Raw genomic sequence first — 56,106 nt, forward strand, 5'->3', positions numbered from 1 at the left:
CGAAGAGGACGATACGCTCGGCGGCCAGATCGGCGTGCTCAATTACACCGACGTGCCGATCGGCGTTGTGTACGTCGATGGCCAATGGGCTGGGGGGATGGTCGCGAATGCTGGGGGCACCAGTTGGACCGGCGGAATTTCTGTACCCAAACACTGGGATCCGAACTTCAAGGTCACGATCAAGTGGAGTGACGATGAGTTATATGCAAGGGACAAGAAGGCGCTGTACACCAAGGAGGTGCCAATTGAAAAGTACTCGACGGAGGATGCGGCCTACTTATATGTGGCCGTCTTTCCGAACCAAGAGGTCAAACTGTATTTGACCAAATGGTTGCCGGGTGCCAAGGACGACCCCGCGAAACTGGAGGACCCCAAGGAAGCTTGCCTGAAGCGCCGCGCCCCGCAAGACCGGCGTCTGTGCTATAGCCCAGAAAAGCGAGATCCCCCTGAACCCCCTGAGACAAGCCGATAGGTGGCCACTTGGCTGCTTTGATTCTCGTACCGACAATTCCGCTAGACCGCAGAATCCATGACTGTCGTTCAATTCGCGCCGCCATGCTCCGCCAAGCCGTTTGAACTCTCGCCGCAAGAAAGGTATCGCCAATACACCGGCCTCAATATCTGTCTCAATAGACCGCCTCCATGCGAAGGGGAACTTCACTTCGGCTTCTTCTTCGACGGCACCCGTAACAACGCTGACAACGACCGGCCGCGCAGCGCTCAGAGCAACGTCGCGAGACTCTTTGACTTGTTCGACATTGAACCAAAGCAATCTGAGTTGAAGCGATACAGGTTTCGTAGCTACGCGGCGGGCGTCGGTACGCCCTTTTACAGGGAAGTGGGAGATGTAGGCATTGGCATTCAGGCAGTCGCCGGCGCCGCAGCGGGCTGGGGCGGCGAGGCGCGCATTAACTGGGCATTGCTGCAAATCCACAACCATCTGCATTTTCACTACCACCAAAGCAACTTGACGGAACGGAACGCAGATCGCCTCCTCGTCAAGCAGATGAGCGCGGACCTGAACGCTCCGGAGATCCAGATCCCGTCCCTTGGCAGCAGCAGCGATATCGAGCGCGAACTGAAGCGCAAGTACCGCGCCAAGGGGGAATTTGATCGCAAGCTGCGCTCAGGCGTCGGCCCACTCGCCTCCCTGACCGCCGTCGCGCGCACCAACTGGCGGGAGGTCAATACCAAGGGCCGCCGGCGCGTGCTCAACGAACGCAAGGCAGAACTGGCCAGGGTGCTGGGCAACCTGCCCCGGGACCGCAAGCCGATCATCAAGCGCATTCGCCTGCATGTCTTCGGCTTCTCGCGGGGCGCGGCGCAAGCGCGTGTGTTCTGCAACTGGCTGCGCGATGCGTGCGACGCCAATGGGGACAAGCTCAGCCTGTGCGGCATTCCAGTCCAAGTCGATTTCTTGGGGCTGTTCGATACCGTGGCCTCCGCTGGTATCGCACAGAGCATGATGGAGACCATGGTTTCCGGGCATGGCGCATGGGCGCAGAAGCGCTGGCTGCGCATCCCCGGTCCAGACCTGGTCAAGCGCTGTGTGCATCTGGTATCGAGCCATGAGGTGCGCGGCTCCTTTCCCCTGGACAGTGCGCAAGGCGGAAACGTGGAGGAATTTGTCTACCCAGGCGTCCACTCTGACCTCGGGGGTGGCTATGAACCCGGCGAACAAGGCCGCGGCTGCCGCGCCGACGGGACACCTGACGACAGCGCGAAGCTGTCTCAGATTCCGCTGGCGCACATGTACCGGGAGGCTGTCATTGCCGGTGTGCCGCTAATGAGCCCGTCGAGCGCGCCAGGCGAGCTGCAAGGCCAGTTCAAGGTCGACCCCGACCTCATCGCGGCTTTCAACGCCTATCGCAGCGCGACCGCTACTTCAGGCTCACAGCCCGACACCACGGCGGACCTGATGCGGCACCATTACGGCTACTTCCTGCGCTGGCGCCATCGGTGGCTGGGCAAGGTGGCAACCATGCCCAGCGTCCAGCGCGCGCCCCGGAACGACCGTACGGACCTCATCAACGCCGATGCCGAACTGGCCGAGGAATTGAAGTGGGTCCGGCACCACGACAGCTACGAGAACCTGGTGCCAAGCTGGGCCCGGGGCCACTACACCGGCTGGCTGATGGAAGGCGCGAAATGGGTTGCCGAAACGCATGCCTCGAATCTCGGCGCAGCGACGGCGGCAATGGCCGGCTCGGCCGTGCGCCCTGCCGTGCAGGCCGCGGTGCCGGAAGCACCCGGCGGTTCGATTGCCTGGATGCCGGCGGCCGGGGCGGTGCAGGGAGCGGCCATGTTCTACCAGGCCAAACGGGCCATCGGTATCAAGTTCGGCATGTGGAAGGAGGTCAAGCGGGCCTGGGAGAACACCGATGTCCCACCAGCCGTTGAGGTGTTCTTCTCGCGCTATGTCCACGACTCACGCGCCTGGTTCAAGCCCATGGGCGATGACGACGATGTCTGGTACCGCAAACAGCAGGACAAGCTCGATGCGGCCGCCGCAAAAGCCGCTGCTCGCAAGGAGGCGGCGCCCGCTACGATCACGCCCATGACGGCAAAGATTGGCGCCCTACCGCCTCCGCCTTTGAGCCCAGAGGAAAAGGCGACGCTGGATACACAGGCTCGCCTCAAACGACAACGGGAAGCCAAAGGCCAGTCGGTTGACGAAGCGCTGAAGGACCCGGCCTACACGGATCAGCTGCCGCAACAGGCCACCGGAAGGGAATTTTGGCAGATGTGGGGCTATCTGCGATGGCGAACGGTCTACGACGACAAATACATGGACTATCGCGCCGGCTACCCGGAGCTGGCCAGCCTGGACGCCACCGCACTGAAAAGGCGGATGAAGGAGTTGGACCGTACGCTCAAGCAGACGCGCGTGCGTTCCGAGGTGGTCGGCAAAGCGCTGAACAGCTACGCCAGCACCGGATCGATACCGCAAGATCTCTATATCGAGAACGAGGGGTTACTGCGCGCCATGGCCGCCACGGAGGCGGAGATGGCGGCGATCACAGCGTTCATGGAAGAGCAGACCAAGTAAGCTAGCTTTGCTTGTTGGCCGCGGCAGCAGATCGCCTGAACAAAAAAAGGCCCTCGCATGGAGGGCCGGGATCATCCGAGCGGGTTTCCGTAGCGGGCGCTACGGAAACCATCATAAGGGCTATGTCGCATCGGCTGACGCCCGAAAGCTAGCCAATTCCGACGTCTTTTGACCGGGAAATAGGGCCGGAGCGAGTGGCATCCCAACCCATCTTCGGTACGGCCTGACGCGTTCGCTCACTGGCGTACATGCTGGCCTGGCCCAATGGGTCGCGCCAGCAGCGTAGTGACTGCACCGGAAACCTGCCAGCCGTCCAACTCCGATTCAAAGATGCCATGCACCAGCCGGTCCAGGCATATCACTTCGATCCCGTCTGCCTCGACTGTACCGAGGATCCTTGCCACGGTGGTACTACGGGTGCCTCGGCGCTTGATCGTCGCAAGGCCATCGCCGATCGCAAGCAGTCTTCGGTCTTGATGCCGCCTCCTTAAGCGGCTCACGTAGGCCGGTTGTCCAGACGGCATGCCGCAACGGCAGAGCCTGCCAAAGGCTGCGCCGCATACGTCGCCTGCCCCAGCTCGCGGCGACGTTGGCGCCGAAGCGGAAGCGCGGAATCATCTGCAGGTAGCGCACCTCGAGCACGTCGCCCGGCTTGGCGTCTTCGACATAGATCGGCCCGGTCATGATATGCACGCCGGGGTGGCGATCGTCGTGCGGGACCTTGCGGTAGATCTCGCGGATGGCGTCGTCCATCATCAGGTCCGGGGCGTCGCCGGCGTGGTGGGTCACCGCTTCGGCGCGGATCAGGTCGCCGCTCTTCACGGTCAGCGCGGGCGCCTGGGTGGCATCGAAGTAGCCCCAGTGAATGGTCTCGGGGCGGGCGGGCAGGTCGTGCAGCATGGTTGTCTCCTTGGTTTTTTTTCGCCGCAGCCGCGACCGCAGCCGCAGTCGTTCAGCAGATGAGCGGCTGGCTTCGACGAGGTGGTCAGGAATGCTGGCGTTGCGTGGCAGGCAGGTCTGGCCTGTTTCCGCTGGCGGGCTTGCGTCGCAGCGGTGAGTCAATACTAGGGAGGGCGCGGGCATCGGCAGTAGGGCGATTCCCCCCAAACTCTTGTGTAGCCGCGCACTAAGGTAAACCCGCTGTGCGACGCCGCTATCTGGCCGGAGGCGATGGAGTGTTAATTTTTGATTGACACCGTGTCAACGATCCATGGAATTGTCGATCACGCCTTGACAGTGCAAAATCCGGGCGAAGCCCGGGCCGATCCATCGCAGGCCCGAGAGACACACACAAGGAGATCGCCGCATGGCTGACACCACTAATTCCCCGCGCCTGCCGCTGGCCGGCGTGCGCGTGCTGGACCTGTCCCGCGTGCTGGCCGGACCGATGTGCACGCAGGCGCTGGGCGACCTGGGCGCGGAAGTGATCAAGGTCGAGCACCCGGGCCGCGGCGACGATACGCGCGACTGGGGCCTGCGCGTGGGCACGCGCAACACCGCCTACTTCAACAGCGCCAACCGCAACAAGCAATCCATCGGCATCGACCTGCAGCAGCCCGAAGGCCAGCGCATCGTGCGCGAACTGGCGGCCAGGTGCGACGTGCTGGTGCAGAACTTCAAGTTCGGTGGCATCGACAAGATGGGGCTGGGCTACGAGGCGCTGAAGGCGATCAACCCGGGGCTGGTCTATTGCTCGATCACCGGCTACCGCAGCAACGGTCCTGAAGCGACCCGCCCCGGCTACGACCTGGTGGTGCAGGGCGAGGCCGGCCTGATGGCGCTGAATGGCGAGGAAGGGCAGGGGCCGCTCAAGTTCGGCACGGCGGTGGTCGACATGTTCACCGGCATGTATTCGGCGCAGGCGGTGCTGGCCGCGCTGTACGACCGCCAGCGCACCGGCCAGGGCCGCCACGTGGAAATGGCGCTGTACGACTGCGGCCTGATGATCACGGCCTACTATGGACTGGAGGCGCTGCTGATGGGCGAGGACCCGCCCAAGTACGGCAACGCCCATCCGTCGATCGTGCCCTACGGCGTGTTCGACGCGGCCGATGGCCCGCTGGTGATCACGGTCGGCAACAACGCGCAGTTCCAGCGCTTCTGCACCGAGGTGATCGAGCGCCCGGACCTTGCCGCCGACGAGCGCTTCGCCACCAACACCGGCCGCTCGGCCAACCGCCAGGCGCTGCTGCCGGAACTGCGCGCCGAGCTGTCACGCCGACCGCGCGAGCTGCTGCTGGCGCGCCTGAGCGCCGCCGGCATTCCGTGCGGCGAGGTGCTGGGGCTGCTCGAGGCGCTGCGCTCGCGGCGCTCGGCCGAAGCCGGCCTGCTGGCCGAACTGCCCAATCCGGAAACCGGCCGCGTCGAGGTGCTGGCGCCGCCGTACCGGCTCGATGGCGAACGCGTGCCGGTGCGCGCCGCGCCGCCGCTGCTGTCGCAGGATACCGAGCGCGTGCTGGGCGAGCTGCTCGGCATGGATGCCGGGCAGGTGGCGGCGCTGAAGGCTGCGGGGGTGGTGTAAGGGCCGGCCGGGCTACGACGCGTCAGGCGGCTCCGGCCACTTGCCCTTGCGCGGAAAGCGCATGTCGAACTCGGTGAACACGTGTTCCTCGGAGCGGCAGCTGATGCCCGCGCCCCAGCTGCCGAGCACCTTCTGGCAGAACGCCAGCCCGATGCCGGTGCCGCGGTGCGCGGGGTAGGAGAAGAAGGGCTGGAACATCCGCGCCAGCACCTGCGGCGGCACGCCCGTGGCGGTGTCGCGGAACACCACGTGGACCGCATCGGGCTCGACCTCGCAGCGGATATGGATGGTGCCCTTGCCGGCGCGCCGGATCGCTTCCAGCGCGTTCTTCAGCAGGTTGGTCGTGACCAGGCCGAACAGCTGGGCGTTGCCCATCACGTAGGCGCGGCCGGGCAGGTCCACCGTGACCCGCTCCAGGTCGCCGGGCTCGAACGGAAAGCGGCCGACCGCGTCGCGGATCACCTCGCCGACTTCGAACAGTGCCTGGGTGGCGTTTTCCGGGTTCTTGGAGTTGGCCACCAGCAGCTCGATGCTGTTGCTGATATGGGCCAGGTCGGATTCCATCCGGGCCACGGCCTGCATCAGGCCGTCGCGCTGCGGCGTGTCCTGGTCCAGCGCCGCCGGCAGCCGGGCCTTGAGGCCGCGCGCGGTCATGGCCAGGCTGGTCAGCGGCGTGCGCAGCTCATGCGCGACGGTCGCCAGCGCCGCGGCCATGCCGCGCCGCTTCTGCTCGGCCAGCAGCTGGCGGTCCATCTTGATCACCACCAGCACCGCGATCACGAAGCCGATCACCGGCAACTGCAGCAGCACCGGCTCCCACGGGATGCCGCCCATGGAATTGCCCGCCAGCACGAACAGCGCAATCGCCGCGGCGGCGCCCGAGAACAGGGCAATGGTGGCGAAGGCGGTGTTGAAGTGATACAGGATCACCACCGCGATGATGACCGATTCGGCCCACACCATCGAGCCGCCGTTCTCCAGGTAGAAAAAGATAAAGGCGAACGGCAGGCCTACCGTGATGGCAAAGAGCGCATAGGGCGGCAGCCAGCGCCGGCCCGAGAACGCCGAGGCGAACAGCAGCGGCACGAACAGCGCGGTGCACGCCAGCCGCAGCCACAGGTTTTCATACGGCTGCGGGAACACATAGGACCAGATCACGTAGTACAGCGGGTGGCCCACCACGCCCAGCGCCCCCACCATCTGGATCCGGCGCAGGCGAATCACGCTTTCCTCGTCCAGCAGCGTGGCCCGCGCCGCGGTCTCGAACACGGCCTGCCACGCCTGGCGGGCCAGCCCGCCAAGGGTGGTGCGGCTGTCCTCCGCTTGCGCTACCTTTGCATCCATCTCCGGGACTACTCCTCGCGGAAGCCTGCGATCGGCCCGCTGGTGGGATTTTTCAGGACTTGCGCCGGGCCCGGCGCGTCGAGGACCACTCTTCCAGCCGGACTTCATCGCGGATGCTGGCGAGCACGCCGACCAGGCGGTCGATTTCGGTGGCGCCAAGTTTCGCATGCAGCGTAAGTCGCATCAATGCCCGGTTCTTCGGCGTCGCCGGCGCACAGAATACCGCGCCGAAGATGCCGCGCCGCTGCAGCGCGTCGCGCAGCACCTTTACCTGCGGCTCGGTGCCGGCCTCCAGCCCGATGATCTGCTCCGAGCCCTCGCTGATGTTGTAGCCCAGCGCGGCGATCGCGGCCCGGGTCTCGCGGGTGATGGCGTGCAGGCGCGCGCGGCGCTCGTCGGCGGCGGCGATGAAGTCCGTCACCGCGTCGAACCAGGCGATCTCGTGGCGCAGCAGCCCCGAGCTGAAGATCGCCGGCCGCGATTCCACCGCGTAGAAATCCTTGAAGGCCGTGGAGCAGGCCACATAGCCGGCGCGCCCGGCAAAGGCCTTGGCCAGCGACGCGGTGCGGAAATGCACGCGCTCCGACAGCCCCAGCGCCGGCACCAGGCCGCCGCCGCGCGGACCATGCGTGCCGAGCGAGTGCGATTCGTCCACCACCAGCACGCAGCCGGACGCTTCGGCCAGTTCGACATAGTCCAGCAGCGGCGCCACGCTGCCGGTGGTGCTGTAGACCGAATCCACCATGATCACGCCCGGGCCGAAGCGCTCCAGCTGGCGGCGCACATGATCGCAATCGTTGTGGCGCACCGGCACCGCCTGCGCGCCCGCGGCGATGATGCCTTCCCACAGCGAGGCATGGCCGTTCATGTCGATATAGACCGGAATGCCGGGGCCGGCGATGCACTGCACCAGGCCTACGTTGGCGGCCCAGCCGGACTGGGCGATGAGCCCGTCCTCGGCCTGCATCAGGTCGGCGATCTTGCGCTCGACGCGTCGCTGCGGCGTATCGCCGTGCATGAACACGGACGACATCAGCAACTCCGGCGCGTCATCGACAAAGGCCCGCATCTGCGCCTGCACCAGCGAGGCTTCGCCCAGCAGGCACAGGTAGTCGTTGCTGCTCAGGTGCAGCGCGTCGGGTCCGGGCGTAAGCCCGTGCAGCAGGTGGTCCCCGCCCCAGAGCTTGCCCATGCGTTCCTCGAAATGTTGTGCCATGCGCGTGGTGATCCAGGACGGCAGCGTGGGGGCCTTGGGGCGGGCGGCATGGTGTCGGGAATGCGCAGGCTGGGCTTCGGAGAACATCGGTAGTCCTTCAACAGGTCGGATGAGAATCGGAGGGAATCGGCAAGGCTTGCATGGCGCCTGCGCCAAAGCCAGCCGCCCATGCGTGGGGGGTGCCGCGCGCAACCTTCCCCATGGCGCCGGTTGCCGGCATGCCTTGGGAACCCGGTTCAAGTAGCGACCACTGTGCCAGTCTTAGCCAACGATTGTGACGGGACTTCCACCAATGCCAACGTCTGTTTGCAGACTAGGTTGGCCAGACAGATCGGTCACGCGGCAGCGCAAGGCCGCGGGTATTCAGGGGGATTTTGTGCACAGGATATGCTCGATCGAGCACTTGTGCCGATGGGGCGCGCGAAACCGGGCGCGGGCTGGCCCGGGGCGCTGTGATGAAGGTCAGGGTTTGCCGGCGTGCGGCACTGGGGGCCGCGCATCGGCGCGGGGCAGCCGCGCGCACGCGCCGGCCGCCCCGCCGTAGTGCATGGCGCCGGTCATCAGCCTGCGCCGGCGCACGCCAACGCGCCGCCGCGCGCTTCCAGGGTGCGGCGCGCAATATTGAGCTGGTGGATCTGCGTGGTGCCTTCATACAGCCGGAACAGCCGCACGTCGCGATAGAAGCGCTCGGCCACGGTGCGCGCCATATACCCGCTGCCGCCGAACACCTGCACCGCGCGGTCCGCCACGCGGCCTGCCATTTCCGAGGCGAAGAGCTTGCACATCGACGCTTCCATGGTCACGTCCTCGCCGGCATCGCGCTTGCGCGCGGTCTCCAGCACCAACGCGCGGGCCGCGTGCAGCTCGGTGTTGCTGTCGGCGATCATCTGCTGCACCAGCTGGTAGTCGGCAATCGGCTTGCCGAACTGGCGGCGCTGCGCCGCGTAGCGGACCATCTCGTCGACCAGCCGGATCGCCGGCCCCACGCACAGGCCGGCCAGGTTGATGCGCTGCTTGTTCAGCGCCTTCATCGCGGTCTTGAAGCCCACATTGGGCTTGCCGCCGACGATGGCGCTGGCCGGCACGCGGCAGTCCTTCAGGTAGACGTCGCCCACGGGCGAGCCGTGCTGGCCCATCTTGCGTTCCGGCTCGCTGGTGCTCAGGCCCGGCGTGCCACGCTCGACCAGGAAGGCACTGATGCCGTGCGCGCCTGGCGTGGCGGAGTCGGTGCGGGCGAACACGGTGAACAGGTCGGCGATCGGGGCATTGGTGATAAAGCACTTGCTGCCGTTCAGCACGTAGTGGTCGCCGTCCGGCCTGGCCGTGGTCTGCAGCGCGGTGGCATCCGAGCCGGCCGCCGGTTCGGTCAGCGCGAAGCAGCCGGTGACCTGGCCGGAGGCCAGGCGTGGCAGGTAGCGCTGGCGCTGCGCCTCGGTGCCGTCGGCCACCAGCGACTCCGAGGCAATGCCGGTATTGCCGCCAAAGCGGGCGCGAAACACCGTGGCCGCCTGCGACACTTCGATATTCACCTGCGCCAGTTCTTCGGTAGTCAGCCCGGCGCCGCCGTAGGCCTCCGGAATGCTGTGCCCGAACAGGCCGAGGCGGCGCATCTGCTCGACCACGGGCTCGGGGATGACATCGGTCTGGTCGATCTGCGCCTCGAGCGGGATGCAGGTTTCCAGCACGAAGCGGCGGAGTTCGGCAAGCAGTGCTTGCTGACGGGCGGAGTCGCGGATCATGGAGGGTTTCCGGTGTTGGGTTGAGAAGTGAGGGGGCCGGCTACTGTGCCGTGATGCCGGCGGTCTTCAGCACGCCGGTCCATTTCCTGCTCTCGGCATCGAGGAAGCGGTCGAACGCGGCGGCGGGTTGCGGGGCCAGCTCCATGCCGAGCTCGGCCAGGCGGCGCGCGGTCGCCGGGTCGGCGGTGGCGCGCGCGGCGGCGTCGGCCAGCCTGCGTACCACCGCGTCCGGCGTGCCCAGCGGCGCCACCAGCCCGAACCACGCCCCCACTTCATAGCCCGGCAGCTGCGCCGCCTCGGCCACGGTAGGCACGTCCGGCAGCACCGCCGTGCGTTTGGCCGAAGTCACGGCCAGCGCGCGCAGCTTGCCGCTCTGCACCTGCTGGCGCGCAATGGCCGAGGTCAGCGCCATCATCGAGACGCGCGCGCCCAGCAGGTCGCTCAGCGCCTCGGGCTGGCCCTTGTAGGGCACGTGGGTCAGCTTGACGTGCGTCATCTGCGCCAGCAATTCCGCCGACAGGTGGTTCGAGGTGCCGATGCCCGCGCTGGCATAGGTCAGCGTGCCCGGCTGCTTGCGTGCGGCGTCGAGCAGTTGCGGCAGCGTACGCAGCGGCGACGAGGCCGGCACCACGATCACGTTGGGCACCGCGCCGATGCCGGCCACGGCGCGGAAGTCCTGGCCGCCCTTGCCCTTGCCCTGGCCCTGGAGCGACGGGTTGAGCAGCGGCCCGACCACGAAGCTGGGGCTGACCGCCAGCAGCGTATAGCCGTCGGCAGGCGACCTGGCGACAAGGTCGGCGCCGATGGCGCCGCCGGCGCCGGTCTTGTTTTCGACGATCACCGCTTGGTGCAGCACCTTGGCCATGTTCTCGGCCGTGACGCGGGTGACCGAGTCGACCACGCCGCCCGCCGAGAACGGCACGATGATCCGCACCGGGCGGTCCGGGAAGCGCGCCGCGTCGTCGGCGGCGGCCAGCGTCGCCGCGGGCGTCAGCGCGGCGCAGGCCAGCATGCCGGCAGCGAGCCGGCGCAACGGGTAAAGGGCATCCATCTTGTCTCCTTGGTTGCCTGCGACCGGGACGTTGCCGGGCGCGAGGGCGGTCTCATGCAGGCCTCTGGCGGGCCGCTGGTCCTGGTCCTGCCGGCGACATTGCCGGCAGGCTGTGCTGCCGCGCCGCCGTCCCGCACAGGGGTCAGCGCGCGCAGCTCAGTTCGATCTGCCGCACCGCTTCGCGCAACCGGGGTGCCACCTCGCGCTCCAGCAGGTTGTCGCGATTGCGCGAGGCCGCGATGGTGCAGTTCAGCGCGAACGGGTCCTGGTGCAGCGACTGGCGCAACGGCGCCGCGATCGCATGGATCTCCGGCCGCCACTCGCCGCGGCTGAGGCAATAGCCGTGCGCGCGGAAGTGCTTCTGGTCCTCCGTCCACATCTGGCGCTCCTGGCCGAAGCGCTGCGGGTCTTCGACCCGCAGCCGGTTCAGCAGCGCGGTGCGCTCGTCGGCGCTGCACGCCAGCAGCACCGCGCGGCCGATCGCGCTGGCCAGCAGCGGGCGCGTGCTGCCGATGTCCGGCTGGTAGAAGTTGCCGGGATCCAGCCGGCAACTGTCCACGTAGACCACCGACAGGCGCTCGCGCATGCCCAGGTTCACGGTGCAGCCGGTTTCACGCGCGATGGCCTCCATATAGGGCCGGGCCACCTGGCGGATCGCCAGCCCCGCCAGCATCGGGTAAGCCAGCGCCAGCACCCCGGCGCCGAGCCGGTACTTCTGGTTGCCGGGCACGCGGCTGAGAAACCCCAGCAGCCCCAGCGTGTACGTCAGCCGCGACACGGTCGCCTTGGGCAGCCCGGTGCGCGCCACGATGTCCTGGTTGCCCAGCACCGGGCTGGACGGCGTGAACGCGCGCAGCACCTCGAGCCCGCGCGCCAGGTTGGTGGCGAACTGGCGGTCGGTGGCGAGGGCATCCTCGCTGGCCAGGCCTGGCAGGGGCAGGGGTTCCGGATTGCGGTCCATGCTGTGCGGTGGTTGCTTGTGTTCCATGCTGGGATCCGGGAAAGGGGGCGTCAATGTTGTAGCACGACCGTTCCGCACAGCGAAACCGTACTTGCGCCCCGGCGGACCGCCTGCCACCTTGCAGCGGACGACCCTGCCGCCGGAGACCCGCATGCCAGACCCCCACGCCCACGCTGTATCGCCCGAATCACCCGGCGCCGGCCCGCTCGCCGGCTTGCGCATCCTCGACATGGCCACCGTGGTGGCGGCACCGTTTTCCGCCACGCTGTGCGCCGACATGGGTGCCGCGGTGGTCAAGCTGGAACTGCCCGACGGCAGCGATCCGCTGCGCGGACTGGAGCCGGTCACCGATGACCATGCCCTGTACTGGAAGGTGACCAACCGCGGCAAGCGCGGCATCTCGCTGGACGTGCGCACGCCGCGCGGCCGCGAGATCTTCCTGCGCCTGCTGCCGCGCTTCGACGTGCTGGTGGAGAACTTCCGTACCGGCACGCTGGCGCGCTGGGGGCTCGATCTTGAAACGCTGCACGCGGCCAACCCCGGCCTGATCGTGCTGCGGCTGACCGGCTTCGGCCAGACCGGGCCGGATGCGACGCGACCGGGCTTTGCCCGCATCTTCGAAGCCCGCAGCGGCTTCACCAACCTGGCCGGCACGGCGCAGAGCGGGCCGATGCATATGAACTATCCGGTGGGCGACATGATCGCCGGCCTGTTCGGCGCCTTCGCCATCGCCACCGCGGTGGCGGAGCAGCGCGCCAGGCCAGGCCAGCCGGGCCGCGAGATCGACCTTGCCGCCACCGAGGCACTGTTCCGCCTGCTCGATCCGCTCGCCATCGAATACGAACAACTCGGCCATGTGCGCCAGCGCGCCGGCAACCGCACCACTTACGCCGCGCCCTCCAACATGTACCGCACCGCCGACGATACCTGGGTCACCGTGGTGGCTTCGTCCGACGCCACCTTCCGCCGGCTGGCCGAGGCCATGGACGCGCCGCAACTGGCCCAGTCCGCGGAGTACGCCACCAACGCCGGCCGCGTGCGCCATATCGAAGCCCTCGACGGCTGCATCGCCGGGTGGTTCGCCGCGCAGCCCTACGCCGCCGCCGCGGCGCGGCTGGAATACTGCCAGGTCCCGTTCAGCAAGGTGTTCAGCATTGCCGATATCGTCGTGGATCCGCAGATGGTGGCGCGCCAGGCCATCGTCCGGCTGCCCGATGCGGACCTGGGCACGGTGCCGGCGCCTTGCGTGGTGCCGCGGTTTTCGGGCTATGTGCCGCCGTTACCGCGTACCGGGCCGGATGTGGGGGAACACAATGCGGAGGTTTATGGGGAGTTGGGGATTGGGGAGGAGGAGTTGGCGCGGTTGCGGGGGGAGGGGGTGGTTTGAGGGGAGGCGAGTCGCTAACGCTCATGCCACGGCGCGTTGAATGATGAGGTGGCCGGCAGCGACTGCAGGCGTACACGCTCGCAGAGGGATCAACGCCGGAGGTCATGCCTAGGCCGTCAGCCCGGTCGAATGGCGGAGCAAGCGGCTCCTCTCGCGCTTCGATGGAGTTTGTGGTACTGTATATACATACAGTACTCGTTTTTCAACATCCACTTGTCATCCGCGCGAGGTTGACATCCGACACACCATTCGCAGGGCGGCCGGGAATCGCTACGATGTCGGACGATACGATTCCCCGTGGCGTACCCAACTTGTCGCTTTGTATAGTGCCGGTAGAATGTCGCGCTAACTTGAGCATGTCATCAGCCATGGGCAAAGATTCGCGCATCGAATGGACACATCACACGTTCAACCCTTGGTGGGGTTGCGTCAAGGTGTCGCCGGCCTGCGATAACTGCTATGCGGAGACTTGGGCAAAGCGATTGGGAGAAGGACTGTGGGGTCCGGAGACTCCCAGGCGGTTTTTCAGTGAGTCTCACTGGAAGGATCCGTTGCGTTGGAATCGCGACGCTGCCAAAGATGGGGTACGCCGGCGAGTGTTTTGCGCTTCCATGGCAGACGTTTTTGAGAACAGGGACGATCTCAAGGAGCCACGCCTTCGACTGCTAAAATTGATTGCAGAAACCCCGAATCTGGACTGGCTGCTACTGACCAAGCGTATCCATCTGGTACGCAAGCAGCTTCCCAAAGGCTATGAGTTTCCTCGGAATGTCTGGCTTGGGGCGACCGTAGAGAACCAGGCTTCTGCGAACAAAAGGATCAAGTACCTGCTCCAGTTCTCATCGCCGTCGGTGCGCTTCCTCTCCTGCGAGCCATTGCTTTCTGCGATCGACCTGTCAGAGTTTCTGCGTCCAAACCAACTCGGCAACCGCGTCGACTGGGTCATCGCTGGAGGGGAATCCGGCGCTCATTCAAGACCGATGGACCCTCAGTGGCCTGCAGATATTCAGCGGCAGTGTTTCGCAGCAAAAGTACCTTTTCACTTTAAACAGTGGGGTCACTGGGCACCGTTGGAATACGTCTCTGAGGTATTGCGAAAGAGTACGCCAATAAGAGTCTTCCGACAGGATCACTCTGAAGTGCCTGTGGCTGCGGTGGGCAAGGGGAAAACGGGGCGGGTGCTTCTCGGACGGCACTGGGATCAGTTTCCCAAGACATCATTCAAGTAAGCCAACATGCTGTGCGCCGGCGGCGAGCCGGGCATCGTTGGCTCGCCGCGTGACATTCAATCCGGTCCGATCCACTTCAGTGTCTCTCCTTGTCCGGTGTAGTGAAGTGGATGCCTCGTGCGCCGCTTCGCGTCTGCGGAGAGGTTCGTGACTTTTCCTGCTTTGATCAGACGAACCAGCGATTCGTCCAAGTCACTTTCGAACCAGTCCGTATTTTCAAGAATTGTCGCAAATGCATGAGTGTCGATCGTCTGGGGACCCTTCTTAAGATATGTGTGCCAAAAGCGGTCAACCTCGGCTGCACCGGCATGCCCCGCATCAGAACTAAAAAAGCTTTCCACCCCAAACAGATCGCCCGTTCCCGTGATTTGCTGCTTCCTTGAAGCCTTATTCTTGGCGCGCACCATCTGCTGCAGCTTTTCAACTGGCTCCGACATCGACTTGAATTCAATCACACCTCTAGGGTGCGAAGTGAGGTAGACCAAGTGATATTTGGTCCTGTTTTTCTGCGGGTCCAGCACCTGTACATGAGCGGCACGCGGCGGAAACCGGGGATTCGAAGTCGGAAGACGCACCTTGAGGTTGCGACGGTAAGTTTGAATGATTTGGCTCTCCCGCTCCTGCGGACTCAGCCCTTCCAGGTCAAGTGGCTCACCTAGCAGATCCGTCATGTCGGCCTTCCGATCACCGATTGACATCGTCCGGTTCACGAAGTCGTACATGAGGTTGATCAGGAACTCTGACTTGGGACGGCGCAGAAGGGGTTCCAACGTGGAAACCCCAACCTCCGTCCAGCCCTTTGGGTCGACGAAGAAAAAACAGAACGGGCCATTACCGACCCATCGAAGGATATCGTCTCTCAACTGTACAAAGTCTCCCTTTAAGCAGGAAGACGTGATGGTGCGTGGAGCATTTTCGTTCAGATATCGTTCGAGCCTTGCGTAAGCACTTGCATCTTGTTCGATATACAAGGCCCGCATTTTTACACGATGCCCGTTCTTCTCAAGTTTCTGCCGGCAGGCTTCCAGTGTACGCAGCGAGATCGCAATCGAGGTGGACTCCATTGCTTCAGAGTCGTCTTGCCAGGGCCCCGCGAAGCAGTCCACATAACACAGTTCCACGCCCGAACGGCTCTGTGATGCAGCTCCCATGATCAACAGCAACTTCTCGAGATAGGATTGGAGCAGCGAATGCTTGACCAAGGCCTGTTCTCGAGTATGGTACGCCTGCGGGACGTTAAAGTTTTCCATCGTTCTCAGAAAGCAGATGTTTGTGGCCCGATTACACTCTTACGGATTCGCTAACACCGCGTATCGTTGGCACACGACGCGGGGCTGATGCCGACCTCAGATAAACTGGAAAGACTTTTGCGAAGGAAGACGCAAAATGTGCGCATCGCGTAGATCGGTGCGGACGTTGAGCTTCTGTCCGGTTTCCCCGAATACATGAACCTCCTTTCCCCTTACCAATTCAAGTATCGAGTCCTGAACCATTTTTCGGGTGGCCGGCGTCGTATTGATGTTTTCAAGGAAAAAAGCGCCGAACGGAATCCCATCGGGGTACTTCGCAAGCATTGAGGGAATTTGTGACAGCATCGCATTGTTGCTCGCCAACTTGGCGAGATCATCGAACTCGAATGCCGCCTGGAGGCTGTTCTCGGGATTGAGCTTCGCAGCGTAACCAGTGTGTAGCATGCCGAATCCAGGCAAGCCATAGTGCCCAAAATGATTGTGATGGCGCCAGTGCGCAGTCGCCATGACGTCACGAGCCTTCCAGTGTCGCGACAAGTGCAGAAGCCAAAAATCCCCATGACCGCGTTCGGGGCGGATGAAAAAGGGCGTGAAAAAACTTGCCCCTGAAGTACTAGTGATATTCGCGTACAGGCTGGATTGGATATGAACGCGCCATCCTGGACTCCGGATGCTACGATCAAGGTCCGCCGCCGACACAGCGCCCGTAAACCCCGTAGTCCGTTCAAACGCCGCGAGCGTGCCTGGTGAAAGATAGTTGATCAGCGAATCGACGTTAAAAGTCAGGATAACTTCGGCATGGTGAAGGGTGTCGAATATCGACGCCAGCACGCTGCGCGGAACGGCCTTGTAGCCGTACTGGTCGAGCACGAAAATTGCCCGGCCGCTTCTGCACGATCTGTCTTTCGCTCGCGCGATGACCGTTGGTGCGAGATCCTTAAATGTGCCGGTAATCGTCCGAATCCTACCTGCTTTGAGTTCGTTGCCGTAACCCATTGCCTCCAACTCGTACCGTAGATACTCAATAGCTGCCGCCGACTCATCGATGCAGATCAATTCCACATCAATATCGATGTTCTTGCGGCGCTGTTGCAGCTCCATAATCCTTACCTGCGCCTCACGCATCGCCTCCAGAATGACGATGGGTGACCCCGGCACCTTCTTTCCACTGCTATTTTGATAGCAACCGCCTCCGCAAAATCCGTCGACGATCGTCAGCCTGATTCGGTCTTGCGCCGGTGATGCGACGAGAGTGAGAAAATAGTCGACGAGATAGGAGCGTAGGATCGCGTGCTTGACCTCGCTGTGCCGTCGGATTACGGGAGCTGGGCTTCCGGGTTCCCAATCGTAGTGATTCGAAATCATGCTCAGTTAGTGGATGGCTTCCCGAACGCATATTCTTATCTCGTGGCGATTAATGTGCCGCAGTTTTGCGTGTATATCAAGGGCTGCGTCGAGAGGCAGCGAGGGTGCAACGCAAAAACTGGGTCCATGCAAGATGACAGTTCTAAGGAACCCGACCATTTCTTCAGCATCCTCCGGCAACGCCCGTCCGTCAGATTTTCCAGGCAGGCCAGCTGAGGATTGAGTTGCAGTTGGTGTATCGGTACTGATTCCCGCAATACAAGGTGTGACAGCACAGGCCATCACACCCCCCAACCACTATTGCAACCGCTCTCGCTCAACCATCAGCCCATCCAGCTGCATCTTCACCATGCCAAGCAGGCACAGCGCACTGAAGCAGCCTTCAGAGCTTTCGCTTTCGTGATCCAGCAGTACGAGAACTCCTTCAATTCCCGCGCGAACCTGCTGAAGACAGTCGTTTGTGATTTCATCGATCATTGCCATGGATTCCCCACTAGAAAAAGCGCGCCACTCATTTCCACATGAGGGCGGCGGGCCAGACGGCGAGGGTGGAAAGACCGGTCTACGGTGGGGAACCGGTCAGCCTTGCGGCTGCCTCGCCCGGCCCGCCAGGGAGCCAGCTTGGTTCGTGCGAGCACACAGGCGTTGCCTGCTACAAGGCAACGCCTGTCCACCATAAACATCCGGGCTTTCCACACCCGATCATCGGTGATTCCGATGACGCCACCAGTATTTCGCGTAGCTACCGGGGAATCGATGAGAGATGTCGCATTTCCAGGGGCGCGCGAAGTTTGGATCCGGGCAACGGATTCAGAAATCGCAGACTCTTGAAAATGCGCGTGCGGGGATCAGGCTTGGGCAGGCGTGAGGGCCGCGCCAGGCACCATTGCCGGGGCGCTTCCCAGTGCCTGGTCCACAACTCCCGCCACCATCTCCGCCGTCACCGCCGACAAGGTCCACCCCAAATGCCCGTGGCCGGTGTTGTAGAAGATGCAGGCGGCGCGTCCGCGTCCCACTCGCGGCAGCATGTCGGGCATCATCGGACGCAGCCCGGCCCATGGCACCACGCTGCGCGTGCTGACGCCGGGGAAGCACTGCTGCACCCAGTCCACCAGCGGGCGGATGCGGTCGGCGCGGATATCGCGGTTGGTGCCGTTGAACTCGGCGGTGCCGGCAACGCGGAAGCGGTCGTCGCCGAGGCGGCTGGTGACCAGCTTGGTTTCGTCGTCGAGCAGGCTGACCACCGGCGCCGCGGCGCGGCTGGCGTCGTCGGTCAGGTTGACCGTGATCGAATAGCCCTTGACCGGATAGATGTTGACGCGGTCGCCCAGCCCGGCCGCCAGTGCGCGGCTTGCGGTGCCTGCGCAGATCACGGCGCCGTCGAAGGTCGCGCTGGCGGTGTCCGCGCCGTCCTGCACGGTGACGGTGGCATGCCGTCCGTCCGTCTGCACCGCGCGCACGTCCTGGCCGTACAGGCAGCGCACGCCCAGGCGGGCGGTGGCGGCGGCCAGGCCGCTGGTGAACTTGTGGATGTCGCCGGTCGAATCGCTTTCGGTGAAATAGCCGCCGTAGTAGGAGCCCGCCAGCGTCGGCTCGATCGCGCGCATTTCCTGCGGGGTCACGGCGCGCCGCTCGAGCCCGCCTTGCGCCAGCAGCGCGGAGACCCGGCCGGCATGCTCGAAACCGGCGCGGTCGCGGTAGATGTGGAGGATGCCGGCCCGCTTCAGGTCGAAGTCGATGCCTTCCTGCGCCGCCCACGCAAACAGGTGCTCGCGCGCGGCGATGGCCAGGCGCGCGGTCTCGATGGTGTTGCGCCGGTAGTGGGGGATCGACGCGATGAACTCGGCGAACCACGACAGCTTGTGCCAGCTGGGCCGGGGATTGACCAGCAGCGGCGCATCGTTGCGCAGCATCCACTTCATCCCCTTGACGATGGTGGACCAGTGGGTCCAGACCTCGGCGTTGGAAGCGGAGAGCTGTCCGCCGTTGGCGAACGAGGTCTCCATGGCGGCATAGCGGTGCCGTTCGAACAGCGTGACGGAGAATCCGCGCCGGGCCAGCGCGTAGGCCGTGGTGACACCGGTGATGCCACCGCCGATGACAGCGATTGTCTTCATGATCTGCAGGTTCCGGGAACGTCTGGGGGTGGGGTCCGCACGCGACATGCGTGGAGGACGCCCCCTCTGTTCTGGACCTGAGAGATTCACGACGCCTTGCCGCGGGGGCGGGCGCGCTTGCTCCTTCGGTATGCCGGGCGGACGATGGCGCCCGGCATTCTTCAGAGTGCACTGACGGGTGATGCCGGTCCTTTTGCCTGAGAGTTTCCGGGGCGGTTGCTCCTTCGGCGCCGTGCGCGGCGGGCGCCGCGACAGTCTCTCCCTGCATCACGCTGGCTTGACGCCAGTCGGGGCAATGTAGTGACAAGGCCCGGTCTTGGATATGCGGGTTAACACGGATGCGTGCGGAGATGGCCGCGCCGGCCGCGTCGCTATGTCGCATCGGCCAGCGGCTTCCGGACCCATAAAATGTCAGCGCTCGCTATCGGGGAAGCTCGGGGACGCTCGCGGACGCTATCGGGGACGTCCGGGAGGAGCGCCTGCTGCTGCGCAGGCGCGGCGAGCCCACAACGACGAAAACAGGGTATTCAGTGAAGAAACATCGCATTGCACTGGCCTTTTCGGCAGTGCTGATGGGCCCCGCCGCGGCCGCCGCCCAAGGGGCGGAGGCAGCCGTGGAGGCGCCCGCGCCGCTGCAGGAGGTGGTGGTGTCGGCCCGCCCCGAGCGCGGCGAGACACCGGCGATCCCGCCCAACACGCCGGCGCCCGCGTATGGCATCAGCAGTACGCGCATGGCCGACTTCAACGTGGTCAATACCGAGGACGCGCTCAAGTACGCGCCCAACCTCGCCGTGCGCAAGCGCTTTATCGGCGATATGAATTCGATCATCTCGGTGCGCAGCACCAGTTCGCGCCAGTCGGCACGCGGGCTGGTCTATGCGGACGGGCTGCTGCTGTCCAACCTGCTGGGCTCGGACTTCAGCTTCCCGCCCCGCTGGTCGCTGGTCAATGCCGCCGAGATCGAGCGCATGGACGTGCTGTACGGCCCGTATTCGGCGCTGTATCCCGGCAATTCGCTGGGCGCGACGGTGCTGATCACCACGCGCACGCCGGACAAGTTCGAGGGCGATGCCAGCGTGCAGCTGTTCACGCAGCGCTTCGGCCTGTACGGCACCCACGATAACTTCAACGGGGTGCATACCAACGCCTACGTGGGCGACCGCGTCGGCGCGTTCTCGTGGCTGGTCAGCGTGGACCGGCAGGACAGCAAGAGCCAGCCGCTCAGCTTCTATACCGCGTCGCGCTCGACGCGGCCCGCGGGCGCGGGGGACACGCCGGTCGCGGGCGCCTATTTCGACCGGGACCAGAGCGGTCGCGACCGCGTGGTGATGGGCGTGAACAGCGAGGGCGTTACGCACACGGTGCAGGACCAGCTCAAGCTCAAGCTCGGCTACGACATCACCAGCACGCTGCAGGCGCAGTTCACCGCCGCCTACTGGCAGCAGGACCGCTCCAATGCCACCGGCAGCTACCTGCGCGATGCCAATGGCAACGTGGTGTCCGGCGGCCCGGTGAACATCGGCGGCTACCAGTACGTGATTCCGGCCAACGCCTTTGCACCCGGCAATGGCGAGGACGCACGCTGGCTCTACGGCCTGTCGCTGCGCACGCGCAACCAGACGGGGTGGAATTTTTCTGGCGTGGCGTCGCTGTTCGATGTCAGCAAGGACGTAAGCCGCAGCGCCAGCACCGTCGGCAACGGACCGGGCACGGTCACCTATGGCGACGGCACCGGCTGGCGCACGCTCGACCTGAAGGCCGACTACCGCCCCGAGCGGCTGCAGGGCGGGCACTGGGTCACGTTCGGCTACCACTACGACAACTACCGGCTGAGCAACACCACCTACAACACCTCGGACTGGCGCGCGGCGACCATCACCGCGTTCAACAATGCCTTCAGCGGCAAGACCGAGACCCAGGCGCTCTATGCGCAGGACGCCTGGTACTTCGCCGAGGACTGGAAGCTGATCCCGGGCGTGCGCTACGAACACTGGCGCGCCTATGACGGCAGCCGCGGCCAGCCTGGCGTGGACATCGGCTATCCGGTGCGCAGCGAATCCAACTGGTCGCCCAAGCTGGCGCTGGAGAAGGCGTTCGGGCAGGACTGGCTGGGCCGGCTGTCGCTGGGGCAGGCCTATCGCTACCCGACGGTGAGCGAGCTGTTCCAGGGCCGCATCACCGGCACCGCGCTGATCAACAACGATCCCAACCTGCGGCCCGAGCGTTCGTTCTCGAAAGACCTGACCTTCGAGCGCACGGTGGCGGCGTCGAATTTCCGGGTCTCGCTGTACGAGGACGATATCCGCGACGCGCTGGTGAGCCAGACCAACACCACGGTGTTCCCCACTGTCACCAGCTTCCAGAACGTCGACCGGGTGCGCACGCGCGGCATCGAGCTGGCCTACGACGGGCGCGACGTGCTGGTGCGCGGCTTCGACGTCTCGGCCAGCGGCGCCTACAACCATTCGAAGACGCTGGAGAACGCCAACAACCCGGCCTCGGTGGGCAAGTATTTCTATCGCATCCCGAAGTGGCGCGCCAACCTGGTAGGCACCTATCGCTTCACGCCGGCGTGGGCCGGCACGCTGGCGATGACCTATTCGGGCCGGCAGTACAATACGCTCGACAATGCGGACACCAACCCCGACACCTTCGGCGGCACCAGCAGCTTCCTGACTTTCGACGTCAAGGTGACCTACAAGCCCGCGCGCAATGTGCGGCTCGGGCTTGGCATCGACAACCTCACCGACCAGCGCTACTACGTCTACCACCCGTACCCGGGCCGGACGTTCTACGCCGAGGCGAAACTTTCCTTCTGAGCACGTGCACACGCTGACCCCCACCATGCCTGGCGCCCGCGGCGCTGTCCGCCTGATCGCTGCCGGACTGATGGCCTGCGCCACACTGGCGTCGGCCACCGCCGCCGCGCAGGCGCAGGGCAGCCACGCCGGCCACGACGGCCACGGCGGCCAGGCCAAGGCGAAGATGAGCGAACTCGGCACCGGCGCCGCCTTCGACCGCGACGGCAAGCTGTGGATTGCCTACAAGGACGGCCAGCATGTCGCGGTGCGTTGGTCGACGGACTACGGCCGCAGCTTCAGCGCGGCGCGGCATGTCAACGCCACGCCGGAGCCGGTCGCCGCCGACCATGAAAGCCGCCCCAAGGTGGCCACGGGGCCCGACGGCCAGGTCTACATCACCTGGACCCAGCCGCTGCCCAGGCCGTGGACCGGCTTTATCCGCTTTGCGCGCTCCACCGACGGTGGCAAGACCTTTGCCGGGCCGCTGACGGTGCATGCCAATCGCGACCAGATCGCGCACCGCTTCGACGCCCTCGCGGTGGACCCGGCCGGACGCGTCTTCGTCAGCTGGATCGACAAGCGCGACGTGGCCGCGGCCGAGGCGCGCAAGCAGCCGTATGCCGGTGCCGCGATCTACTACGCGGTGTCATCCGATCACGGCATGACCTTCCAGGGTGACTACAAGATCGCCGACCAGTCGTGCGAATGCTGCCGCATCGCGCTGACACCCACGCCCGACGGCAGGATGCTGGCGCTGTGGCGCCATGTGTTCCCGCCCAATGCGCGCGACCACGCGCTGGCGCTGCTGGGCGCCGACGGCAAGGCCGCGCCGATGCAGCGCGCCACCTTCGACGACTGGCGCATCGACGCGTGCCCGCACCACGGCCCCGGCGCTTCGGTGGCGCCGGACGGCACGGTGCATATGGTCTGGTTCAGCGTGCGCGACGGCAAGCCGACGGTGTCGCTGGGCCGCTGGCGCGACGGCAAGCTGCAGGCGCAACGTGCGCTCGATGACCCGCGCGCACAGCATGCCGATATCGTCGCGCTGAACGACAGCGACCTCGCGGTGGTGTGGAAATCGTTCGACGGCCGGCAGACGCGGCTTTCCGCCATGCTGTCGCACGATGGCGGCAACACCTGGCAGACGCGCAAGCTGGCCGGTACCGAGCGCGATTCCGACCGGCCGCACCTGCTGCAGCACGCCGGCCGCGCCTACGTGCTTTGGCGCACCGAGGCCGAGGGCTTCCAGGTCTTCGCGCTCGGGCAGGAGGGCGCATGATGCGGGCGCGCCGCCAACGGCTTGCGGCCGCGGCCGCTGCCACCGTTACCGCATGCGCGCTGGTGCTCGGCACCGCCCATGCCGCCGACCGCGTCGCCGTGTTCGAATCCGCCAGCGCCGCGCGTATCGCCGCCAGCCAGCAGGGCAAGCCCTTCGTGCTGGTGGTGTGGTCGCTGGATTGTGTCTATTGCAAGCGCAACTTCGACGCGCTCGGCAAGCTGCGGGTGAAGCATCCCGGGCTGCGCGTCGTCACGCTGGCCACCGACAGCGCCGAGGCCATGCCGCAGGTCCAACAGCTGCTCGAGCGCGTCAGGCTGACGCGCAATGCGTGGGTCTTCGGGCACGAGCCGCAGGAGCGGCTGCGCTATGCGGTCGATCCGGACTGGATGGGCGAGATGCCGCGCACCTACTTCTATCGCGCCGACGGTGACCGCCGGGGCGTGTCCGGCGTGATCAGCGAAGCCGACTGGGCGCGGCACCTGCGCTGGGCCGGCATCGCGGGCTGAGCCCGCCGCGCCGCCGGCCCGGCGCCGCCTTTTACTGCATCGCTCAGGACAGTTCCTTCGGCAGCTTGCCGCCGTTGGCGGCCAGCTCCTGCATCAGGCGCTTGTGCAGCCACACGTTCATCGCCGCGGAATCGTTCATGTCGCCGGTGTAGTGCAGCTCGCGCGCCAGTTCCTTGCGGTGTTCCAGGCTGCTGTCGATGCCGAGCGCCTTCATCGTATCGACGATGGAGGTGCGCCAGTTCAGCGTCTGCCCGCTCTGCTGCGCCATCCGGTCCATGATGGCCTCGACATCGACGCCCGACAGCGGCGTCGCTTGCGCGCCGGCCGGCGCGCCGGCGGTGCCCTGGACGTTGCCCGCGGGCGCCGCGCCGGTACCGGCGGTTGGCGCGGTGCCGGCCGGCGCGCCCGCTGAAGTCGGCGTTCCGGCCGCGGGTGGCGTGCCGGTGGTGCTCGCCGTGGTGGTGGCCGCGGGCTTGTCCTTGCCCAGCAGCTTGTTGAGGATGTCCTTGAAGATGCTCATGGCGGGCCTCCTGAAGGGTGGATCGTGGCAGCAAGCCCTTGCAGGTTCCGGGCCACCGTCGCGGCGCGTTGCCGCAGCGCCTGTAAGCCCCACCGTTTGTAAATGGTGCGTGTAGCGCGTCCGGCTTCCGCGCCGGCAGCGCCGGCGTGGCACGCCTCTTCCTGTGCGGCGCAGACATGCGCGCCCCGGGCTCGATGAATCGGTAGTTTCCCCACTCTTCCTGCATGGCCCGGCAGCGTCTATGATGCGGGCTTGTTGGTTCAATAAAGAAACAGATGTTCAAATATGAACACACAACAGTCGCGCTAGTTAAAGACTCGGCGTGGCCCAGGGAGGAGACATCATGAAATTCCGCATCGTCGCGGCCGCGCTGGCTGCTGCCATGCCGCTGTTGGCGGCAGCGCAGTCGGTGACCCTGTACGGCGTCGTCGATACTGGCGTGGAATACCTGAACCACGTCGGCGCGGCGGGCCAGGCCCTGGTGCGCCAGCCGTCGTTGGCGGCGACCGTGCCGTCACGCTGGGGCTTGCGCGGCACCGAGGATCTCGGCAACGGGCTCAAGAGCGTGTTCGTGCTGGAATCCGGGTTTGCGCCGGACTCGGGCGTTCCGAACCAGGGCGCGCGCCTGTTCGGCCGCCAGGCCTTCGTCGGGCTGAGCGGCCCGTGGGGACAGGTCGGGTTGGGGCGCCAGTACACCATGTTGTTCTGGGCCAGGCTCGATACCGACATCCTGACCTCCAACGTCTACGGCGTCGGCTCGATCGACAGCTATATCCCCAACACGCGCGCCGACAACGCGGTGTCGTACAAGGGCAAGTTCGGCGGCGTCACGGTCGGCGCGACGTACAGCCTGGGCCGCGATGCCGTCAACGCCGGCCCCGGACCGGCCGGCACCAACTGCGCGGGCGAGAATCCCGCGGATGCGCGCGCCTGCCGCGAATGGTCGGCCATGCTGATGTACGAGACCGACCGGTGGGGCGTGAGCGCCGCCTACGATTCCCTGCGCGGCGGCGCCGGCGCCTTTGGCGGCCTGACCCGCAGCAGCCTGAAAGACGATCGCTTATCGCTGGGCGGCTACCTGCTGCTGCAGCGGACCAAGCTGGGCCTGGGCCTGCTGTCGCGCAACAACCAGGCGAGCGCCACCCCGCGCAGCGATCTGTGGTTCGCGGGCGTCTCGCATGACATCACGCCCGCGTTCAACCTCGCCGGCGAAATCTATTACCTGCGCTACCGCCACAGCGCGAACGGAGCCTGGCTTGGCGCGATCCGCGGCACCTATGCGTTCTCGAAGCGCACCTCGGTCTATGCCACCGCAGGCTATCTCGACAATCGCGGCCAGTCGGCGCTGTCGGTCAGCGGCGGCAGCCCGGGCGGCAATCCGGCGCCAGGCGGGAACCAGGCCGGCGTCATGCTTGGCATCAAGCAGATCTTCTGAGCCGTTGCAGTCTTCTTTCACGAGGTAGAACGATGAAATCCTCCAGCTTGCTGTCGGCGCTGACCGGCATCATCCTGACCTGCGCCTCGGCGCTTTCGGCCGCGGCGCCCGCTGCGGCACCGGCGGCTGGCACTGCCAGTGCCACGGTCACTACCACCGCGGCTTCCGCCCGCGCAGGCGGCACCGATCGCACCGATCATTTCCGCGTGACGCTGCTGGGCACGGGCACGCCAGTGCCGTCGCCGGCCCGCGCCGGCTACAGCACGCTGGTGGAGGCCGGTGGCCAGAAACTGGTGTTCGATTTCGGCCGCAACGTATCGGTGCGCCTGTGGCAGCTGCGCATTCCGCTGGGCAGCGTCGATGCGCACTTCCTCACGCACTTCCATTCCGACCACCTGGTGGGCCTGCCCGACCTGTGGCTGACCGGCTGGCTGCGCCCGCCCTATGGCCGCCGCGACCGGCCCATGGCGCTGTACGGCCCGGCGGGCACGCGCGCGCTGGCGGAGGGCCTGCGTCAGGCCTTTGCCGCAGATATCGCGATCCGGCACAAGGACGAGGGCAGCGCGCTCACCGGCATCACCATCGATGCGCACGACGTCGCACCCGGCGTCGTCTATGAGAAGGACGGCGTGCGCGTGACCGCCTTCGAGAACGACCATGGCGACCACATCCGGCCGTCGTACGGCTACCGCATCGACTATCGCGGCCGTTCGGTGGTGCTGTCGGGCGATACCCGCTTCAGCCCCGCCGTGGTGGCGCAGGCCAGGAACGCGGACGTGCTGGTGCATTGCGTCACGCTGATCCCGGACGCACTGCTTGCTTCCAACCCTGCGTACCGCGCCATCTACGACCACCTGTCGTCGCCCGAGGACGCCGCGCGCGTGTTCCAGGCCGCGGCGCCGAAACTGGCGGTGTTCAGCCACATCGGCCTGAACGGCGATGCCACCGTCGGGCAGATCGTCGAGCGGGTCCGCAAGACCTATGCCGGTGAATTGCTGGTTGGCGAAGACCTGACCCGCATGGACATCAGCCTGGAGGGCCGCACCGGGACCTCGGGCGGCATCGCGGTGTGGCAGGAACAACCATGAGCCGCCCGGCGGCGCAGGCCGATTTCAGTCGGGCTTGATCCCGGCGCGCGCAATGATCGGCCGCCAGCGCTGCTGCTCCTGCGCGATGAAGCGCGAGAATTCCGCCGGCGTGCCGCCTACCACGATGGCCGCGTCAGCGCCCAGGCGCTCGACCGAGCTCTGGCTCTTCACGGCTTTCATGGTGGCGTCGGCCAGCTTGTCGGCGGCGGCCTGCGGCAGCGATGCCGGCGCCAGCAGGCCGTACCACTGCGTCATCTCGAAGCCGGGATAGCCTTGCTCGGCCACCGTGGGCACGTCGGGCAACTGCGCGATGCGCTGGGTCGTGCCGGTGGCGATGCAGCGCACCTTGCCGGCCTTGATGAACTGCAGGATCGCCGGCGCACCCACCGCGGCGGCGTCGAGCCGGCCGGACAGCAGGTCGGTGATCTGCGGGCCGCTGCCGCGGTATGGCACGTGGGTGATGAAGGTGCCGGTGGCGGCCTTCAGGTATTCGAAGGCCAGGTGGCCGGCACTGCCGTTGCCGGCCGATCCATAGTTGAGCTTGCCGGGCTTGCTCTTGGCGAGGGCCACGAATTCCTTCAGGTTCTTCGCGGGCACGTCGGGATGGACCACGTACAGGCTCGGTACCTTGGACAGCAGCGAGATCGCGCGGAAGTCCTTGACCGGGTCATACGGCAGCTTCGGGAAGATGAAGGGATTGACCGCCAGCGTGCCGATATGGCCGAGGATCAGCGTGTGGTTGTCGTCGGCGCGCGCGACTTCGCCCATCGCGATATTGCCGGCGGCGCCCGGCTTGTTCTCGACGAACACGGACACGCCGAGCAGCTTGGTCAGCTCCGCCGCGGTCGAGCGCGCGACGATCTCTGAGCTGCCGCCCGGCGCGAACGGCACCACCAGCCGGATGGGCTTGGCCGGCCAGGCCTGGGCGCGGGCGAGCGTGGGCGCCAGCGCGCATGCGCCCAGCGCGGCGCTGGCCTTGAGCAGTTGGCGGCGAATGGGATTGGCTGCGGTCATGCTGTTGTCTCCTGGGGTTGCGGTAGCCGGGCCGCGAAGCGGCAAGGTGGCTGCGTTGTTATTCGGGCCGGATGTTGCCGTCGCGGATGACCTTGGCCCATAGCCGCGCCTTCGCGTCGATGAACTGTCGCGCCTGCGCCGGGGGTGCTGCCACCACCTCGCCACCCAGCTCGGCCACGCGTTGCCGGATCTCCGCGCTGGTCATCACCTTCTGCAGCGCGTCGGCAAGCTTCGCGGCGATCGGCTCCGGGGTCGCGGCGGGGAGGAAGGCCGCGTTCCATTCATACACTTCGTAGCTGGCCACGCCGGCTTCCTGCATGGTCGGCACCGCGGGCAGCGCCGGGGTGCGGGCGCGGCTGGTCACGGCCAGTGGCTTGATCTTGCCGGCCTGGATGTGCTGCAGGCTGGAGGCCACGTTGGCAAAGAACAGCGGCACCTGTCCGGCGATGACATCGGTCATGGCCGGGCCGCCGCCCTTGTAGGGCACGTGCAGCAGGTCGACGCCGGCGCGCTGCTCGAACAGCACGCCGGCCAGATGCTGCGCCGAGCCGTTGCCCGAAGACGCGAAGGCAACCGAGCCCGGCTTCTGCCTGGCCATGGCGACGACATCGCTGACCTTGCCCGCCGGAAAGCCGGCGGTGGCGACCAGTACATTGGGATAGCGCGCCAGCACGCCGACCGGCCGGAACGCCTTGTCCGGATCGTAGGGCAGGCGCGGATAGAGGCTGGGATTCACGGCATAGGACGAGGCATCGACCATCAGCGTGTAGCCGTCGGGCGCGGCCTTGGCGACATAGGCCGCGCCGATCTGCCCGCCGGCACCCGGCCGGTTCTCGACCACCACGCTCTGCCCCAGCTCGCGCCCCAGGCCGGGCGCGATCAGCCGTGCCATCAGGTCGGCGCCGCCGCCCGGCGGATAGGTCACCACGATGGTGATGGGGCGCGCCGGCCACGCCGCGGCGTTGTCGGTGGCCTGCGCCGGTGTGGCGATGGCGCTCAGGGCGGTGGCCGCGGCGGTGATCGCGGCGGCGATCGCGTGGCGTGCGTGCATGGGTCTGTCTCCTTGGCGACGGTCCATAACGGTGCTCAGCGGACGTCGGCGGTATAGCGAAAGGCAAAGGCGTCGCCGCGCGTCAGCCGGTATTCGACGCAGTGGCCGGCCAGGTCGAAGGCGTGGCGCGTGACCACCGCGCAGGGATGCGCATCGGGCAGCGTCAGCAAAGCCGCCTCGTCCGCCGCCAGCGTGCGGAAGGTCACCTCGTCGACGGCACGATGGACCGTGACGCCGCAGGTGCTGCCCAGCAGCGGGTAGAGCAGATCGCCCCACTGCGCCGGCGGCAGCTGCTGCAGCGCTTCGCAGCGCGGCAGCGGCAGCCAGATCGATTCCAGCAGCCGCGGCGTCTGATCCAGCCAGCGGCGGCGCGAGATCGCGAGCCCGCGCGCGCCGCTGTCCAGCCCGAAACGGCCCGCCATGGCCTTGTCCAGCCGGACCGCGCGGCATGACAGGATCTCCGAGCGGGGCACCACGGGCGCGCCATCGGCGCCGCCGAAGCGAAAGAAGCGCATCAGGCTCGCGCCGCTCAGCCCCTTGCGCACGAACGTGCCCTTGCCTTGCACGCGCTCGAGCAGGCCCTGCTGGACCAGCACGGCGATGGCCTGGCGGATGGTGCCGAGCGCGATGCCGAACTCCCTGGCGAGCGCGCCTTCGGCCGGAATGGCACTGCCGGGTGTCCAGGCGCCGGAAACGATCCTGTCCTGCAGTGCCGCCGCGATCTGGCCGTAGCGGCTCAGCCCCGCGGTGGCGGTGGCGGTCGGGAGCGGTGCGTTGTCTGGCATGCCGGAGCCGTGCTAAATTGATTGAATGCTGATGTCCTCTAGAGGACTAGAATACTGACGCGGGTCTGGATGCCATATCCGGATATACCCGCCCCACGGAGGCTTGATGATGAGCAGGCGCGCTTTGCCGCTGGTGGATACCCATTTCCACGTCTTCGATACCGGCGTGGCTACGGCTTCGGCGCGCTACCGGCCGGCCTATGCCGCCGGGCTGGATGACTGGCAGGCGGCCATCGGCAAGCTCGGCGGCCAGGGCGACCTGTATGGGGTGGTGGTGCAGACCAGCTTTCTCGGCACCGACAATACCGCGCTGCTGGCCGCGCTGCGGGCGCGGCCCGGCCGCCTGCGCGGCGTGGCGGTGATCGACCCGGCGATCACGGACGCGCAACTGGCGGCGTTGCAGGCCGCCGGCGTGCGTGGCATCCGCCTGAACCTGTACGGCGATCCCGGCTGGCAACGCGTTGCCACTGCGCCGTGGCGCGCGCTGTTCCACAGGATCGCCGCGCTGGACTGGCACGTCGAGCTCCATACCGGTAACGGGCAGGGCGCCACGGTGCTGGCGCAGCTCGATGCGGCGCTTGGCGATGCCGGCGCGCCGGTCGTGCTTGACCACTTCGGCCGGCCTGGTGTGGCGGGGCTCGCGGACGCCGTCTTCGAAGCCGCCCGGGCCGTGCGCGCGCGCCGCCAGGTATGGGTGAAGATCAGTGCGCCCTATCGGCTGCCATCACCGCACGACTGGCAGCTGCTCGCGCAGCGCTGGCGCGACCTCGTCGGCGCTGACCGGCTGCTGTGGGGCAGCGACTGGCCCTGGACCAACCACGAGGCGCCGCCGCGGCTGGACGAGTGCCGCGAGCTGGCCGCGTGGCAAGGGCAGGATGGTGACGGCGCGGCGTTGTCCGCCGCGCTGCGCTGGCGCAACGCCGCGGCGCTTTACGGGTTTGCCGTGCCGGCCTAGCGTTATCCCGGCGCCGCACGGGGGCATTCAATCCGGCGCCAGCACCGCCGGCAACGCCGCCATCAGCAGGTCGATCGTCACCCGCAGCTTGTGCGGCAGGAAGCGGTTGCGCGGCCATACCAGGTGCAACGGCGTGCGGCTGGCCGAGGCCTGCGGCAGCACGCGCGCCAGCTTGCCCTGCTGCAGCGGCGCGCGCACCAGCCACAGCGGCAGGTTGGCCACGCCGGCGCCGCGGATCGCGGCCATGGCCAGGGTATCGATGTCGTCGAAGGCGAGACGGTGCGACAGCTCCGGGCGCACCGGATTGCCGTCGGTATCGGCCAGCGACCAGGGTACGGGCTGGCTGCCGCGCAGGTAGACCAGGCACTGGTGCGACAGCAGTCCGGCAGTGGTGGCCGGCGTGCCATGGCGGCGCAGGTAGTCGGGCGCCGCGCACAGCACCATGGCCTGCGTGCCGAGCGGCCGTGCCACCAGCGTGTCGCTGTCCGGCAGGCGGCCGCTGCGGATCGCCAGGTCGATGCCGTCGTCGGCAAAGTCCACCAGCCGGTCGGTGAAATTCCCTTCCAGCCGCAGTTGCGGATGACGCTCCGCCAGTTCCAGCAGCAACGGCGCCACATGATGGCGGCCGAACACCACCGGCGCGCTCACGCGCACGCGGCCTGCGACGGCGCCGCGCCCGGCTTCCAGCATGTGCTGGGCGGCATCCAGCTCTTCCAGCGCGTGGGCGCAGCGCTCGTAGAACGCCTGGCCGTCATCGGTCAGCGCCAGGCTGCGCGTGGTGCGCACGAACAGCTGCGCACCGACGCGTGCCTCCAGCCGCGCGATGGCCTTGCCGATGGCCGAGCGCGTCAGGCCCAGGCGCGCCGCCGCCTGGGCAAAGCTGCCGGCTTCCGCCGCGGCCACGAAGGCCGTGATGCCGGCCAGCCGGTCATGCGAGATTGGTTCCATGGTGGCTACACGGGAAGGAATTCGATTGTCCAATGGATCGGATGGGGAATCAGTATAGTGGGTTCACCGTTTTCTACCCACAGGACTGCACCCATGACTTCCTCCATGCAACGCTGGCAACTTTCGGCATTCGGCCGCAACCACCTGCATCGCGTCGAGGCGCCGATACCTACGCCGGGGCATGGCGAAGTACTGGTGCGGGTGCATGCGGTGTCGCTGAACTACCGCGACCTGCTGATCCTCCACGACGGCATGGGCATGCCGGTGCAGCCGCCGCTGGTGCCGGGCTCGGACATGCGTGGCGAAGTCGTGGCCATTGGCGATGGGGTTGCCTGCCTTGCCCCGGGCGACGCGGTGATCAGCACCTTCTTCACCGGCTGGCTCGATGGCGTGCAGCCGCGCCACAGCAAGCCGCTGGGCGTGCCGGGCCCCGGCATGCTGTCCGAATACGTGGTGCTGGCCGAGGACGCGCTGGTGGCGGCGCCGCGCACGCTCGACGCGGCGCAGGCCAGCACGCTGACCTGCGCCGGCCTCACGGCATGGCAGGCGCTGGCCGAGGCCACGGTGACGCGGCCCGGCGATACCGTGGTGGTGATCGGCACCGGCGGCGTCGCCCTGTTCGCGGTGCAGATCGCCCGTGCCCAGGGCGCGCGCGTGATCGTGGTGTCGGGCAGCGACGACAAGCTGGCGCGCGCGCAGGCGCTGGGCGCGGCACACGGCATCCATCGCGGCCGCACGCCGGACTGGCCCGCCGCGGTGCGCGAGCTGACCGGGGGCCACGGCGCCGACCATGTGCTGGAACTGGCCGGCGGCGACAACTTCGGCCGCTCGCTGGCCGCGCTGGCGCAGGGCGGCCGGATCTCGGTGATCGGCAACCTGCAGGGCGACGAGCTGCGTGCCAACGTCTATCCGGTGCTGCATGGCCGCGTGACCGTGCAGGGCATCGGCGTGTCGCACCGGCGCGCATTGCAGGACTTCGTGCGCGCGGTCGACTGGCTGCAGTTGCGCCCCGTGGTCGAGCGCGCGTATGGCTTCGGCGAGCTGCCGGCGGCGCTCGATCACCTCGAGCGCGGCGCCTTCGGCAAGGTGGTGGTGCGGCTGGACTGAGGCGGCCGGGCTGCTACTTGCGGGCCCTGGCGCGCGTGCTCTTCCTGGCGGCGGCGCGGGCCGCTTCCTTTTGCGCCGCTGCCGCCGCGCTCAGCTGCTCCAGCCACGCCATGCCCTCGACATACGACAGGAAATGCCGCAGGTATTCGGGCGAGGTCTCGCGCATCAGCGACAGCGCGCGGTGCACGAGATGGTCGGTATTGAGCGGTCCGGCGTTTTCCGGCACGCGTTCCAGCGACTGGCGGAACTGCTGTTCGACGCTGACCCTGGCCCAGGTTTCGCGGAAGTAGTCGGCGAGAGTGTCGACCAGCGGCGTGTCGACCGCTTGCGCCGGTGCCGGCGGTCGCGCACGGGCATCGTTCGAAGCCGGCGCGAGCGCTGGTTTGGCGCGCGCGGCGAGGTCGTGAACCAAGGCGCCCAGCGCGCTCACGGCAGGCGTTGGCCCCGGCTGGCACGTGGTCTCGCCAGCGTTATCGCCGTTGCCCGGCACGATGGCGGCATAGGCGGCGACCAGCGCCTGCAGGCGTGCCTCCAGCAACTGCCGCGCCGCGCCGCCGTGTGCGGCCGCGCGCGCGGCCAGTGCCTGCATCAGCCGGAAGCGCACCGGGTCGGCGCGGTCGGCGCCGCTGGCCTGCCAGGCGTCGAGTTGCGCGCGGGCCGCGGCCACCGCGTCCAGGTCAGCCATGCGCCTTCACCGTGCCGGTGGTCGTGCGCGGCACCGGCGAGATTTCCACGCGCCGGTTTTTCGCGCGGCCGGCGGCATCGGCATTCGGCGTGACCGGCTGCTGCGAGCCGAACGCGGCCGAGAACACCGACGCGGGCGGGATGCCCGCATCGATCAGCGTGCGGGTCACGGTCAGGGCGCGCTGGGCCGACAGTTCCCAGTTGTCGGCAAAGCGCCGGTTGCCCTCGCGCACCTGCTGGTCGTCGGTAAAGCCGCTGACCATCAGGATCTCGTCGCGGCTGCGCAGGTAGGCCGACAGCGGCTGGGCCAGGCTCCTGAGCAGGTCGCGGCCTTCGGGCTGCAGTTCGGCGGAATTGAGCGCGAACAGCACGCTGCCGCTGATGCCGATGCGCCCGTTCACCAGCGTTACGCGGCCGGCCGCGAGCGGCCCGGCCAGCGCCTTTTCCAGCGTCTCGCGGCGCTGGGCTTCTTCCTGCCGCTGCTTCACCTCGGCTTCCAGCCGTGCCGACAGCTCCATCTGCACGCCGATGACCCCCAGCAGCACCAGCACGAACGCGCCCAGCAGCACCGACATCAGGTCGCCGAAGACCGCCCAGGCCGGCACGGTGGGCTCAACGCCGGCGTCGAGTTCTTCCCTCATGCCGCCTCTGCGCTGGGCGCGTGCGGGGCCGCGCGCAGCTGCAGGCCTTCCAGGATCTGCTTCTGCGACAGCATGCTCAGGTCCACCACCTCGCGCGCTTGCGCCACGTAGTAGGCCAGTTGCTCGTCGCTGCGCGTCATCGACTTGTCGAGCGCGGCCTCGATGCGCTGCAGGTGCTCGATCAGCTTGCCGTTCGATTCGCTGAACAGCTGCACCGCCACGCCGAAGGCTTCGCCCAGGCTGGCCACCTCGACCGCGCTGCCGGTGACCTGCGCGGCGATGTCGGCAAGCTTGCCGGTCTCGGCCTCGACCTTGTCGGTGAAGCGCGTGCCGATGCGCTCGAGCAGGTCTGCGGTGGTGGCGACCAGGGTATCGACCGCGGTGCGCTGTTCGGTGGAGGCGTGGTTGACGGCGTCAAGCAGCGTTCCCAGCGTCTCCATCATGCGGCTGCGCTCCTCCAGCATGGCGTGGTCGCGCGCCATGCCTTCGGTCAGCTTCTCGCGCAGCTGCGCAATGACTTCGGCGGCGGCGCGGGGCGCTTCGCTCGCGGCCTGCAGCAGGCGCGAGACTTCGGCGACGGTGCCGGTGGCCTGCGCCTGGGCCTGCGCCGCCATGTCGCGCGCGGTGACGGCCAGCGTTTCGCAGATCTCGTGCTGGCGCGCGGTGGCGTGCGCGCTGGCCTGCTCCCATTCGCCGCGCAATGACGCCGCCATGGTGCCCAGCGTTTCGGTCCACGCGGCCAGGCGCTGCGCGTCCTGCGCCACCAGTTCCGCCTGCAGCGCGGTGGCGGCCTTCGGCGCCTCGGCCGCGGCCTGCACCAGGCGGTCGATCTCGGCGAGGGTGGTGGCGGCGTGCGCCTGGGTCTCGGTCGAGATCGCGCGCGCGGTCTGCGCCAGCGCCTCGCACACTTCCTGCTGGCGCGCGGCGGCGTGCGTGCTGGACTGCTCCCACTGCTGGCGCAGCGTCGCGGCGATGCTGCCGAGGGTCTCGGTCCAGCCGGCGAAGCGTGCCTCGTCGCGCTCGGCCAGTTCGGCCTGCAGCGCGACCGCGGCCTTCGGCGCTTCCGACGCGGCCTGCACCAGGCGGTCGATTTCGGCGAGGGTGCGGCTGGCATGCGCCTGCGTCTGCGCGGAGATTTCTTGCACGTTCTGCGCCAGCGTCGCGCTGATTTCATCCTGGCGCGCGACCGTCTGCGCGTTCAGCTGCTGCCATTCCTGGCGCAGCGTTGCGGTGATGCCGCCGAGCGTATCGGTCCACGCGGCAAAGCGCGCTGCATCGCGCGACGCCAGTTCGGCCTGCAGCGCGACCGCGGCCTTCGGCGCTTCGGCGGCGGCCTGCACCAGGCGCTCGATTTCCGCCAGCGTGCTGCTGGCGTGCGCCTGCGTCTGCGCCGAGACCTCGCGCACGTTCTGCGCCAGCGTGGCGCTGATTTCGTCGTGGCGGCTGACGGTGTGCGCGTTCAGCTGTTCCAGCTGCTGGCGCAGCGTCGCGGTCATGCCGCCGAGCGTGTCGGCCCAGGCCGACAGGCGCTGCGCGTCCTGCGCGGCCAGCTGTGCCTGCAGCCCGGCATGCGAGGCATCCACGTTGCGCACCAGCGCCGCGGCATGCTCGCCAAACGTTGCCGCGGCCGCGGCCAGCGCCTGCTGGTTGTCGCCGGCCAGCTTTTCGCCGGCCTGCTGCTGTTGCGACAGCGCCTCGCGCCACGCCCCGGCGGTGCTGGCCGCCACCGCATCGAAGCGGGTGGCGACATGGTCCAGCAGGCTGGTCGAGCGCTGGTCGAAGGTCTGGCTGAAGCCGTCGAGCGCAGTGCGCAGGTCCGCCGCCAGCGCCTCGCTGGTGCGCTGATGGCCGGCGAGCGCCTGGTGCCAGGTATCGGCGACACCGGCGGTGGCGCGCTCGAACCGGCTCGAAACGCCGTCCAGATGCTGTTGCACCGCCTGCGTGACGGTGTCGCGCAGCGCCGTGGTCTCGCGGGCCAGGCCGGCCATGGTCGCGTCCACCGCCGGCTGGATCGCGGCACCGGCGGCGCGGGCGCTGTCGGCGATGCTGTCCTTCAGCGATTGCTCCACCGATGACGCGAGGCGCGCATAGACCGCCTCGGTCTTGCCGTGGAAGGCGTCCTGGCCGGCCGCCAGCCGTTCGGCCAGGGCCTCGTGCTGTTGCGCCATGGCGCGCATCATGGCCTGCATCTGCTCGGCCAGCGCCGGCATCACCTCGGCCTGGCGCTGCAGCAGCTGCAAGGCCTGGTCGCGCTGGTGGCCACGGGAGTAGCCGCGCAGCGTGGTGGCGATGCGGGCGTCGAGCGCCTGCGCGGCCTGGATGCGCTCGCGCCGGCACAGTGCGGACAGCAGTCCCAGCATGGCCGAGGTGGCCACGCCCGCGACGGAGGTGCCGAAGGCAAAGCCCAAGCCCTTGACCGGCGCCGCCAGCGAAGCGCGGATCGCCTGCAGGTCGGTGGCGCCTTCGAGCGCGATGCCGGTGCCGCGCAAGGTGGCCACCATGCCGAGGAACGTGCCGAGCATGCCCAGCAGCACCAGCAGCCCGACCAGGTACGGCGTCAGCGCGGGGCCGGGCAGGCCGACGCGCTCGCCTTCCACGCGCAACCGCACGCTGTCGCGCAGGCTGGGGTGCAGGCGTTCCAGCCAGCCGCCGAGGCTGGCGGGTGCTTCGGCCAGTCCGGCCAGCGCCTGCGCCAGCGTGGCGGTGGCCTGGCGGTAGCGCAGCAGTTCCAGCGCGCCGCCCACGTAGAAACCGCCGATCAGCAGGGTGACGACGAGCGCGAGGAAATTGGTGCTGGCATAGCCCGCGCCAATCCAGCAGACGACCGCCAGGCCCGCCAGGAACGCAACAATATGGGAGAGGTATCGGGTCATGATGTCCGGGTTAGCTGTCTTGCAGCGCCGCCAGCAGGCCTTCGACGGGCTGCCAGCGGATCTCGAGTTCGGCGAGCAGCACGCTCTGCATATCCTTGCGGAACACGCCCAGCCATGCGCCGGGACGCACCGCCGCGGCCTGTGCCGGAGCCTGGGCCTGCGCCTCCAGTGCCGCGGCTTCGGCCTGGCGCAGACGCTGGAAGTGCGCCTCCAGCAGGTTTGGCACCGCGCCCAGCAGGCTTTGCTCGCGCATGCCGAGCACGCGCTCCATCACCGCGTCGACCATCGCCAGCTTGGCCAGCGCCGGCGTGCGGGTCGACAGCGCGGCGCGCAGGCGTGCGCGCACGTTGCCGATGGCGGTTTCCATGGCCTGCTGCAGCGTCTGGTAACGCTGGCGATGGACCGCGTAGTCGACCTGTGCATCGACCGGGTCAGGCAGCGCCGACGGTCGCGGGGGACCGCGCCGCCGGGCTGCCGGCGTGGTGTCTTCGGCAATGGCCTCCACCAGCCGGGCGCGCACGCGCGCGCATTCCTGCGCTTCGGTGCTGCTGCCGGCACTTGCCGTAGCCGGCATGGCAGGGGCATGGGCCTTCAGCGCGGAAGACAGCGCGATCGCATCCGCCCAGCCAAGCCATTGGCTCAGCTGGCTCGAAAGCGAGCTTGCAGGGGCGGGGGCGTCGGCGTCAGCCAGGCGGGCCAGCAGGCGGACCAGCGTGGGTCCGCTCAAGCCTGTGCGCCGGGGCACTTGTAACATTCCGCTGGATTCGAAAAATGCAGCAGTTTACACGCCCCGGCAGTGGCGCGGCCGGCTGGGCTGGCGGATGATGGCGGGAAGCCGCTTCCGACCCGCCCCGATCTGCCCAACATGGAGCCCCCGCCATGAAACTCGTCGGCATGCTCGATTCCCCCTATGTCCGCCGCACGGCGATCTCGCTGCGCCTGCTCGGACTGCCGTTTACGCATGAATCCGTGTCCGTCTTCCGGGAAGTCGAGCGCTTCCGCGCCGTCAATCCGGTCGTCAAGGCGCCTTCGCTGGTGTGCGACAACGGCGTCGTGCTGATGGACTCCACGCTCATCATCGACTATGCCGAGTCGCTGGCCGGTCGCAGCCTGATGCCGGCGGATACGGCGTCGCGCCAGGCCGCGCTGCGCGTCGTCGGGCTGGCACTGGCGGCGTGCGAGAAGGTGGTGCAGAACTTCTACGAACACAGCCAGCGTCCGGCTGGCAAGCGGCACCAGCCATGGCTGGACCGCGTCGACGCCCAGCGCGAGAGCGCCTTTGCGTTGCTGGAGGCCGAGCTTGCCGCGCGCCCGCTGCCGCGTTCCGAAGCCGGGATCGGCCAGCCCGAGCTGACCGCCGCGGTGGCCTGGACCTTCACGCAGTTCATGCTGCCCGGGGCGGTCGATCCGGCATTGCATCCGGCGCTGGCAAGGCTGGCCGCCGCGCTGGAGCGGCTGCCGGCATTCGAGGCCTTGCCCTGCGCATAGGCGACCCTGCACGCGTTCACTGCCGGCGACTTCCGGAGCAAGAGAAGAGCCGCGCCGTGCAGGAAGCCGTGGCCTAATCCTCTGCCACCTGGCAGAACCGCAGCCGGTTCCCGAACGGATCGGCCACCTGCAGCATCCGGCCCCAGCCCACGTCCTCCACGCCGGGCCTGGCGTAGGGATAGTCCCTGGCGGACAGCTCCCGGTGCAGCGCATCGATGTCAGCCACCGGCACGAACACGGTCGACCCCGGCGTGGCATCGCCATGGTGCTCGCTCAGATGCAGCGTCAGGCCGCTGCGCGTGACCTGCGCGTACAGCGGCGACCCGTCGTCGAAGCGATGTTCCCAGTCGAGCGTGAAGCCAAGGAAATCCAGGTAGAACTCCCTGGCCTTGTCGACCGAGAAGATCCGGAGGATGGGGATGCCGGCGGACAGGTCCATGATGTTCGGGGCGGAAGTGGCGCGGGAATCGTCGATGATAGCCGCCGCATAAGCATTCGCGACAATCTTCGTTGGCTTTGCGCGATGTGGTGACTAAGCTGGCGCTCCGATCTGTATCCGGAGCTCTGCCATGGACCCTAGCCACAATTCCCGTCGCCGCTGGCTTATTGCCGCAGCGGGCGCGGCCGCGGCAGCCGCGCTGCCTGGTGTCAGCCTGGGGCAGGGCCTGACGACATTGCGCATCGGCTACCAGAAGTCTTCCACGCTGATGATCCTGCTGAAATCGCGGCAGACGCTGGAAAAGGCGCTGGCGTCCAGGGGCGTGGCGGTGCAGTGGTATGAGTTCACCTCGGGCCTGCCGCTGCTGGAAGCGCTGAACCTGGGCAACGTCGACCTTAGTGCCGACGTGGCCGATGCGGTGCCGCCGTTCGCGCTGGCCGCGGGTGCGGCGCTCACGTATTACGCGACCGAGACGCCGTCGCCGCAGGCGCAGGCGATCGTGGTGCGCGGCGATTCGCCGATCCGCGAGGTGGCCCAGCTCAAGGGCCAGCGCGTGGCGTTTGCCAAGGGCGCCGGCGCGCACTACCTGGTGCTCGAGGCGCTGGCGCGCGCCGGGCTGTCGATCCGCGACATCGAGCCGGCCTACCTGAGCCCGGCCGATGCGCGCGCGGCGTTCGAGCGCGGCAGCGTGGCGGCGTGGGTGATCTGGGACCCGTTCCTGGCCGCGGTGCAGCGCCAGTCCAATGCGCGCGTGCTGCGCGACGGCGAAGGGCTGTCGAGCTATCGCCGCTTCTACCTGGCGGCGACGCCGTACGCGCGCGCGCATGCCGAAGTGCTGGAGGTGGTGTTCGACGCGCTGCGCGACGCGGGCGACTGGGTCAAGCGCAACCCCGCCGAGGCCGCGCGCTGGCACGCGCCGCTGATCGGCCTGGATGCCGCCACGGTGGAGGCCGCCAACGCGCGCCGCAGTTATGCCGTACGCACCGTCGACGCGGCCGCGCTGGCCGAGCAGCAGCGCATCGCCGATGCCTTTGCCGCGCAGGGCATCCTGCCGCGCAAGGTAGCGGTGTCGGCCTCGCCGGTCTGGCGCAAGGCGTAAGCGGCGCCCTGCGCCCCGTCGCGCCAGGCCGTCAGACCACGCCCATTGCCGGATCGCTGACCGTATCCGCGCCGGTCTCCATGCGTCCGGCAAAGCGGCGCGCAAACGCGGGGCTGGCTTCGCAAGTCACGACGAAGTCGTACCAGTTGCCGCTTTCGGCCACCGGCCATTCCAGCGTTTCCACCTTGCCGCGCCTGACCCGTTGCGTCCACGGGCCGTCGTCGCGGTAGGCCAGCGCCTTGACGGTGAAGGTCACGTCGGCATCGCCGTCGTTATGCAGCTTGACCTGGATGGTCGGCTTCCTGCACGGGTTGTAGCAGACCTGGATCTCGGCCGAGGTGGTGGCCGCCTCGGTGACATCGCCGGTGAAGGCGCGGTGATAGCCGTTGGGGCCGAGCACCCACAGGTCGTACTTGCCGCCGTCGGCATTGACGTCCCACGCGTCGTCCAGCGCCTTGCCGGCCTCGACCACGTAGCGGCGCGGGATGCGGTCCAGGTGCAGCTTGTCGTAGACATGGAACACCGCGCCCGCCTGGTGCGCGCTGCCGTTGGCGAACAGCAGGCGCACGGAGCGGGCCGCGGCATCGACGCGCGCGCTGGTATGCAGCTCATACGGCAGCTTGCGCGACGGGCGCGCGCCGGTGGCCTGCGCCGGCAGCGCGGGCGAGGCCGGCACCGGGATGGCGGGCTGCGTCTGTTGCCAGGCGGTCAGGCTGGTGGCGTCGGCGCGCGTGGTGCGCCCCGCCAGCACGGGCAGCGTCTCGGTGTTGGGCGTGGCGAAGTTGAAGGCGCTGGTCAGGTCGCCGCAGACCGCGCGGCGGTAGGCGCTGATCTGCGGCTCCATCACGCCGAAGCGCGCTTCCAGGAAGCGCAGCACCGAGGTGTGGTCGAACACCTCGGAGTTGACCCAGCCGCCGCGGCTCCACGGCGACACCACCCACAGCGGCACGCGCGGCCCCGGCCCGAAGGGCTTGCCATCCTGCGGCGGCTGCTTGGCCGTGGCGGGCGGGAAGTTGAAGTACTCGTAGGCCATCTGCGCATCGTCGAGGGTGGACTTGCCGGCCAGCGTGCCGTCCGGGTTGCGCGACGGCGCGGTCGGCGGCGGGCTGTGGTCGAAGAAGCCGTCGTTCTCGTCGAAGTTGATCAGCAGCACGGTCTTGCTCCAGACCTCGGGCGATGCCGTCAGAGCATCGAGGATGGACTGCACGTACCAGCCGCCCTTGGCCGGGCTGGACGGGCCGGGGTGCTCGCTGAACTCGGCCGGCGGGATGATCCACGATACCTGCGGCAGCCGGCCGTTGAGCACGTCGTCGCGCAGCGACTGCAGGAAGCCGCCGTCGGGCATGGTGTTGCAGAAGCCCTTGGCGAGCGGGCTGTACTGGTCGTCGATATCCGGGTTGTAGGGCGGATTGACGCCGGTGCCGGCGGTGTTGGAGAGCTTGCGTCCGTCCGGCATCTTTTCCATCTCGGCGCGCCAGTGCCGGAAGCTCATCATCTGGTTGCAGCCATAGTTGTCCGGCACGTTCTGGTAGACCTTCCAGCTCACGCCCGCGCCCTGCAGACGGTCGGCGTAGGTCTTCCAGGTCCAGCCCTCGGTGGACGGGCCCACGTCGGCGCCGGCGTTGAACTCATTGACCATCACCGCGACGTTGTCGCCGGTGGGGCCGTTGCTGCCGGTCCAGTAGAACAGGCGATTGGGGATGGTGCCGGTGTGCATCGCGCAGTGGTACGCGTCGCACAGCGTGAAGGCGTCGGCCAGCGCGCGCTGGAACGGGATCTCGGCGTTGTCGTAGTAGCCCATCGACAGCGCCTTCTTGGCCACCGGCCAGCGGTCCATGCGGCCGTGGTCCCACGCGGCCTGCGCATCGGGCCAGGTATGCGGGGTGCCGCCCGCGCGCTGCGCGTTGCCCTGGGTTTCGTCGAGGTGGTAGGGCGTCAGCGTATTGCCGTTGGCATCGGTCTGGAAGAACGCGTTCTTGCCGTTCGGCAGCGGGATCGCAAAGCGGTCGCCGTAGCCCCGCACGCCCTTGAAGGTGCCGAAGTAGTTGTCGAACGAGCGGTTTTCCAGCATCACCATGACGACGTGCTTGACGTCCTGGATGGTGCCGGTGGCGTTGTTGGCCTCGATCGCCAGGGCGCGGCGGATGCTGGGCGGGAAGCTGGCCAGCATCGCGGCGGCCGCGCCGGTGCCGAGGCTGGTCTTGAGGAACTGTCGCTTGGACGGATTGAAGGTCATGGCGTGGGTGGGGTCGTTCTGTGGCTGGGTCGGAAAGCGGCCCGCTTCAGGGGCACATCAGGGGGCGCAACGCGTGCTGCAGTTGCCAGGCTTGCCGGTGTGGCCGGGCTTGCCGGCTGCGTCCGGCGCGTTGCCGTTGGCGGCGCTGGGCTGCAGCGTGCCGCCTCCCGCGCCGGGCGAGTCGTCGCCGCCGCAGGCGGCAAGCATCAATGCCAGGGTGAGGGTGCCGGCCGCCAGCCAGGGCCGGGCGGAATGCGACAGCAAGGTGGGTCTCATTGGTGCAGGGCCTTTTCTTCGGGTTGAGGAAGAGAACGAGGGCCGCGCCCGTTGCGCCGACAGACGGCTGCACGCAGCGGACTTCCGCCGTGGCGGAGGACAAGCGCGGATCCGGCCGGATGCCGGGTAGATGGCCGGGGCTTGTCGCGACAGCGGGCGATTGTTGACGGATCAAATGTCAGATGTTTGACAGGGCGCACTTTCGGTACTTTACCTTTGTAACCAAAAGTGTCAGGGAGCGGGCGTGGCAATTGCAGGCACTGCCGGGTTGCCGCCGTTCATCCGTTCAACCCGATACAGGAGACCCCCATGCCCGACACGTCCGACGCCAAGGCCAAGCCCACGTCAAACGCCACACCCGCCACCACCGCTCAGGGCGCTCCGGCCGGCTATGGCGATGCCCAGCGCGGCACCGGCGGAGAGCTACACCAGGTTGCCGGCGGCACGCATGCCCCGTTGACCACCAACCAGGGCGCGCCCATCGCGGACAACCAGAACTCGCTCAAGGCCAATCCGCGCGGCCCGACCCTGCTCGAAGATTTCATCCTGCGTGAAAAAATTACACACTTCGACCATGAGCGCATTCCCGAGCGGATCGTCCATGCGCGCGGCACCGCGGCGCATGGATATTTCGAGCTGACCGATTCGCTGGCGCAATTCACCACCGCCAGCATCCTGACCGAGGTCGGCGTCAAGACGCCGGTGTTCGCGCGCTTTTCCACCGTGGCCGGCGGCGCGGGCTCGATCGACACGCCGCGCGACGTGCGCGGCTTCGCGGTCAAGTTCTATACCAAGGAAGGCAACTGGGACCTGGTCGGCAACAACATCCCGGTGTTCTTCATCCAGGACGCGATCAAGTTCCCCGACGTGGTCCATGCGGTCAAGATGGAGCCCGACCGCGCCTTCCCGCAGGCGGCCACCGCGCACGACACCTTCTGGGACTTCATCTCGCTGACGCCGGAGTCGATGCACATGGTCATGTGGATCATGTCGGACCGCACCATCCCGCGTTCGCTGCGCATGATCGAAGGCTTCGGCGTGCACAGCTTCCGCCTGCTCGACGACCAGGGCCGGTCCACCTTCGTCAAGTTCCACTGGCGCCCCAAGCTGGGACTGCAGTCCACGGTGTGGGACGAGGCCGTCAAGATCGCCGGCGCCGATCCGGATTTCCATCGCCGCGACATGTTCAATGCGATCCAGTCCGGCAACTTCCCGGAATGGGAACTGGGCGTGCAGCTGTTCACCGAAGCCGATGCGGCCAAATTCCCGTTCGACCATCTCGATGCGACCAAGATCATCCCCGAGGAGACCGTGCCGCTGAAGATCATCGGCCGCATGGTGCTGGACCGCTGGCCCGACAATTTCTTCGCCGAGACTGAGCAGGTGGCGTTCTGCCCCGCCAACATCGTGCGCGGCATCGATTTCTCCAACGATCCCCTGCTGCTGGGCCGGCTGTTCTCGTACCTCGACACACAACTGCTGCGCCTGGGCGGTCCCAACTTCAACCAGATTCCGGTGAACGCGCCCAAGTGCCCGTTCGCCAACCACCAGCGCGACGGCCATATGCAGATGCAGCGGCCCAGGGGACGCGTCGCATATGAGCCCAATTCGCTGTCCGACGACTCGCCGCGCGAGACGCCCGACCTGGGCTTCCGTCACGCGCTGGTGCCCGAGCAGGGTGACAAGGGCCGCATCCGCCCCGAGACCTTTGCCGACCACTACAGCCAGGCGCGCCTGTTCTACCGCAGCCAGACCCGCGCCGAACAGGCGCATATCGCCTCGGCGCTGGTGTTCGAGCTGTCGAAGGTCGAGCACGTCCATGTACGCGAGCGCATGGTGGCCCACCTGCTCAATATCGACCCCGACCTGGGCCGGCGCGTGGCCGACGGCCTGGCGCTGGACCAGGTGCCCGAGCCGTTGCCCACCGCCGTGCCGGTGCAGGACCTGCCGCCGTCGCCGGCGCTGCAGATCATCGGCAAGATGAAAGACACGCTGCAGGGACGCGAGATCGGCATCCTGGTCGCCGACGGCTCCGACGGCGCCGCCGTCGAGGCGATCCGCCAGGCGGCCAGCGCCGCCGGCGCCACGGTAAAGATCGTCGCGCCCAAGGTGGGCGGCGCGGTGCTGGCCGATGGGACGAAGCTGCCGGCGGATGGGCAGCTGGCCGGGACGCCGTCGGTGATGTTCGATGCCGTGGCCATCATCCTTGGTGCCGACGCCGCCGCCATGCTGGTACAGGAGAGCGCGGCGCTGGACTTTGTCTGCTTTGCCTACGCGCACCTGAAGGCGATCGCGGTCGATGCCGGCGGCGAGGCACTGCTCACGCACGCTAACCTGCAGCCGGACAACGGCATCGTGCCGGCCAGCGACCCGGCGCGGTTCATCGCCGCGGCCAAGACCCGGCAATGGGATCGCGAGCCGCAGGTGCGGATGCTCGCCTGACGCCGTGCACCGGCGGCCAGGGGGGCCGTTACGGGTACGCTCCTTGCACGCGCCCCCACGGCGCCGGCCCGCTGCCGCGCTGTGGCGGCGGGTCGGCGCTTCCTAGTTGAAACGCAAGACAAGGAGTGCAAGATGACCACGCGTAACCAGGAGCAAGGCAAGTCCGCAGATGCCGCCGGCATGCCCAACCCGATCGAACTGCAGCGTGCGCTCAAGGGCGTGGATTACCCGGCCACGCGCGAGCAACTGGTGGACAAGGCGCGCGAGGCCGGCGCCGACGAGGCCATCACCCGCGCGCTCGAGGCGATCGATGACCGGGAATATGAAGACCCCGCCCAGGTGTCGGAAGCCGTGGCGCGCGGGCGCTGAGGCAGACGCTGCAATTCTTTCGCTGCATCGTTGTAAAGCCCGGCAGGCCGGATGCCGGAACCGGCCCGCGATGCCATGGCACGCGATGACGCCTCGGCAAAGGCGGGCGTTCCCGGCGCGCTGCATACCCGCAATGGTTTGAATCCCGGCGCGCGACGAGTGGCGATGCGCGCACGTCCGCACGCCCCCCTGCTTGTTTGCCCGTCTCCCCACTCTCGTAGGGCAAAGTTTGCTCCCGGCCGACCGTTAGCCAGCGCACGAAGAGCACGGATGTGCGCGGCCGGCCATGGCCGTCACCGCGTCGTATACCGTGCCGGACAGATGGAACGGGCGCTTTGGTGTTTGCGGGCCGATGGTTCGGCACGCAAGGCAGTCATCACAACAAACGAAGCGTAAATGTCCCGCTGATCGGGAAGGGGAGGGAGCATGAATTTCAGGAGCCTGTCTATCCGCACGCGCCTGCTGGCCGGTTTTGGCACGCTGGCGGGCGTGGTGCTGGTGGTGTCGGCGTATTCGTTGCACGCGCTTGGCGAGGCGACGGCGGGGTTCAATGACTACCTGAACGGGTTGAATGCCCGGGCGGAAATGGCGGCCCAGGTGCGCAGCGCGGTCGACCGGCGTGCCATCGCGGCGCGCAACCTGGTGCTGGTGACGGACGCGGCAGAGCTGGAGCGCGAGAAGGCCGACGCCCTGCGCGCGCATGCAGACGTGCAGGCGCGGCTGGCGCGGCTCAGCGAGATGGTGCGCCAGCCTGGCGTCGGCGAAGAGGCGCGCAAGCTGGTCGACGATGTCGCCAGGGTCGAGGCGCAGTATGGTCCGGTTGCCACCGGCATTGTCGGGCTGGCGGTCGAGCGCAAGGTCGAGGAGGCCATCGGCCGGATCGAAAAGCAATGCCGTCCGTTGCTGGCGGCGCTGATCAAGTCGACCGATGCCTACGCCGAGTTCACCAGGGGCCGCCAGAAGGAGATGGAGCACAGGCTCGAGGCGGACTACGAGCGCCAGCGCAACCTGCTGGTGCTGATCTCGCTGGTGTCCGCGGTCATTGCGCTGGCCGGCGGCGTGCTGATCACGCGTGCCATCACGCGCCCGATCCTGCGTGCGGTCGAGGTCGCGGGCACCGTTGCCGGCGGCGACCTGGGCGCGCGCATCGAAGTGGACCGCCATGACGAGACCGGCCGCCTGCTGGCGGCGTTGCGCGACATGAACGAGCGCCTGACCGCCACCGTCACCCGCGTGCGCGCCAGCAGCGGCAATATCGCCATCAGCACCAGCGAGATCGCCCGCGGCAATGCCGACCTGAGCAGCCGCACCGAGGAGCAGGCGGCCTCGCTGGAGCAGACCGCGGCCAGCATGGAGGAACTGACCGAGACCGTGCGCCAGAACACCGAGAATGCGCGCCAGGCCAGCGAACTCGCGCGCAGCGCCGCCGACGTGGCGCAGCGCGGCAGCACCACGGTGCAGCGCGTGGTCGGCACGATGCAGGACATCAGCGCCAGCTCGAGCAAGATCGCGGAGATCACCGGCATCATCGAGGGCATTGCTTTCCAGACCAATATCCTGGCGCTGAACGCCGCGGTGGAAGCAGCGCGCGCCGGCGAGCAGGGCCGCGGCTTTGCCGTGGTGGCGAGCGAGGTGCGCGGGCTGGCCCAGCGCTCGTCCAGCGCGGCCAAGGAGATCAAGGACCTGATCGAGGCCTCGGGGCGGCAGGTGCAGGATGGCTCGTCGCTGGCGAGCGAGGCCGGCCAGACCATGGCCGAGGTGACCCAGGCGGTGGCGCGCGTGACCGGCATCGTCGAGGAGATCGCGACGGCGTCGGCGGAGCAGACCCGCGGCATCGAGCAGGTCAACCAGGCCATCGTGCAGATCGACCAGGTCACGCAGCAGAACGCGTCGCTGGTGAGCGAAGCGGCCAATGCCTCGCGCGCGCTGGAAGAGCAGGGCCGCGAACTGAGCGAGGTGGTGGCGTTCTTCCGCCTGCCCGGCGAAGCGTGGGCCGTGCCGGCGGGCGCCGGTACGCTGGCCGCGCAGCGGCGCGCGCCGCATCAGCTGGCCGCTGCCTAGGGGCCAGCCGGAGGGCGGCGCGGCTGCAAGGCGGCGGCGGGGCGGGTAAACTGGCCGCTTCCTCCTCCCCTTGCCACCGCCATGACCGCCCTGCCGATCTCCTTCGACGACGTTGCCGCCGCGCACGAACGTATCCGCGCGGCCGCCCACCGCACCCCGGTGCTGACCTCCGCCACCGCCGACGCGGCCACCGGGGCGCAGCTGTTCTTCAAGTGCGAGAACTTCCAGCGCATCGGCGCCTTCAAGTTCCGCGGCGCCTACAACGCGATTGCCCAGTTCACCCCGCAGCAGAAGGCAGGCGGCGTGCTGGCGTTCTCTTCCGGCAACCACGCGCAGGCGATCGCGCTGTCGGCGCGCCTGCGCGGCGTGCAGGCGGTGATCGTGATGCCGCAGGACGCCCCCGCGATCAAGATCGAGGCCACGCGCGGCTATGGCGCCGAGGTGGTGCTGTACGACCGCTACCGGGACGACCGCGAGGCCCTGGGCCGGCGCATCGCCGGCGAGCGCGGCATGACCCTGATCCCGCCCTACGACCACCCGCACGTGATGGCCGGGCAGGGCACGGCCGCCAAGGAACTGTTCGAGGAAACCGGCCCGCTCGACATGCTGGTGGTGTGCCTGGGCGGCGGCGGCCTGCTGTCGGGCTGCGCGGTTGCGGCACGGGCGATGTCGCCCGGCTGCGCGGTGTATGGCGTCGAGCCCGAGGCCGGCAACGACGGCCAGCGCAGCCTGCGCGGCGGCGAGATCGTCCGCATCGATACCCCGCGCACCATTGCCGATGGCGCCCAGACGCCTTACCTCGGCAATCACACCTTCGCCGTGATCCGCGAACTGGTCACGGACATCGCTACCGTGTCGGATGCCGAACTGGTCGAGACCATGAAGTTCTTCGCCGGGCGCATGAAGATCGTCGCCGAGCCCACCGGCTGCCTGGCCGCGGCCGCGGTGCTGCACGGCAAGCTCGATGTCAAGGGCAAGCGCGTGGGCATCATCGTGTCGGGCGGCAATGTGGATCTGGCGGCGTTTGCGGGATTTGTCGGGGGGCATTGACGGCGCGGTAGCCGGGGAATCCTTGCCGGACCCGGGCCTCTAAGCTCCAGACAGCTCCACTGGAGCACGGCAAGCACATGGCGGGCAAGATGCAATACGACGTACTCGATACCGGCGCCGGCAAGCCGGTCAAGCTGTGGACCCGCGGCGTGCCGGTGGAGGGCGCCGCGCGCGAGCAGCTGGTGAACACGGCGCGGATGCCGTTCATCTTCCGCCATCTGGCGGTGATGCCGGACGTACATCTGGGCAAGGGGTCGACCATCGGCTCGGTGATTCCCACGGTGGGCGCCGTCATTCCGGCGGCGGTAGGCGTCGATATCGGCTGCGGCATGATGGCGGTGAAGACTTCGCTGACCGCCTCCGACCTGCCCGACAACCTGGGCCAGCTGCGCAGCGCGATCGAGCATGCCGTGCCGCATGGCCGCAGCGCGCAGGGCGGGCGACGCGACCAGGGTGCCTGGGGCAACGCGCCGGCGCATGTCGACGCCGCCTGGGCCGAGATGGCGCCGGGCTTTCGCCGCATCACCGACAAATATCCGCACCTGGCGCGCGCCAACCATCGCAATCACCTTGGCACGCTGGGCACCGGCAACCACTTCATCGAGGTGTGCCTGGACGAGGCGCAGTCGGTCTGGTTCATGCTGCACAGCGGCTCGCGCGGCATCGGCAATGCGATCGGCACCACCTTCATCACGCTGGCGCAGCAGGACATGCGCCAGCACCTGGCCAACCTGCCGGACCGCGACCTGGCTTACCTGGTGGAAGGCTCCGCGCACTACGAGGACTATATCTACGCGGTGTCCTGGGCACAGGCCTACGCCCGCCGCAACCGCGAGCTGATGATGGAGGCGGTGCTGGCGGCGGCGCAGCGGGTGCTGCGCAAGCCGTTCCAGGCGCAGCTAGAGGCGGTGAACTGCCACCACAACTACGTGCAGAAGGAACACCACTTCGGCGCCGACGTGCTGGTCACGCGCAAGGGCGCGGTCAGCGCGCGCGCCGGCGAGCTGGGCATCATTCCGGGCTCGATGGGCGCGCGCTCGTTCATCGTGCGCGGCAAGGGCAATCCGGAGTCGTTCTGCTCCTGCAGCCACGGCGCCGGCCGTACCATGAGCCGCAGCGAGGCCAAGCGCCGCTTCACCGTGGCCGACCAGAAGCAGGCCACGCAAGGCGTGGAATGCCGCAAGGACGCCGCCGTGATCGACGAGATCCCGATGGCGTACAAGGATATCGACGCGGTGATGGCGGCGCAGGCGGACCTGGTGGAAGTCGTGCATACGCTGCGGCAAGTGGTGTGCGTGAAGGGGTAAGCGCAGCCACCGGGGCAGGTCATGCCGCGTTCCTTCCCGGCTGGGGTCCTGTCAAAGATTCTTAACTCGCGCGCAAGAAGATTTACTTCGGACTGCGGCGAACCTCGGCGATGATGGCGTGGCTGTCCGCTCCAACCGGACGGCCACGACCCTTTCCGGACGGCGGGGGATGGCACCGCCTGCTGGTACCAACACCTGTGAGGTTCGCTATGTACCGTGTATTGAGCATTGCCATGCTGGGGATCTCGCTTGCGGCGTGCGCCAGCCCGGCACCGACGGCTTCGGCGGGGCAACGAGGCACGGGCGCGCCAGCCGCCCCAGCCGCGGCCGTCCAGCCCGCGGCGGACGGCAAGGCGCCCGCGGATGCGGTAGATCCGGCGGTGATCCAGGCACTGAACCGGATGGGCGGCTATCTGGCGACGCTGAAGCGCTTCAGCGTGGATATCGACCTGGACGGCGAACGGGTGCTGGCCGATGGCCAGAAACTGCAGCACAGCGCCGCCGCCACCATCGACGCCCAGCGGCCCAACAAGATGCGGGTGCGGATGGAGAGCGCGCGCGGACAACGGCAGCTGATCTACGACGGCAAGACCGTCACCCTCTACCAGCCGGCGCAGAAGACCTATGCGTCCACTGCCGCGACGCAGAACCTCGGCGAACTGGTGATGCACCTGCGCCAGCGTTTCGGTGTTGAAGTGCCGCTGGACGACCTGTTCCTGTGGGGCACGCCCGCCGCGCCGCTGGACCATATCACCTCGGCCATGAACGCGGGCACTGACCTGATCGATGGCGACCTGTGCGACCACTACGCGCTGCGCCAGGGAGCGGTGGACTGGCAGATCTGGATTGCCCGCGGCAACCGCCCGGTGCCGCGCAAGCTGGTGATCACCAACCGCGCCGACGAGGCGCGCCCGCAGTCGGTGACCTGGCTGGACTGGAACGTGAAGCCGGCGTTCAAGGACGCGGTGTTCCGCTTTACGCCGCCGCCGGGGGCCCGTGAAGCCAGGCTCGTTCCGCTCAAGACCCAGTGAAGGAGAGGCAGATGAAACGTCCCGTCGAGAAGTCCATCCTGGCGCTGGTGGGTGCGGTCCTGCTTGCCGGCCACTGGGTTCCGCAGGCGCAGGCGCGCCAGGGCGCCCACGCCGCGGCGCGCGGCGGCGGCGCGGCGCATGCCAGCCGCCCGGTCGAGAACCGGGCCGACGTGCGTACCAATAACGTCCGCAGCGCGAGCGTAAACAGCGTCAATGCCAGCCGCAACGTGAACGTCAATACCAACCGGAACGTCAACGTCAACGTCGATACGCACGGCGGATGCTGCGGCTGGGACAATGACTATCACCCGGTGGCAACGGCAGCCGCCGTCACCGCGACGGTGGCGGTCACCTCGGCCGTGGTGGGATCCATGGTGCGCTCGGTGCCGCCAAGCTGCGTGCCGGTGAACTATGGCGGCATGGTGTACCAGCAGTGCGGCAGCACCTGGTACCTGCCGCAGGGATCGCAGTACGTCGTGGTGAATCCGCCGTACTGAAGGCGTGACGCCTGCGGCCGCCCGTTGCCGAGGCAGCGTGGCGCAGCCGCGGCGGCGCTACCGACCGAACTGTCCCAGCACCGTCCCCACCGCCTCCAGCCCGGCCTCGATCATGTGCTGCATGTAGCTGCCCATCTGCGGCATCACCAGCATCAGCACCAGCAGTCCGCCCGACAGCGTCACCGGGAAGCCCACCGCGAAGATCGACAGTTGCGGCGAGGCGCGGTTGAGGATGCCCATGGCCAGGTTCAGGATCAGCAAGGCGGCGATCATCGGCAGCGCCAGCAGCAGTCCCGAAGCGAACACCATGCCACCGGCGCGTGCCACGGCCATGGCGCCGCCCGCCGACAGCGGGGTGCCGCCGACGGGCAGGCTGTTGAAGCTGTCGACCAGCGCGCCCAGCATCAGCAGGTGGCCGTCCAGCGCCAGGAACAGCAGCACCGCGATCAGGTTCAGGAAGCGCGACAGCACCATGGTCTGGCCGCCGGCGGCGCGGTCGAAGAAGGACGCGAACGACAGACCCATCTGCAGCCCGATGATCTCGCCGGCCTGCTGCACGGTGGCGAACACCAGCCGCATGACGAAGCCCGTGGCCAGGCCGATGCCGACTTCATTGAGGATGATCATCAGCCCGTCGAACGAATACACCGGCACCACCGGCAGCTGCGCGATGGTGGGCGACACCACCATCGCGATCATCGCCGACAGCGCGATCTTGGCGCGCCGCGGGATGGTCGATTCACCGAACAGCGGCGCGGTGCCGATCAGCGCCAGGATGCGGAAAAACGGCCACAGGAAAGCCGCAAGCCAGCCGTAGAGCTGGGCTGAGGTGAACTCGATCACGGCGGCGGGTCAGCGGGCGGGCGGGGTGAAATGCGGCGACGGTGGCGGACAGCAGCGGCTGGCGGCGTGGGCGGCCCCGCCGTCAGTGCGCCAGCGCGGGGATGCTCTGGAACACCTCGCGCATGTAGTCGACCATCGCGTTGATCATCCACGGGCCGGCCAGCACCATGGTGGCGAACAGGGCGATCAGCTTGGGGATGAAGCTGAGCGTCATCTCGTTGATCTGGGTCGCGGCCTGGAACAGGCTGACCACCAGGCCGGCGGCCAGCGCCACCAGCAGCAGCGGGGCGGCCAGCAGCAGGGTCATCTTCATCGCCTGGGTGGCGATGGTCATTACGGTCTCTGGGGTCATGGCTCTTGCGAAGAAGGGGCTGGCGCCGGCGGCCGGCGTCAGCTCATGAAGCTTTGCGCCAGCGATCCCAGCAGCAGCTGCCAGCCGTCGACCAGCACGAACAGCATCAGCTTGAACGGCAGCGAGATGGTGGCCGGCGGCACCATCATCATGCCCATCGCCATCAGCACGCTGGCGACGACCAGGTCGATGATCAGGAACGGGATGAAGATGGTGAAGCCGATCTGGAACGCGGTCTTCAGCTCGCTGGTGACAAAGGCCGGCACCAGGATGCTGAGCGGCACTTCCTCCGGCCCCTGCATCTCCGGCGCCTTGGCCATCTGCGCGAACATGGCCAGGTCCTTCTCGCGGGTCTGGCGCAGCATAAAGGCCTTGAGCGGCTCGGCGGCCTTGGCCGCGGCGGCTTCGAGGCTGAGCTTGTTTTCGGACAGCGGCTTGTAGGCGTCGTTGTAGACGCGGTCGAACACCGGCGCCATGACGAAGAAGGTCAGGAACAGCGACAGCCCCACCAGCACCTGGTTGGGCGGCGAGGTGGCCGTGCCGAGCGCATTGCGCAGCAGCCCCAGCACGATGATGACGCGGGTGAAGCCGGTCATCATCAGCATCGCCGCGGGCAGGAACGACAGCGAGGTCAGCAGCACCAGCGTCTGCACCGGCAGCGACCAGATCTGGCCGCCACCCGGGGCGGGCTTGCTGATCACGCCGGGCAGCGCCTGGGCCCAGGCTGGCGCGGGCGCCAGCGCGGCCAGGGCCAGCAGCAGCGCCAGCACGGACAGCCGGGACAGCAGCGGCGAGGGCAACAACGCGGACAGCAACGAGGGCGGGTGCGCGGCGCGGGCTGCGCGCGGCAGCAGTCGCCACGGCGTGGCAAGCGGGGCAATCATGATTTGAAGTGGGCCTGCATCGAGCGCAGCAGCTTTTCGGCAAAGCTGCCGCCGGTGGGCGGTTGCAACGGTCCGGCGGCGATGTGCGCGCCGGTCTGGCCGGCGGCCGGGGATCCTGCCGCCATGGTGTGCAGTGGCCGGATTTCGCCGGGGCTGACGCCCAGCACCAGCCAGGTATCGCCAACCTCGACCAGCACCAGGCGCTGGCGCGCGCCCAGCATGGTGCTGCCGACCACCTTCATCGCGCCGCCGGTAGCGTGGCGCACCAGGCCGGCACGCCGTGCCATCCAGGCCAGCCCCAGGATCAGCGCGATGATGGCGAACAGCCCCAGCCCGGCCTGCGCCAGGCTGGCCGCGCCGCTGATGGCTGGCGCTTGCGCGCCGTCGGCGGCCGTTGCGGCGCAGGGAAGCGCGGCAAGCGCAGCCAGCGGGGCGCGGCTTGCGGCTGTCATTTGTTCAGCTTCCGGATGCGTTCGGACGGCGTGATGATGTCGGTCAGGCGGATGCCGAACTTGTCGTTGACCACCACCACTTCGCCCTGGGCGATCAGGTAGCCGTTGACCAGCACGTCCATCGGCTCGCCCGCCAGGCCGTCGAGTTCCACCACCGAGCCCTGCGCCAGCTGCAGCAGGTTCTTGATCGGCACCTTGGTGCGGCCCAGCTCCACCGTCAGTTGCACCGGGATATCGAGGATCATCTCGATATCGTTGCGGAAGCCGCTCGGCGCTTCCTTCGCCAGCGGCGGGAAGACCGTGGCGGCGGCGGGCGTGGCGGCTGCCGATGCCGGCGCGGCAGCGGCGGGGATCTCGGCGGAAGTGGCGCTGGTCTGCTCGGCCAGCGCGCTGGCCCAGTCGTCCATCGGGTCGACCGGCTTGTCCTCGATGCCCTCACTCATAATCCGTGTCCTTAATGTCCAGGTGGGAATCGCCGTCCTGGTGATTGATCATTCGTTCTACCCGCAGCGCGTACTGGCCATTCATGGTGCCGAAGCCGCATTGCATCACGGGCACGCCGTCGACCTTGCCGAACACCTTCTCGGGCAGCTCGATCGGCAGCACGTCGCCGGCGCGCATCGCCAGCACTTCGGCCACGGTGCTCTGCAGGTGCGCGAACTCGGCCACCAGCTCGACCTCGGCCGCGCGCAGCTGCGTCGACAGTTGCGTGACCCAGCCCTTGTCGACCTCCTTCTCGTCCTGCAGCGGATTCATCAGCAGGTCCTTGAGCGGCTCGATCATCGCGTACGGCAGGCATACGTGCAGCTGGCCGCCGACGGCGCCCAGCTCGATGTGGAAGGCGGTGGTCACCACGGCCTCGTTGTGCGTGGCGACGTTGGCAAACTTGGGGTGCATCTCCGAGCGGATGTACTCGGTCTCGATCGGGTGCACGGTGCGCCAGGCATTGCCGTAGCTGGTCAGCGTCAGCTCCAGCATGCGCTGGATGATGCGTTGCTCGGTCTGGGTAAAGTCGCGGCCTTCCACGCGGGTGTGGAAGCGGCCGTCGCCGCCGAACAGGTTGTCGACCACCAGGAAGACCAGGTTGGGGTCGTAGACGAACAGCGCGGTGCCGCGCAGCGGCTTCAGGTGGACCAGGTTGAGGTTGGTCGGCATCGGCAGGTTGCGCGCGAAGTCGCCGAACTTCTCGATCCTGACGCTGCCCACGGAGATGTCCGCGCCGCGGCGGATGAAGTTGAACAGCGCCGTGCGCAGCGAGCGCGCAAAGCGCTCGTTGATGATTTCCAGCGTATGCAGGCGGCCGCGGATGATGCGTTCCTGCGTCGCCAGGTTATAGGGGCGTACCCCGCCCTCGTCGGGCGCAGTCTCGCTGGCCTTGGGCGTATCGGCTTCGCCGGATACGCCCTTGAGCAGCTCGTCTACCTCGTCTTGCGAGAGGAACTTGTCGTAGGCCATCTAGTGTCCTGCCCCTTGTGCGGCGTTATGGATGAAACGTGCTGCCCTGGCCTGCGCTTACTGCACCACGAACGAGGTGAACAGCACGTCCAGCACGTGTTGCGCCGGCAGGCCGCTGGCAAACGGCTTGCTGATGGTGTCGCGGATGTCTTCGGCCAGCTTGCGCTTGCCCTCGACGGTGGCCAGCTCGGCCGGCTGCCGCGCGGACAGCAACAGCAGGATGCGACTGCGCGCTTCGGGCAGGTACTGGGCCAGGCGCGCCTGGGTGGCGGCGTCAGCCACCTTCAGCGACAGCCCGGTGTGCAGGAAGCGGTCGCCGTCCTCGCTGCGCAGGTTGACGGTGAACGCGTCCAGCGGCACGAAGATCGGCGGCGGGACAACCGGAGCGGCGGGCGCAGCGGGCGCCGCCGGCTGGCGGTTGCTCAGCACGCTGCCCAGCACGAAGCCCCCGGCGCCCAGTGCCACAACCAGCACGCCGGCGCCGATCAGCAGCAGCCGGCCGCGCTTGCCTGTGTTGCCAGTCCGGGGAGGGGAAGCCGTGTTCGCCATGAGAAGCCTGTATCGGAATGCCTGCCATTCTTCCGGAATCGCAGGCCAGCAAAGGGCCGAAAAAAAGGGGGAAACCCTTTCAGCTTGGCCATTTGAGCGGAAAGGGAGCAGGCACGGCTACGCGAGCGGGCGCCTTTGTGTTGCGCGCCTGCAGGCTGGTTAACGCAGCTTGATCGGGGAACTTGAGGGCGCCGGGGCAGGGGATGGCGGGATCACGCGCCTCGTCACCGCTTCGGAAGGGAGTCGTGGCCCGCCCCGCCGCCACTGGCCGGTGCTCGTCTGCTGCATTCCCTACTACGCCACTCGGGTAGGAGTCCATGCAAATTCGTAACTCACCCACTTGCCAAGCCATTGTTGGAT

General features: G+C 67.7%; 49 protein-coding genes, 1 pseudogene and 2 riboswitches. Of the genes and pseudogenes, 21 read left to right on the forward strand and 29 right to left on the reverse strand.

The window, feature by feature from the left end; genetic code table 11:
* Positions 1-472 (forward strand): DUF3304 domain-containing protein (locus A3AG_RS31525; protein ID WP_018005034.1); only part of this gene is annotated, 472 nt, incomplete at its 5' end.
* Between the two features lie 57 nt (positions 473-529).
* The gene (locus A3AG_RS0108770; protein ID WP_026164051.1) at positions 530-3,049 is read left to right on the forward strand and encodes a T6SS phospholipase effector Tle1-like catalytic domain-containing protein; all 2,520 of its coding nucleotides are present in this window, start codon (positions 530-532) and stop codon (positions 3,047-3,049) included.
* Between the two features lie 570 nt (positions 3,050-3,619).
* Here the strand turns inward: A3AG_RS0108770 and A3AG_RS0108775 are convergent.
* A pseudogene (locus tag A3AG_RS0108775) lies at positions 3,620-3,949 on the reverse strand (acetamidase/formamidase family protein); the annotation flags it as partial.
* Positions 3,950-4,355: 406 nt separating this feature from the next.
* On the opposite strand from A3AG_RS0108775, the gene A3AG_RS0108780 reads away from it, so the two are divergent.
* Entirely contained in the window at positions 4,356-5,570 is a 1,215-nt protein-coding gene (locus tag A3AG_RS0108780) for a CaiB/BaiF CoA transferase family protein (RefSeq protein WP_018005036.1), read from the forward strand.
* Positions 5,571-5,582: 12 nt separating this feature from the next.
* Here the strand turns inward: A3AG_RS0108780 and A3AG_RS0108785 are convergent, their stop codons facing one another.
* The 5 genes from A3AG_RS0108785 to A3AG_RS0108805 form a co-directional block, all read right to left on the reverse strand.
* Positions 5,583-6,914, reverse strand: coding sequence for a sensor histidine kinase (locus A3AG_RS0108785; protein ID WP_018005037.1), 1,332 nt, complete (start codon positions 6,912-6,914; stop codon positions 5,583-5,585).
* Positions 6,915-6,966: 52 nt separating this feature from the next.
* On the reverse strand, positions 6,967-8,217 hold the full coding sequence (cqsA, locus tag A3AG_RS0108790; protein ID WP_026164053.1) for an alpha-hydroxyketone-type quorum-sensing autoinducer synthase: 1,251 nt from the start codon (positions 8,215-8,217) through the stop codon (positions 6,967-6,969).
* Positions 8,218-8,690: 473 nt separating this feature from the next.
* On the reverse strand, positions 8,691-9,869 hold the full coding sequence (locus A3AG_RS0108795; protein ID WP_018005038.1) for an acyl-CoA dehydrogenase family protein: 1,179 nt from the start codon (positions 9,867-9,869) through the stop codon (positions 8,691-8,693).
* Between the two features lie 40 nt (positions 9,870-9,909).
* Positions 9,910-10,920, reverse strand: a complete 1,011-nt coding sequence (locus A3AG_RS0108800) for a tripartite tricarboxylate transporter substrate binding protein (protein ID WP_018005039.1) — start codon at positions 10,918-10,920, stop codon at positions 9,910-9,912.
* A gap of 142 nt (positions 10,921-11,062) precedes the next feature.
* Positions 11,063-11,881, reverse strand: coding sequence for an IclR family transcriptional regulator (locus A3AG_RS0108805; RefSeq protein WP_026164054.1), 819 nt, complete (start codon positions 11,879-11,881; stop codon positions 11,063-11,065).
* Positions 11,882-12,032: 151 nt separating this feature from the next.
* Here A3AG_RS0108805 and A3AG_RS0108810 point away from each other — a divergent pair, with 151 nt between their 5' ends.
* Entirely contained in the window at positions 12,033-13,268 is a 1,236-nt protein-coding gene (locus tag A3AG_RS0108810) for a CaiB/BaiF CoA transferase family protein (RefSeq protein ID WP_018005041.1), read from the forward strand.
* Positions 13,269-13,636: 368 nt separating this feature from the next.
* On the forward strand, positions 13,637-14,497 hold the full coding sequence (locus A3AG_RS33260; protein ID WP_018005042.1) for a DUF5131 family protein: 861 nt from the start codon (positions 13,637-13,639) through the stop codon (positions 14,495-14,497).
* Between the two features lie 56 nt (positions 14,498-14,553).
* On the opposite strand, the gene tcmP is transcribed toward A3AG_RS33260, so the two are convergent.
* From tcmP to A3AG_RS0108830, 4 genes are all read right to left on the reverse strand, one after another.
* Positions 14,554-15,747 (reverse strand): three-Cys-motif partner protein TcmP, encoded by a 1,194-nt coding sequence (tcmP, locus tag A3AG_RS0108815; RefSeq protein ID WP_018005043.1) that lies wholly within the window; start codon positions 15,745-15,747, stop codon positions 14,554-14,556.
* A gap of 96 nt (positions 15,748-15,843) precedes the next feature.
* Positions 15,844-17,112 (reverse strand): three-Cys-motif partner protein TcmP, encoded by a 1,269-nt coding sequence (locus A3AG_RS0108820; RefSeq protein ID WP_026164055.1) that lies wholly within the window; start codon positions 17,110-17,112, stop codon positions 15,844-15,846.
* A 297-nt stretch (positions 17,113-17,409) separates the two neighbouring features.
* Positions 17,410-17,595 (reverse strand): DUF1484 family protein, encoded by a 186-nt coding sequence (locus A3AG_RS0108825; protein ID WP_018005045.1) that lies wholly within the window; start codon positions 17,593-17,595, stop codon positions 17,410-17,412.
* Between the two features lie 365 nt (positions 17,596-17,960).
* Positions 17,961-19,229 carry a D-amino acid dehydrogenase gene (locus A3AG_RS0108830; RefSeq protein ID WP_018005046.1) on the reverse strand — a complete coding sequence of 423 codons (1,269 nt, stop codon included), beginning with the start codon at positions 19,227-19,229 and terminating at the stop codon, positions 17,961-17,963.
* 56 nt (positions 19,230-19,285) lie between these two features.
* A riboswitch (glycine riboswitch) is annotated at positions 19,286-19,404 on the reverse strand.
* Positions 19,405-19,503: riboswitch (glycine riboswitch) on the reverse strand. It abuts the riboswitch before it with no gap.
* 256 nt (positions 19,504-19,759) lie between these two features.
* Between A3AG_RS0108830 and A3AG_RS0108835 the strand changes: the two genes are divergently transcribed.
* The 3 genes from A3AG_RS0108835 to A3AG_RS0108845 are packed head-to-tail and all read left to right on the forward strand — an operon-like array spanning position 19,760 to position 23,815.
* A complete protein-coding gene (locus A3AG_RS0108835) occupies positions 19,760-22,048 on the forward strand; it encodes a TonB-dependent receptor (protein WP_018005047.1) in 2,289 nt (762 codons plus the stop codon).
* A 25-nt stretch (positions 22,049-22,073) separates the two neighbouring features.
* Positions 22,074-23,309, forward strand: coding sequence for a sialidase family protein (locus tag A3AG_RS0108840; RefSeq protein ID WP_035848261.1), 1,236 nt, complete (start codon positions 22,074-22,076; stop codon positions 23,307-23,309).
* Entirely contained in the window at positions 23,306-23,815 is a 510-nt protein-coding gene (locus A3AG_RS0108845; protein WP_018005049.1) for a TlpA family protein disulfide reductase, read from the forward strand. The genes A3AG_RS0108840 and A3AG_RS0108845 overlap by 4 nt, the downstream gene beginning before the upstream one ends.
* 43 nt (positions 23,816-23,858) lie before the next feature.
* Here A3AG_RS0108845 and A3AG_RS0108850 read toward each other — a convergent pair whose 3' ends face one another.
* Positions 23,859-24,335 (reverse strand): DUF3597 domain-containing protein, encoded by a 477-nt coding sequence (locus A3AG_RS0108850; RefSeq protein ID WP_018005050.1) that lies wholly within the window; start codon positions 24,333-24,335, stop codon positions 23,859-23,861.
* Between the two features lie 343 nt (positions 24,336-24,678).
* Between A3AG_RS0108850 and A3AG_RS0108855 the strand changes: the two genes are divergently transcribed.
* Positions 24,679-25,770, forward strand: coding sequence for a porin (locus A3AG_RS0108855; protein ID WP_018005051.1), 1,092 nt, complete (start codon positions 24,679-24,681; stop codon positions 25,768-25,770).
* Positions 25,771-25,802: 32 nt separating this feature from the next.
* On the forward strand, positions 25,803-26,858 hold the full coding sequence (locus A3AG_RS0108860; RefSeq protein ID WP_026164058.1) for an MBL fold metallo-hydrolase: 1,056 nt from the start codon (positions 25,803-25,805) through the stop codon (positions 26,856-26,858).
* Between the two features lie 24 nt (positions 26,859-26,882).
* On the opposite strand, the gene A3AG_RS0108865 is transcribed toward A3AG_RS0108860, so the two are convergent.
* Genes A3AG_RS0108865 through A3AG_RS0108875 form a run of 3 tightly spaced genes read right to left on the reverse strand, consistent with a single transcriptional unit; the run spans position 26,883 to position 29,708 of the window.
* Positions 26,883-27,872, reverse strand: a complete 990-nt coding sequence (locus A3AG_RS0108865; RefSeq protein WP_018005053.1) for a Bug family tripartite tricarboxylate transporter substrate binding protein — start codon at positions 27,870-27,872, stop codon at positions 26,883-26,885.
* Positions 27,873-27,930: 58 nt separating this feature from the next.
* Entirely contained in the window at positions 27,931-28,923 is a 993-nt protein-coding gene (locus A3AG_RS0108870; protein WP_018005054.1) for a tripartite tricarboxylate transporter substrate binding protein, read from the reverse strand.
* A 35-nt stretch (positions 28,924-28,958) separates the two neighbouring features.
* Positions 28,959-29,708, reverse strand: a complete 750-nt coding sequence (locus A3AG_RS0108875; RefSeq protein WP_018005055.1) for a GntR family transcriptional regulator — start codon at positions 29,706-29,708, stop codon at positions 28,959-28,961.
* 106 nt (positions 29,709-29,814) lie between these two features.
* Here A3AG_RS0108875 and A3AG_RS0108880 point away from each other — a divergent pair, with 106 nt between their 5' ends.
* Positions 29,815-30,663 (forward strand): amidohydrolase family protein, encoded by an 849-nt coding sequence (locus A3AG_RS0108880; protein ID WP_018005056.1) that lies wholly within the window; start codon positions 29,815-29,817, stop codon positions 30,661-30,663.
* Between the two features lie 27 nt (positions 30,664-30,690).
* On the opposite strand, the gene A3AG_RS0108885 is transcribed toward A3AG_RS0108880, so the two are convergent.
* Positions 30,691-31,611: a LysR family transcriptional regulator gene (locus A3AG_RS0108885; RefSeq protein ID WP_018005057.1), complete on the reverse strand. Its 921-nt coding sequence runs from the start codon at positions 31,609-31,611 to the stop codon at positions 30,691-30,693.
* A 93-nt stretch (positions 31,612-31,704) separates the two neighbouring features.
* Here A3AG_RS0108885 and A3AG_RS0108890 point away from each other — a divergent pair, with 93 nt between their 5' ends.
* A complete protein-coding gene (locus tag A3AG_RS0108890) occupies positions 31,705-32,718 on the forward strand; it encodes a zinc-dependent alcohol dehydrogenase family protein (RefSeq protein ID WP_018005058.1) in 1,014 nt (337 codons plus the stop codon).
* Between the two features lie 13 nt (positions 32,719-32,731).
* Here the strand turns inward: A3AG_RS0108890 and A3AG_RS0108895 are convergent, their stop codons facing one another.
* The 4 genes from A3AG_RS0108895 to A3AG_RS0108910 are packed head-to-tail and all read right to left on the reverse strand — an operon-like array spanning position 32,732 to position 37,670.
* Positions 32,732-33,403: a DUF2894 domain-containing protein gene (locus A3AG_RS0108895; RefSeq protein WP_018005059.1), complete on the reverse strand. Its 672-nt coding sequence runs from the start codon at positions 33,401-33,403 to the stop codon at positions 32,732-32,734.
* On the reverse strand, positions 33,396-34,043 hold the full coding sequence (locus tag A3AG_RS0108900) for an OmpA family protein (RefSeq protein WP_018005060.1): 648 nt from the start codon (positions 34,041-34,043) through the stop codon (positions 33,396-33,398). Before A3AG_RS0108900 ends, A3AG_RS0108895 begins: the two co-directional genes overlap by 8 nt.
* Positions 34,040-36,916 (reverse strand): DUF802 domain-containing protein, encoded by a 2,877-nt coding sequence (locus A3AG_RS0108905; RefSeq protein ID WP_018005061.1) that lies wholly within the window; start codon positions 36,914-36,916, stop codon positions 34,040-34,042. The genes A3AG_RS0108900 and A3AG_RS0108905 overlap by 4 nt, the downstream gene beginning before the upstream one ends.
* A 10-nt stretch (positions 36,917-36,926) precedes the next feature.
* Positions 36,927-37,670 carry a DUF3348 domain-containing protein gene (locus A3AG_RS0108910; protein ID WP_018005062.1) on the reverse strand — a complete coding sequence of 248 codons (744 nt, stop codon included), beginning with the start codon at positions 37,668-37,670 and terminating at the stop codon, positions 36,927-36,929.
* Positions 37,671-37,795: 125 nt separating this feature from the next.
* On the opposite strand from A3AG_RS0108910, the gene A3AG_RS0108915 reads away from it, so the two are divergent.
* A complete protein-coding gene (locus tag A3AG_RS0108915) occupies positions 37,796-38,404 on the forward strand; it encodes a glutathione S-transferase family protein (RefSeq protein WP_018005063.1) in 609 nt (202 codons plus the stop codon).
* A 73-nt stretch (positions 38,405-38,477) separates the two neighbouring features.
* On the opposite strand, the gene A3AG_RS0108920 is transcribed toward A3AG_RS0108915, so the two are convergent.
* Positions 38,478-38,843: a glyoxalase superfamily protein gene (locus tag A3AG_RS0108920; protein ID WP_018005064.1), complete on the reverse strand. Its 366-nt coding sequence runs from the start codon at positions 38,841-38,843 to the stop codon at positions 38,478-38,480.
* A gap of 130 nt (positions 38,844-38,973) precedes the next feature.
* On the opposite strand from A3AG_RS0108920, the gene A3AG_RS0108925 reads away from it, so the two are divergent.
* Entirely contained in the window at positions 38,974-39,942 is a 969-nt protein-coding gene (locus tag A3AG_RS0108925) for an aliphatic sulfonate ABC transporter substrate-binding protein (protein ID WP_018005065.1), read from the forward strand.
* A 31-nt stretch (positions 39,943-39,973) separates the two neighbouring features.
* Here A3AG_RS0108925 and A3AG_RS0108930 read toward each other — a convergent pair whose 3' ends face one another.
* Together A3AG_RS0108930 and A3AG_RS0108935 are read right to left on the reverse strand one after the other, a co-directional pair.
* Positions 39,974-42,178: a phosphocholine-specific phospholipase C gene (locus tag A3AG_RS0108930; protein ID WP_018005066.1), complete on the reverse strand. Its 2,205-nt coding sequence runs from the start codon at positions 42,176-42,178 to the stop codon at positions 39,974-39,976.
* A gap of 57 nt (positions 42,179-42,235) precedes the next feature.
* Positions 42,236-42,442, reverse strand: a complete 207-nt coding sequence (locus A3AG_RS0108935; protein WP_018005067.1) for a hypothetical protein — start codon at positions 42,440-42,442, stop codon at positions 42,236-42,238.
* Positions 42,443-42,763: 321 nt separating this feature from the next.
* Here A3AG_RS0108935 and A3AG_RS0108940 point away from each other — a divergent pair, with 321 nt between their 5' ends.
* From A3AG_RS0108940 to A3AG_RS0108970, 7 genes are all read left to right on the forward strand, one after another.
* On the forward strand, positions 42,764-44,896 hold the full coding sequence (locus A3AG_RS0108940; RefSeq protein ID WP_018005068.1) for a catalase: 2,133 nt from the start codon (positions 42,764-42,766) through the stop codon (positions 44,894-44,896).
* Positions 44,897-45,028: 132 nt separating this feature from the next.
* Entirely contained in the window at positions 45,029-45,265 is a 237-nt protein-coding gene (locus A3AG_RS0108945) for a DUF2795 domain-containing protein (protein ID WP_018005069.1), read from the forward strand.
* A gap of 426 nt (positions 45,266-45,691) precedes the next feature.
* Positions 45,692-47,326 (forward strand): methyl-accepting chemotaxis protein, encoded by a 1,635-nt coding sequence (locus tag A3AG_RS0108950; RefSeq protein WP_018005070.1) that lies wholly within the window; start codon positions 45,692-45,694, stop codon positions 47,324-47,326.
* Positions 47,327-47,407: 81 nt separating this feature from the next.
* Positions 47,408-48,376, forward strand: coding sequence for a threo-3-hydroxy-L-aspartate ammonia-lyase (locus A3AG_RS0108955; RefSeq protein ID WP_018005071.1), 969 nt, complete (start codon positions 47,408-47,410; stop codon positions 48,374-48,376).
* A 77-nt stretch (positions 48,377-48,453) separates the two neighbouring features.
* Positions 48,454-49,683 (forward strand): RtcB family protein, encoded by a 1,230-nt coding sequence (locus A3AG_RS0108960; protein WP_018005072.1) that lies wholly within the window; start codon positions 48,454-48,456, stop codon positions 49,681-49,683.
* A 209-nt stretch (positions 49,684-49,892) separates the two neighbouring features.
* Positions 49,893-50,714, forward strand: a complete 822-nt coding sequence (locus A3AG_RS0108965) for a DUF2092 domain-containing protein (RefSeq protein WP_018005073.1) — start codon at positions 49,893-49,895, stop codon at positions 50,712-50,714.
* 11 nt (positions 50,715-50,725) lie between these two features.
* Positions 50,726-51,211: a hypothetical protein gene (locus A3AG_RS0108970; RefSeq protein ID WP_018005074.1), complete on the forward strand. Its 486-nt coding sequence runs from the start codon at positions 50,726-50,728 to the stop codon at positions 51,209-51,211.
* A 57-nt stretch (positions 51,212-51,268) separates the two neighbouring features.
* Here the strand turns inward: A3AG_RS0108970 and fliR are convergent, their stop codons facing one another.
* The 7 genes from fliR to fliL all read right to left on the reverse strand — a co-directional run bounded on the left by fliR (position 51,269) and on the right by fliL (position 55,746).
* The gene (fliR, locus tag A3AG_RS0108975) at positions 51,269-52,054 is read right to left on the reverse strand and encodes a flagellar biosynthetic protein FliR (protein WP_018005075.1); all 786 of its coding nucleotides are present in this window, start codon (positions 52,052-52,054) and stop codon (positions 51,269-51,271) included.
* A gap of 82 nt (positions 52,055-52,136) precedes the next feature.
* Positions 52,137-52,406, reverse strand: coding sequence for a flagellar biosynthesis protein FliQ (gene fliQ / locus A3AG_RS0108980; RefSeq protein WP_012355210.1), 270 nt, complete (start codon positions 52,404-52,406; stop codon positions 52,137-52,139).
* 38 nt (positions 52,407-52,444) lie between these two features.
* Positions 52,445-53,290, reverse strand: coding sequence for a flagellar type III secretion system pore protein FliP (fliP, locus tag A3AG_RS0108985; protein WP_018005076.1), 846 nt, complete (start codon positions 53,288-53,290; stop codon positions 52,445-52,447).
* Positions 53,287-53,742: a flagellar biosynthetic protein FliO gene (gene fliO / locus A3AG_RS0108990; protein ID WP_018005077.1), complete on the reverse strand. Its 456-nt coding sequence runs from the start codon at positions 53,740-53,742 to the stop codon at positions 53,287-53,289. Before fliO ends, fliP begins: the two co-directional genes overlap by 4 nt.
* Positions 53,739-54,185, reverse strand: coding sequence for a flagellar motor switch protein FliN (gene fliN, locus A3AG_RS0108995; RefSeq protein ID WP_018005078.1), 447 nt, complete (start codon positions 54,183-54,185; stop codon positions 53,739-53,741). The genes fliO and fliN overlap by 4 nt, the downstream gene beginning before the upstream one ends.
* Positions 54,178-55,197 carry a flagellar motor switch protein FliM gene (gene fliM, locus A3AG_RS0109000; RefSeq protein ID WP_018005079.1) on the reverse strand — a complete coding sequence of 340 codons (1,020 nt, stop codon included), beginning with the start codon at positions 55,195-55,197 and terminating at the stop codon, positions 54,178-54,180. The genes fliN and fliM overlap by 8 nt, the downstream gene beginning before the upstream one ends.
* A 57-nt stretch (positions 55,198-55,254) precedes the next feature.
* Positions 55,255-55,746: a flagellar basal body-associated protein FliL gene (fliL, locus tag A3AG_RS0109005; protein WP_018005080.1), complete on the reverse strand. Its 492-nt coding sequence runs from the start codon at positions 55,744-55,746 to the stop codon at positions 55,255-55,257.
* Positions 55,747-56,106: the final 360 nt, after the last annotated feature.

This window comes from Cupriavidus neocaledonicus, from assembly GCF_000372525.1.
Taxonomy (GTDB): Bacteria; Pseudomonadota; Gammaproteobacteria; order Burkholderiales; family Burkholderiaceae; genus Cupriavidus; species Cupriavidus neocaledonicus.

Excerpts from the sequence above, each read along its gene's own strand:
- A3AG_RS0108865 (WP_018005053.1), bottom strand. The coding sequence starts at position 27,872 with ATGACCGCAGCCAATCCCATTCGCCGCCAACTGCTCAAGGCCAGCGCC.
- A3AG_RS0108875 (WP_018005055.1), bottom strand. The coding sequence starts at position 29,708 with ATGCCAGACAACGCACCGCTCCCGACCGCCACCGCCACCGCGGGGCTG.
- A3AG_RS0108910 (WP_018005062.1), bottom strand. The coding sequence starts at position 37,670 with ATGTTACAAGTGCCCCGGCGCACAGGCTTGAGCGGACCCACGCTGGTC.
- A3AG_RS0108895 (WP_018005059.1), bottom strand. The coding sequence starts at position 33,403 with ATGGCTGACCTGGACGCGGTGGCCGCGGCCCGCGCGCAACTCGACGCC.
- A3AG_RS0108800 (WP_018005039.1), bottom strand. The coding sequence starts at position 10,920 with ATGGATGCCCTTTACCCGTTGCGCCGGCTCGCTGCCGGCATGCTGGCC.
- A3AG_RS0108885 (WP_018005057.1), bottom strand. The coding sequence starts at position 31,611 with ATGGAACCAATCTCGCATGACCGGCTGGCCGGCATCACGGCCTTCGTG.
- A3AG_RS0108845 (WP_018005049.1), top strand. The coding sequence starts at position 23,306 with ATGATGCGGGCGCGCCGCCAACGGCTTGCGGCCGCGGCCGCTGCCACC.
- tcmP (WP_018005043.1), bottom strand. The coding sequence starts at position 15,747 with ATGGAAAACTTTAACGTCCCGCAGGCGTACCATACTCGAGAACAGGCC.
- fliM (WP_018005079.1), bottom strand. The coding sequence starts at position 55,197 with ATGGCCTACGACAAGTTCCTCTCGCAAGACGAGGTAGACGAGCTGCTC.
- A3AG_RS0108850 (WP_018005050.1), bottom strand. The coding sequence starts at position 24,335 with ATGAGCATCTTCAAGGACATCCTCAACAAGCTGCTGGGCAAGGACAAG.
- cqsA (WP_026164053.1), bottom strand. The coding sequence starts at position 8,217 with ATGTTCTCCGAAGCCCAGCCTGCGCATTCCCGACACCATGCCGCCCGC.
- A3AG_RS0108840 (WP_035848261.1), top strand. The coding sequence starts at position 22,074 with ATGCCTGGCGCCCGCGGCGCTGTCCGCCTGATCGCTGCCGGACTGATG.
- A3AG_RS0108955 (WP_018005071.1), top strand. The coding sequence starts at position 47,408 with ATGACCGCCCTGCCGATCTCCTTCGACGACGTTGCCGCCGCGCACGAA.
- A3AG_RS0108880 (WP_018005056.1), top strand. The coding sequence starts at position 29,815 with ATGATGAGCAGGCGCGCTTTGCCGCTGGTGGATACCCATTTCCACGTC.
- A3AG_RS0108965 (WP_018005073.1), top strand. The coding sequence starts at position 49,893 with ATGTACCGTGTATTGAGCATTGCCATGCTGGGGATCTCGCTTGCGGCG.
- A3AG_RS0108830 (WP_018005046.1), bottom strand. The coding sequence starts at position 19,229 with ATGAAGACAATCGCTGTCATCGGCGGTGGCATCACCGGTGTCACCACG.
- A3AG_RS0108810 (WP_018005041.1), top strand. The coding sequence starts at position 12,033 with ATGCCAGACCCCCACGCCCACGCTGTATCGCCCGAATCACCCGGCGCC.
- A3AG_RS0108905 (WP_018005061.1), bottom strand. The coding sequence starts at position 36,916 with ATGACCCGATACCTCTCCCATATTGTTGCGTTCCTGGCGGGCCTGGCG.
- fliO (WP_018005077.1), bottom strand. The coding sequence starts at position 53,742 with ATGACAGCCGCAAGCCGCGCCCCGCTGGCTGCGCTTGCCGCGCTTCCC.
- fliQ (WP_012355210.1), bottom strand. The coding sequence starts at position 52,406 with ATGACCCCAGAGACCGTAATGACCATCGCCACCCAGGCGATGAAGATG.
- A3AG_RS0108860 (WP_026164058.1), top strand. The coding sequence starts at position 25,803 with ATGAAATCCTCCAGCTTGCTGTCGGCGCTGACCGGCATCATCCTGACC.
- A3AG_RS0108930 (WP_018005066.1), bottom strand. The coding sequence starts at position 42,178 with ATGACCTTCAATCCGTCCAAGCGACAGTTCCTCAAGACCAGCCTCGGC.
- A3AG_RS0108915 (WP_018005063.1), top strand. The coding sequence starts at position 37,796 with ATGAAACTCGTCGGCATGCTCGATTCCCCCTATGTCCGCCGCACGGCG.
- A3AG_RS0108820 (WP_026164055.1), bottom strand. The coding sequence starts at position 17,112 with ATGATTTCGAATCACTACGATTGGGAACCCGGAAGCCCAGCTCCCGTA.
- A3AG_RS0108960 (WP_018005072.1), top strand. The coding sequence starts at position 48,454 with ATGGCGGGCAAGATGCAATACGACGTACTCGATACCGGCGCCGGCAAG.
- A3AG_RS0108900 (WP_018005060.1), bottom strand. The coding sequence starts at position 34,043 with ATGAGGGAAGAACTCGACGCCGGCGTTGAGCCCACCGTGCCGGCCTGG.
- A3AG_RS0108890 (WP_018005058.1), top strand. The coding sequence starts at position 31,705 with ATGACTTCCTCCATGCAACGCTGGCAACTTTCGGCATTCGGCCGCAAC.
- A3AG_RS0108920 (WP_018005064.1), bottom strand. The coding sequence starts at position 38,843 with ATGGACCTGTCCGCCGGCATCCCCATCCTCCGGATCTTCTCGGTCGAC.
- A3AG_RS0108940 (WP_018005068.1), top strand. The coding sequence starts at position 42,764 with ATGCCCGACACGTCCGACGCCAAGGCCAAGCCCACGTCAAACGCCACA.
- A3AG_RS0108870 (WP_018005054.1), bottom strand. The coding sequence starts at position 28,923 with ATGCACGCACGCCACGCGATCGCCGCCGCGATCACCGCCGCGGCCACC.
- A3AG_RS0108970 (WP_018005074.1), top strand. The coding sequence starts at position 50,726 with ATGAAACGTCCCGTCGAGAAGTCCATCCTGGCGCTGGTGGGTGCGGTC.
- A3AG_RS0108945 (WP_018005069.1), top strand. The coding sequence starts at position 45,029 with ATGACCACGCGTAACCAGGAGCAAGGCAAGTCCGCAGATGCCGCCGGC.
- fliP (WP_018005076.1), bottom strand. The coding sequence starts at position 53,290 with ATGATTGCCCCGCTTGCCACGCCGTGGCGACTGCTGCCGCGCGCAGCC.
- fliN (WP_018005078.1), bottom strand. The coding sequence starts at position 54,185 with ATGAGTGAGGGCATCGAGGACAAGCCGGTCGACCCGATGGACGACTGG.
- A3AG_RS0108795 (WP_018005038.1), bottom strand. The coding sequence starts at position 9,869 with ATGATCCGCGACTCCGCCCGTCAGCAAGCACTGCTTGCCGAACTCCGC.
- A3AG_RS0108855 (WP_018005051.1), top strand. The coding sequence starts at position 24,679 with ATGAAATTCCGCATCGTCGCGGCCGCGCTGGCTGCTGCCATGCCGCTG.
- A3AG_RS0108770 (WP_026164051.1), top strand. The coding sequence starts at position 530 with ATGACTGTCGTTCAATTCGCGCCGCCATGCTCCGCCAAGCCGTTTGAA.
- A3AG_RS33260 (WP_018005042.1), top strand. The coding sequence starts at position 13,637 with ATGGGCAAAGATTCGCGCATCGAATGGACACATCACACGTTCAACCCT.
- A3AG_RS0108780 (WP_018005036.1), top strand. The coding sequence starts at position 4,356 with ATGGCTGACACCACTAATTCCCCGCGCCTGCCGCTGGCCGGCGTGCGC.
- A3AG_RS0108950 (WP_018005070.1), top strand. The coding sequence starts at position 45,692 with ATGAATTTCAGGAGCCTGTCTATCCGCACGCGCCTGCTGGCCGGTTTT.
- A3AG_RS0108825 (WP_018005045.1), bottom strand. The coding sequence starts at position 17,595 with ATGGCAATGATCGATGAAATCACAAACGACTGTCTTCAGCAGGTTCGC.
- A3AG_RS0108785 (WP_018005037.1), bottom strand. The coding sequence starts at position 6,914 with ATGGATGCAAAGGTAGCGCAAGCGGAGGACAGCCGCACCACCCTTGGC.
- A3AG_RS0108925 (WP_018005065.1), top strand. The coding sequence starts at position 38,974 with ATGGACCCTAGCCACAATTCCCGTCGCCGCTGGCTTATTGCCGCAGCG.
- A3AG_RS0108805 (WP_026164054.1), bottom strand. The coding sequence starts at position 11,881 with ATGGACCGCAATCCGGAACCCCTGCCCCTGCCAGGCCTGGCCAGCGAG.
- fliL (WP_018005080.1), bottom strand. The coding sequence starts at position 55,746 with ATGGCGAACACGGCTTCCCCTCCCCGGACTGGCAACACAGGCAAGCGC.